The sequence below is a fragment of the Acidovorax sp. T1 genome, assembly GCF_002176815.1.
Classification (GTDB): domain Bacteria; phylum Pseudomonadota; class Gammaproteobacteria; order Burkholderiales; family Burkholderiaceae_C; genus Acidovorax.
The window spans coordinates 1,240,322-1,297,595 of the sequence record NZ_CP021648.1 but is presented as its reverse complement, the minus strand read 5'-3'; the positions used below and the strand labels follow the sequence as shown (position 1 = coordinate 1,297,595).

Genomic DNA, 57,274 nt, shown 5'->3' with positions numbered 1-57,274 from the left:
TTGAATACCAGCAACTGGGCGATATCTGCGGCGCCGATTTCGTGCAGCACGCGTTGAACTTGATCGATCTGCTCGGGAAAGTTGGGGTTGGACGCATCCACGACATGCAGCAGCAAATCGGCATCTACGGCCTCTTGCAGTGTGGCCTGGAAGGCATCCACCAATCCGTGCGGCAAGTCACGAATAAAACCGACGGTGTCTGACAGCGACACGGATCTACCGGCCTCCCCGAGATAAAGCTGCCGCGTCGTGGTGTCCAGGGTGGCAAACAGCTGGTCGGCGGCATACGCCCTGGCCTTTACCAAGGCGTTGAACAGGGTAGATTTGCCCGCGTTGGTGTAGCCCACCAAAGAAATGTTGAAAGTATCCCGCCTCTCACGCTGACGCCGTTGCGTCGAGCGCTGGCGCTTCACCTTGACCAGGCGCTCCTTGGTGCGCTTGACAGCGTCGCTGATCATGCGGCGATCCAGCTCGATCTGGGTTTCGCCCGGCCCTCCGCGCGCACCAATCCCGCCGCGCTGGCGCTCCAGGTGCGACCACCGACGAACAAGGCGTGTGCTCAGATACTGCAGACGCGCCAACTCCACCTGCAGCTTGCCTTCGTGGCTGCGGGCGCGCTGGGCAAATATTTCCAGGATCAACAGCGTGCGGTCGTTGACCGGCAACTCCAGATGGCGCTCAAGATTGCGTTGCTGTGCCGGACTCAATGACTGGTCAAAAAGCACCTCCACAGCACCGTGCATCTGCGCAAGCGTGCGGATTTCATCTGCCTTGCCAGAGCCGACGAACAGCGCCGCGTCCGGTGCCTTGCGCTTGCACGTCAGGCGTGCGACAGGCTCCAGACCAGCGGTCTGCGCGAGCAGCCCCAATTCTTCAAGATTGGAGTCGAAATGAGGAAGACCAAAATCGACTCCCACCAACAGCACTGGAGCGCGGGGAGCGTTGATCGAATCAGAGGAACTCAAATGAACCGGCCCATCTTCTTGGCGGGCCGTTGCAGGCCAGCCGTGCAGTGACACCGCAAATCAGGCGCCGCTGTTGTCAGCATCCGGGGTATCAGCTGTCGAGAAATTGACCGCACGACCCGGCACAATGGTGGAAATGGCGTGTTTGTAGACCATCTGAGTCACCGTGTTACGAAGTAGCACGACATACTGGTCAAATGATTCAATTTGCCCCTGCAGCTTGATACCGTTTACGAGATAAATGGAAACCGGCACATGTTCCTTGCGCAGGGCGTTAAGGAAGGGGTCTTGCAGAAGTTGACCTTTATTGCTCACGATATTCTCCGTGTTCAAGTGTTGTTGTAAACCAGCACCTTACCACAGCGTGCGCCGCAGTCAGGGCACACCCCCGCCAAATCCCTCCGGAATTCACGCTCTTGATTCAACTGTCGTCTTTGTCGGCAAAGGGGTTGTGAGAGGTCTTCATTTCGATACGCAGGGGGGTTCCCACCAGATCGAATTCCTTGCGGAAACGCCCTTCCAGAAAACGCTTGTAGGCATCCGTCACATGTTCCAGAGAATTACCGTGGATCACGATGACCGGTGGATTCATGCCGCCCTGGTGGGCGTAGCGCATCTTGGGTCGGAACATGCCTGCACGCTTGGGTGCTTGAAACTGCACCGCCTCCAGCAGCACGCGCGTGAGCACTGGCGTAGACATCTTGCAGGTGGCCGCCTTGTGCGCCTGGGCGATCGAGGTCCAAAGTGGACCCAGACCTTGCCTCTTTTTTGCGGAAATGAAATGCATGGCCGCAAACTTCAGAAATGCCAGCCGGGTTTCAATAGACCGCTCCAGCAATTGGCGCTGGTAGTCATCCACGGCATCCCATTTGTTGACGGCCAGAACCACCGCGCGCCCACTCTCAAGGATGTATCCGGCAATATGCGCGTCCTGGTCCGTGACACCCTGGGTGGCATCCAGCAACAGCAAGACCACATTGGCGGACTCGATGGCCTGCAGGGTCTTGACCACCGAGAACTTCTCGATGGCCTCAAACACTTTCCCCTTGCGACGCAAGCCGGCCGTGTCGACCAGCTCAAAACGTTGGCCATTGCGCTCAAAAGGCACCGTGATGGCATCGCGGGTGGTGCCCGGCATATCGAAAGCCACCAGGCGCTCTTCACCCAGCCAGGTGTTGATCAGCGTTGATTTGCCCACATTGGGGCGGCCAGCCACAGCCAACTTGATCACGCCCTTGTCGATGTCCTGCTCGGCATCGTCCGGCTCTGGCAGATGCAGCGGTTCCAGGGCAAGATCGACCAGCCCGCGAATTCCCTGCCCGTGGGCAGCGGACACGGGGTAAACGTCACCCAGGCCCAGTTCGTAGAACTCAGCCAGTTGGATACCCTGCAGCATGCCCTCCGCCTTGTTCGCGACCAGAACACAGGGCTTGCCAAGGCGGCGCAGGTAGTTCGCAATATCGTGGTCCTGCGCCGAAACACCCGCACGGGCATCCACCACAAAAATCACCACATCGGCTTCCGCCACAGCCTGCTGTGTCTGTTTGGCCATCTCGCGGTAGATGCCACTGGATGCGTCCGGCTCAAACCCCCCGGTGTCAATCACGATGTACTCGTGCTTGCCTTGCTTGCCGTTGCCGTAGTGCCTGTCGCGCGTCAACCCGGCAAAGTCGGCCACGATGGCATCCCTCGACTTTGTGAGGCGGTTGAACAACGTGGATTTTCCGACGTTCGGACGCCCCACGAGGGCGATAACTGGCTTCATTGAAAACAACCCATCAATCAGGACGGAAGCCGTATATCCCGCCATTGCGGGTGACAGCCACCAAAGTATCTGCAGCGACAACCGGCGCGGCGGCGATGCCGGAGGCATCTGTGGTCAAGCGGTTCAAGGGACTGCCATCCTCGCGGGACAGCAGATGCACGAGCCCGGCATCATCCCCCACGACGACCGACCGCCCCAACAGCAATGGCGCCGTGAGCTTTCGAAATTTGAGCCGATCCGATGTCCAGGCGCGCGTGCCATCGGCTCGTCTCCAGGCCAGCAGCGACCCATTGCTCTCAGCCCCGAAAATAAGTTCGCCGTCGCCGTGGATGCCCTCGATTCCCGCGGCAAGCTGCGTCCATGCCACGGTGCCGCGCGCCGTATTCACGCATCCGACCGCTGCCTGGAATGAACGCGCACAAACACTGTCGCCGACACGCGAAACACGTCCCACCAGATCCACCAGGCGCTCTACATCGTTCGTGCCCCGAGCACTGGCCAGGGGTGCTTCCCATCGCACGCTGCCATTGTCAGGATTGAAACCTACCAATCGGCCCGACAAGCCGACCACCAGCGTATCACCAACCGCCAAGAGCACCCCGGACTGACGCAATACCAGCGGCTCACCTGGGCGGGACTGAATCCACAAACGCCGCCCCGTCGCCGCATCATAGGCAGAAACCGACCGATCAGCTGACAGCACAAAAATGCGGTTTCCTGCAACCAGCGGGGCGGTGAAGGTCTGCGTCTGCAACGGCTTGCGCCACAGCTCACGCCCGGCCTCCATAGCCACCAGCATATTGCTGCGGGAAACAACGGCAGTCCACTTGCCGTCACTGCCAACACCTGCCGACAAGGGTTCACCCAGCGATGTGCGCCATAGATCCGCCCCCGAGCGGGCATCCAGAGCGACCACAACGCCATCCGCCGAGGCTAGTGTCACGACGTGGCCCGCGGCGTGAATATCCAGCGGCAACCCTGCAACGCTCCCGATACGCGCTGTCCAAACCTGGCGGACACCCAGAACGGGAACATTAGGCCCAAGATCCGCAGGCACTGGCTTGGAACTCCCACCCCAGAGAGAGCAGCCACTCAGAACAACCCCAATCAAAAGTACAGACACCACATGCTTCGCACGCGATATCCACTGTGGGGGAAACGGGGCTAGGGCGAATCTCATTTCTTGACCTCATCGGATACAACAACAGCCATGGCAGCGCCTTGTGGATGGACTCCCAATGCGTTGAGCTTGACCTCTACCAGGCGGCGATACTCCACACGGTCATCTAACGCCTTGAATGCGCGCCTGTACTCAGCGACGGCTTGGTCCTGCTTCCCCTGCAGCATCAATATGTCGCCCTTGCGATCAGCGACCACCGCCTCGAACTCTGCAGGAAATGATCCCGAGACCTGTTTGAGCGCTTCATCCAGCTCATTCAGATCCATCAGCACACTGGACAGACGCAAGCTGGCAAGCGCCTTGTAGCCATCATCATTGGCCTTTTCAGCAACCCAAGCCAAAGCTTCCCTGGCACCCTTGATATTGCCGGTGTCGAACATGGTTTTGGCAAGAATCAGCCCGGCTTGGGCTGCCTGGGTCGTTCCTGAATATTTGGAGCGAAGGTCACCGAATGCCTGTTCCATGCGCGCCTGGTCACCAGTGCTTGAAGCCACATCCACGGCATCAAAAAGTGCCGCAGCCTGCGTTGCCTGGCGATTTTGCCAATACTGGTAGCCATTCCACGCTGCTACTGAACCAAATACCAGCAGCGCCAAGCTACTGATCAATGTGCCCCAGGTATTCCAGAAATGCTTGAGTTGATCAAGCTGCTCTTGTTCTTCGAGATCGAGATGATTGGCCATGAATATGCTGGGGATTAACGGGAAATTTGGAGGGTGCTGGCCCACTCGGAAACATTATCAAGGCGGTGCTCAATCTGCGAACCACTGCCGTCTCGCAACGATTTGCACAAGACCATGCCACGCGCCAATTCATCGGATCCAAAAATCAGCGCGTGCCGGGCACCACTGGCGTCCGCTTTTTTGAACTGGGATTTCATGCTACCCATGCCTTCACCCGACGCTGGGGCACCATGCATCTGGACGCTGACGCCATGCGCCCGCAACTTCTCCAGCGTTGCAACGGCCACAGGCAAAGTGGTCACATCCGGGATGACGGCATAAACATCTGGTGATACTGGGGGAATGGCGCTGCCCTGCTCTTTCAGAAGCTCCAGCACGCGCTCCACCCCGAGCGCCCAACCTACTGCAGGCGCGGCCTTGCCACCAATCTGTTCAATCAGGTAGTCATACCGCCCACCGCCGCAAATGGTGCCCTGGGAGCCCAGCTGGTCGGTGACAAACTCAAACACGGTGAGATTGTAGTAATCCATGCCACGAACCAACCGTGGATTGACCTGCCAGGAAACTCCGTTGGCATCCAGGATGGCCTTCACTGCATTGAAGTGGCCCAGGGATGCCTCACCCAGGAAATCGATCAATCGCGGCGCCGCCTCGACAATCGCCTGCATGGCCGGATTCTTGGTATCCAGAATCCGCAGGGGATTGCTGTGCAGGCGCCGACGCGCCTCCTCATCCAGAGCATCCACATGACGCTCCAGATAGGCAATCAAGGCAGCGCGGTGCGCCTTGCGCTCGTCTGGCTGCCCGAGGCTATTGAGTTCAAGGCGCACATTTTGAAGGCCCAGTTCTTTCCATAACGCATTGGCCAGCAAAATCAATTCCGCATCCAGTTCCGCGCCCGGAAATCCGAGCGCTTCCGCACCAATCTGGTGGAACTGGCGGTACCGTCCGCGTTGCGGACGCTCATGCCGGAACATGGGCCCCATGTAGTACAAGCGTTTACCACCGTCGTACAGCATGGAGTGTTCAGCCACCGCACGCACCACGCCCGCCGTCGCCTCCGGCCGCAAGGTCAGCTGCTCGCCATTGAGACGGTCCTCAAAGGAATACATCTCCTTCTCGACGATGTCAGTCACCTCGCCCAGCCCGCGCACAAACAACGGCGTCGGCTCGACGATGGGGGTGCGGATGTTGCGATAGGCGTATCGCTCCATCAGCGCCCGCACCTTGCTTTCAAGCCACTCCCACCGCGCGGATTCGGGCGGCAATATATCGTTCATGCCTTTGACGGCGGTCAGCTTCTCAAGCCTCGCCACAGGGGTTCCTTTTTCAGTACTCACTGCGATATTTTTCTTTATGGACAGGGGAAGACAAAAAATAGGGCGCCCCCATGAAAGACAGCGGCGCCCTGAATAGGGGATATGGCCAGTCCTAGGCAGTTGCAGAAACTGCACCGAATCGCTTTTCTATGTAGTTTTCAACGATCTGGTGGAATTCATTGGCGATGTTGTCGCCCCGCAGGGTGAGGGCTTTTTCACCATCAATGAAAACAGGGGCAGCCGGCGCTTCACCGGTTCCAGGCAGGCTGATGCCGATATCCGCGTGCTTGCTTTCACCCGGGCCATTCACGATGCACCCCATGACCGCCACCTTGAGGCTTTCCACACCGGGATAGCGCACACGCCACACGGGCATCTGCGCACGAAGGAAATCATCAATCTGTTTGGCAAGGTCCTGGAACGTGGTGCTGGTGGTGCGGCCACAGCCTGGGCAGGCCGTCACGCTGGGCACGAAAATCCGCAACCCCAGCGACTGCAAAATCTCCGAGGCGACCACCACTTCCTGCGTCCGCGCTTCACCGGGTTGGGGCGTGAGCGACACGCGAATGGTGTCGCCGATGCCCTCTTGCAGCAGTATGGACAAGGCCACCGCCGAAGCAACCGTTCCCTTGGTCCCCATGCCGGCCTCCGTGAGCCCCAGATGCAGCGCATAGTCGCAGCGGCGCGCCAGTTCACGGTAAACCGAAACCAGGTCCTGAACGCCACTGACCTTGCACGACAGGATGATCTGATTGCCATCCATGCCCATATCTTCGGCGCGACGGGCCGACTCGACCGCGGAGGTAATCAACGCCTCGTACATCACCTGGCGCGCATCCCACGGAGTGGAGCGGCGGCTGTTGGCATCCATCAGGCTGGCCAGAAGCTCCTGGTCCAGGCTACCCCAATTGACGCCGATGCGAACCGGCTTGTTCCAGCGCATGGCCGCTTCGATCATCTGACCGAACTGTCGATCCCGCTTGTCACCCTTGCCGACGTTGCCCGGATTGATGCGGTATTTCGACAATGCCTGCGCACAATCCGGAAAATCCGTCAGAAGCCGGTGTCCGTTGTAATGGAAATCACCGACCAGGGGGACGCTTTCCCCCATGCGGTCCAGTTGCTCCCGAATGTAGGGAACCGCCGCTGCAGCCTCCGGCGTGTTGACGGTGATCCGGACAAACTCCGACCCCGCCTGGGCAAGCTCCTTCACCTGGATGGCCGTGCCGATGGCGTCCACCGTGTCCGTATTGGTCATGGACTGGACCCGCACAGGCGCATCACCCCCTACCGTGACAATGCGGGATCCCCACACCACCTGCGCTTGCCTGGAGCGGCGAGGTGCCGGTTTTGCCACATTGATCGGAGCGTTATCGCAAACCATGTTTTCCACTATTTCACCTCGAAGCGAGCGACGTTTTCACGGGACACGGGGCCGAGCGCAAAGGGCTTGCCGTGCACAAAAACTTCGGTAGCATCGGCGCGCCCAACCACTACCGCCAACGGTAACGCGCCAGACACAGAAACCGTCTCATTGGGTGCCAAATTGCGCTGCAACACCACGGCCCCCGTCGCCTCACGGACCTGTATCCACGACTCGCCGCGCGCCTTGAAAGCGAGAACACCGGCGGGCGCATCGGCAGCCGGCAACTCGGCAGTCGATGCCGCGACGAACGGCAAAGCAGCGACAGGCGCAGCGCCCAAAGCGGGCTCCGTCGGCTCACTGGCAGCAACCGCGGCTTCCACACCCGGTGCAGAAGCAGGGTTCACCGGCGCCGGCGCTGGAGCCACGGCTGCAGGACGGTCCTGCGCCCCATCTGCAACGGGCGTCGAAATCGTTGTGCGGGTCTCTGCCTGCTTGAACCAGGCCGACAAATCAGCATCCAGGCTGCGGGGCAGGAAAATCATCAGCGCCACCCCCACCAAGAGCAGGCCCACCGCCCACACCAGCGGTCTCGGCCCGGCAACGGCAAACGGCGCAGACGATGATTTACCCGTGAATCCCTTGACAGGCGCACTCAGGCTCGTATCCCCACTGGAAAGTCTCGGACCTTCTCCTTGGGGAAGCAGTGCCAAAACCGGCTGGGGGTCGATCTTCAGGGTGCGGCAGACACTGGATGCCAGCGCGCGCACAAAGACGATGTCCGGCAGTGCCGAAAAATCGTCCGACTCCAAGGCTTCGAGCTTGCCCACAGGAACCTTCAAGGCAGCGGCCAGAGCGGCAATGTGCAAGCCTGCGGCCTCTCGGGCATCTCGCAACAACGCGCCCGCAGTCACTCCCTGCACCGATGGGCCAGGCGATTCCGCCACCAGTTGCGCAACCATCGACTCACTCATTGAATGCCCCACGTTCAAAAGCACCCCACTCCCGTGAATCAGGAAACCGCTTGCGCAACTGATCGGCAAGCTGCCTCAAAGCCACGGTGTCACCCAAGGCACGCTCTACTTTGATCCCCAACCACAGGGACTCGGAATTGGCGTATTCGCTGTTATTAAGGCGCCGGATATAAAACTGCGCCCGACTCCATTCATTGCGTCGGAGCAGCAATGACGCCAGGTGGTACCCCACCACGGGGTTGGCAGCGTCCAGCTCGTAGGCCTTGATCAGGGATTGCTCGGCCTCGGCATACTGCGCAGCGCTGACTTGGCAAAGCCCCTTTGCCATTAGCGTCTTACTGCGGGCAAGGTAAGCGGGATTGTTCAGCGCACGGACAAATTGCTGATCCGCTTCTGCATACTTTTTCTGCTGACACAAAAGCCAGCCAAAGTTGTGCAACACATTGGAGTCACCAGGACGCAATGCCAGCGCCCGGCGAAAGCTTTCTTCTGCCTGCGCAAAATCATTGAGGCGCAAATAGATAAGGCCGCGCAGGTTATGGGCGTCGGCATAGGTCGCATCGGATGCCAGCGACTGCTTGACCTCGTCCAGGGCCACCGCGGTTTGCCCCATCTCGAAATAGTTCGCTGCCAGTTCCAGGCGGATTCGGGCGCGGCGCCGCGCCTCGGGCTCGTCGGATGGTGTGACCAGGTCTGCCGATGACTCCGTCGCAGAAGCCCCGCCGTTCGCCGCACATCCACCCAGCGCAAAAAAACAAGCCAGGGCACCACATGCCATGAGCGTCCAGCGGCCATATTGCCGCCAGCGTCCAGTCGATCCCACCATGTAGCGCCTCCTTCAAAAGTGGCGACCTAAGTCACCTGTTTGAGCACGATTGTGCGTTGCTTTGCCATGCGCTCCACCGCACGCGTGCGGTCTTTCACATCGCCCGCCAACTGGCCGCAGGCGGCATCGATATCATCCCCGCGCGTCTTGCGCACTGTCGTGACAATTCCCGCGTCGCTCAGCACTTTTGCAAAAGTTGCCACTTGCACCTGGGAAGAGCGCGTGAGACCCGATGCGGGAAATGGATTGAACGGAATCAGATTGAATTTGCAGCGAATCCCGCTGCCGCGCGATGGCTTGACCAGCTCGATCAGCTGGTGGGCGTGCTCGATCTGGTCGTTCACACCATCCAGCATGCAGTATTCGAAGGTAATGAAGTCCCGTGGCGCATGCTCGAGATAGCGGTGGCAGGCATCCAGCAATTCCCGGATCGGGTATTTGCGGTTGAGCGGAACCAGGTAATCGCGCAAGGTATCGTTGGGCGCATGCAAGGAAACGGCCAGCGCCACCGGACAGTCTTGTGCCAGGCGGTCCATCATGGGAACGACACCCGAAGTAGACACCGTAACGCGCCTGCGCGACAAGCCGTAACCATGGTCATCCAGCATCACCTTGAGCGCCGGCACCAGGGCTGAATAGTTCTGCAGCGGCTCACCCATGCCCATCATCACCACGTTGGAAATGATGCGGGACGATGTTCCAAGGCGCTTGCGCAAGGCGTGCTCGGCAAACCACAGCTGCGCCACAATTTCACCCGTGGTGAGGTTGCGGCTGAAACCCTGGTGCCCCGTTGAACAAAACCGGCAACCGACCGCGCAGCCTGCCTGAGACGATACGCACAGGGTTCCCCGGTCATCTTCGGGGATGAACACGGATTCGACGGCATTGCCGCCACCCACATCGAACAGCCATTTGACGGTGCCATCGGCGGACACATGTTCACTGATGACGGGCAGGGCCTGCACATGCGCACAGCCCTTGAGCTTGGCGCGCAAGGCAACGGCCAGATCGCTCATGTCATCGAAATCGCTGGCGCCCCGCTGGTGAATCCAGCGGAAAAGCTGCGTGGCACGAAAACGCTTTTCCCCGAGCTGCCCACAAAATTCGGCCAGCCCGTCGAGGTCAAAATCGAGAAGATTGGTTGTCATGGTTGCCGCGCCCGGAACAGGTCGCAGCCGTCCCCAGCACTTGCTTTCTCCAAGGAGATTGGAACGAGCGTGGGGACGATCATGTCAGCGCGCGTAAACGTTCATGCCGGCGAAGAAGAAGGCGATTTCCACTGCAGCGGTTTCAGGGGCGTCGGAGCCGTGCACGGCATTGGCATCAATGCTGTCTGCAAAATCGGCGCGAATGGTGCCGGCCTCGGCCTTCTTCGGATCCGTTGCGCCCATCAGCTCGCGATTCTTCAAAATAGCGTTTTCACCTTCCAGCGCCTGGATCATGACGGGGCCGGAGATCATGAAATCCACCAGATCCTTGAAGAATGGACGCGCCTTGTGCACAGCATAGAACTGCTCTGCTTCCAGACGAGAGAGGTGCGCCATGCGGGCAGCGACCACTTTCAGGCCAGCGGCTTCAAAGCGGGCATAAATCTGGCCGATGACATTCTTGGCCACTGCGTCGGGCTTGATGATGGAGAGAGTACGTTCGATAGCCATGTTGATTTCCTGGTGTGATGTTGCTGTATTTTTTGCCCGTCGGGCAAAGCTTTTGATTCTAACCGGGCAAGCAATCCCCGGCCGCCTTAGCGATTTCCTCCGCGACGCGGCCCGCCCCCCCCGGCACGCCCGCCGCCGCCCGTGCGGCGCTGATCCTGGCGGTGGCGCGAGAGGCTGTCCACACCAATGTAGCCCACCGATGTTTTCATGGGATCAGGCTGTGCGGTGCCGCGCTGGCGATCCGGATTGCCGCTTCGCGCACCTGAAGCATCGGATCGGCGAGGTGCCTGGCCACGGGGCCCACCCACCCCACCACCGCTGGCGCCCGGCGGACGCTTGCGGCCATCGCCCATGCGTTGACCGCCGCGACCGCGATATCGATTGCCCCGGTCTGCGCTGGCAGAACCCTCCTCGCCGCGGACTTCAGTGGCTTGCGGGCGCCCGGCGCCGGCGGCCTGCACCAGTGCGCGGATATCGCTGTCATCGAGCTCCAGCCAGGCACCCCGCTTCAGGCCACGGGGCAAGACCATTGCACCATAACGGATGCGAATCAGACGGCTGACGGCGTGGCCCACGGCCTCCAGCATGCGCCGGACCTCGCGATTGCGGCCTTCGGAAATGGTGACGCGATACCAGCAATTGGAACCCTCGCCGCCGCCGTCCTCGATGGAGCCAAACGCAGCCATGCCATCGTCCAGCCGGACGCCGTCCAGCAGTTGCTGCTTTTCTTCGTTGCTCAAGGCGCCCAGGACACGCACGGCATATTCCCGCTCCAGCCCAAAACGGGGGTGCATCAGCTGGTTGGCCAACTCGCCCGAGCTGGTGAACAGCAGCAAGCCCTCGGTGTTCAGATCGAGCCGCCCGACCGACTGCCATTTGCCCTGCTGCAAGCGGGGGAGCTTGCGAAACACCGTCGGCCGGTTCTGCGGGTCATCGTGGGAAACCACTTCGCCGACGGGCTTGTGGTACGCGATGACACGCGCTGGCGGTGGATCGATGCGATAGCGAATCGGCTTGCCATTCACCTTCACCTGATCGCCAAACTGCACGCGCTGACCGATGTGCGCAGGCTCGTTGTTCACCGAGATCCTGCCCTCCAGAATCAACTGCTCCATCTCCAGACGAGAGCCCAGTCCTGCCTGCGCAAGGACCTTGTGAAGCTTGGGCGTTTCCACCTGGGGCAACAAGACGCGCTTGGGGGGCACTGCCTCGGCGCTGACTTCATCGGCATCAAAACGGCCCGAAATGACGTCTTCGAATTGGTAGCCACCTGCGGCAGGTGGGGATCGCTTGCCACGCCCAGCGCCCTCGGCGTGGCGTGGCTTCGCCTGGGGCCTGGCGCCGGGCTCGCGATGGTCATCCGTCGACGGCGACTGTGCGCTGCCGGTGTCCGATGGCAAGTCGGCACCGTTCGATGAATCCGTGAATGCCACAGCGGGCACGGGATCCGTCGGCAGATTCGCCAGCGCATCCAATGCCTCGCCATCTCCGGGCAACACCGCCGAAAGCTGGGGCGCCACTTCCCCGACGGCACCAGCCATTGGCTCGGCTTTCTTGCGCGGGGTTTTGCGTGCCGCAGGTTTTTTTGCGGGCACCGCGCCTTCGGAATTCACCGCCGCGTGCGGTATGTTCTGAGGATCGGAAGTGGAATCGTTCATAAATTATTTCCCGGGACACCCCCTGGAGCATCCTCTTGTTCATCACGGAGATCCTTCTCCGCACTTTGCTTGGCCCGCATCTCCTGCGGCACCGCTTGGGGGGCCAACCCCGGCAACCCTTCGCTCACCGAGGCAAGAATGTCCGGGGTATCGCTTGCGTGCATCTCCAAGGCACCCTGCCGGCTTGCGACCGATGCCATGGCATCCAGAACCATGGCACTGCCCGCGGGGTCATCCAGCACCGGCAACTGGTCCAGCGACTGCAACCCCAGATCGTCCAGAAACTGTCGCGTGGTGGCAAACAACGCGGGCCGGCCCACTGTTTCGCGATGCCCGATAACCTCGACCCAACCCCGGTCCTCCAACTGCTTCACGATCAGGCTATTAACCGTGACCCCCCGGATATCTTCAATATCCCCACGCGTCACCGGCTGGCGGTACGCAATGATGGCCAAGGTTTCGAGCGTGGCCCTGGAGTAGCGTGGCGGCTTCTCCGGGTGAAGTTTGTCCAGGTATTCGCGCATTTCGGGGCGGCTTTGAAATCGCCACCCGGAAGCCACCTGGACCAGTTCGACACCCCGCAAAGCCCAGTCCTGCTGGAGTTCCTGCAAAAGGACTTTCAGCGTGTCCGACCCCAGCGCATCATCAAAAAGTACACGCAGCTCCCGCACAGCCATGGGCTGCGCAGCGCAGATCAGGGCGGTTTCGAGGACCCGTTTGGCATCCACCGTATTCATGGTTCAGCGATTCCGGGAAAAATTGGGCCACGCGTCGATTGCGGGCACTACACCAACTGCAGGAGTCAATCCATGGCGCACCAGGAAGAAACTCTGGAGCGACGCACCGGCTGGCGGGAAACCGCCTTCGGGCGAACACGGTCTGGCAGACCGTCAGGGCGGATTGTAGCCCAGGCCCCACTCAGACAGCGCTTGCCTCATATCGCCTGGCACTGGCGCATGGAACTCGAGCGCCTGACCCGAGACCGGGTGCGCAAAAGACAGCCGGTACGCGTGAAGCGCCTGGCGCTCCATTCCAGCGGCGACAGCCCCCCCGTAAAGGACATCGGACACCAGCGGATGCCCCAGGGATGCCATGTGCACGCGAATCTGATGGGTGCGTCCCGTGTGCAGCGTGCACTCCACCCAGCAACCGAGGTCGTTGCCCACGAGCCAGCGCACATCCGTGCGCGCGGGTTTGCCAGCCTGGCTGTCGAGATTGACCACGGCCATGCGCAATCGGTTGCGCGGGTCGCGTCCGATGGGCGCCTGCACCGTGCGGCTGCGAGGCCCTGTCCACGGCCGGTGCGCCAGCGCCAGGTATTGCCGGTGCACAGATCGCGCGGCGATCATGCGCACCAGTGTGTCCATCGTGGACCGGTCCCTGGCGACCACCATCAAACCACTGGTGTCCTTATCCAGGCGGTGCACGATGCCCGCGCGGGGCACCAACTGCGCCTTTTCGTCGCGCGCCAAAAGCCCGTTCAGCAGCGTTCCACCCCAGTTGCCCGGCGCGGGATGGACGACCAGACCCGCCGGCTTGTTGATGACCAGCAGATGTTCGTCCTCGTAAACCACGTTGATGGGCAACGACTCGGGACGAAAAGCCTGGCTTTGTAGCGTCGGGCGCATTTCGATCACCACAACTTCGCCTGCCTTCACCCGGACAGATGCCTTGGTCGCAGGACGACCATTCAGCGATACCAGCCCCTGCAACAAAAGCTGCTGCAAATAGTTGCGGGAAAATTCGGGCACGAGTTCGACCAGTGCGCGGTCCAGGCGGGCCCCATGTTGGGCTACACCCACCTCCACTTGCCGCAGTTCGGATTCCGCCTCGGCGGGGCCACTGAATTCGTCCGCCAGGTCTAAGCCGTCAGCACCGTCTGCCGAGCCCACATCCTGACCTGCCTCGAGTGCTGGTCTTTCGTCGGGACGGCCCTTATGGGAAGCACCAGGCACGGCGGGCAGCGCGGCAGTGCGCACGCTCAACGCGCCGGCAAGTAACGGACAGGGTCAACGGGTTTGCCCTGGCGGCGAATCTCGAAGTGGAGCTTGACGCGATCCGCGTCCGTACTGCCCATTTCCGCAATTTTCTGCCCCCGCCGCACAGTCTGGTCTTCTTTGACCAGCAACGCCTGGTTGTGCGCGTAGGCGGTCAAAAAGGTGTTGTTGTGCTTCAGGATGACCAGATTGCCATAGCCCCGCAAACCGGCGCCTGCATAGACCACCCGCCCATCGGCGGCCGCAAGGACAGGGTCACCGGCCTTGCCTGCAATGTCGTAGCCCTTGTTGCGGGCCTCGTCAAACCCCGCCAGCAAGGTACCGGAGGCGGGCCAGATGAAAGGCACTTCATCTTCCGATGAAGCAGTTGCTGGAGCGGGTGTAGGGGCCGGGATGGGCGCGGGCACAGGTGACGCAGCCGCCGCGCTGGCGACCGGTTTGGGCGCACTGGCGGCCGACGAAGGGCTGACGGCCGACGAGGCGACAGGACGCGTCACCACGCCCGTTTCCGTGGCGGACGCTACGGCAGTGGCCGAGGGTGACACCACGCGCAGTACCTGCCCCACTTCGATCAGGTTGGCATTGTCGAGATTGTTCCAGCGCGCAATGTCCTTCCAGCCCTGACCATGTTCGAGGCCGATGCGAATCAGCGTATCTCCGGCCTTGACAGTGTAGTAACCCGGTTTTCCAGCGTTCTCGGCGCCCGGCAGTGGCTTGATAGGTGCCCCCCCCCCGAGAGACGATGAAGGCGCCGAAGATGTTCCACGATCCTCCACGGGAGCCTTCGTCATCCGGGTTCCGCAGCCGGCCAACACCAGCGCCGTCAACGTGACGGAAATCCCAACAACAAGACTACGCGATACCAACATAAGCAATCCCTTCAGGCAATCCCCGATTTTAGAGGGACAAAATGAACCGGCTCGAGAACGCTTTGTTTCAATCCGTGCGCGGTTTTGTCGATTACAAGCAACACTTGTTGCCCGCCCGCAAGCGCCATGGGCGCCACGAGACGCCCCCCAGGTGCCAGCTGATCGCACCAGGCCTGCGGCACGGCTTCGCCACCGGCGGCTGCGATGATGGCTGCATAGGGTGCGCCCTTGGCATAGCCTTGCATGCCATCGCCAAACAGCAAATGCACATTGGCCAGCCGCAGATGGCGCAGGTTGTCGCGCGCCTTTTCGTGCAGACCGCGCAGACGTTCGACCGAATACACCTCGCGTGCAATATGACTGAGCACCGCGGCCTGGTAGCCGCAACCGGTGCCGATTTCCAGCACCCGGCCCAGCCCGGCAGCGCGCGCGCCGTCGGCACCCAGCAGCAATTCGCACATGCGCGCCACCACGCTCGGCTTGGAGATGGTCTGCGCCAGCCCGATGGGCAAGCTGGTGTCTTCATACGCCTGGTTCACCAGCGCGCTGTCAACAAAGCGATGCCTTTCCACCGCCGCCATGGCGTGCAACACCGCCGGCGAGGAAATACCCCCTGCAGCCAGTTTTTGCACCATGCGGGCGCGCACCGCCGCCGAATCCAGCCCGACCCCCTGGGGGACTGCAGGCACCGCCGCCGAGCGCACGGACAGCGGAGCCACCCTGGAGGTGGCGCCTGCCGGAACATCCAGACGAGCAGGAAAACCGGGCCTACGCTGCATCACCGCTGCGCAGGCACTGAACCTGCTGCCACCAGGCGGGACGCGGTCTGCGCCCAATAGCCAAGATTGTCGTGGTCCGTGAGGTCCACCTTCAAAGGGGTGACAGACACATGTCCCTGGGCCGTGGCGTGAAAATCGGTGCCTTCAGCATCGTCCTTGGCCGCACCGGCGCCGCCAATCCAGTACATCACATCACCGCGCGGGCTTTCCTGCACGATCACTCGCTCGGCCGCATGGCGGCGCCCCAGCCGACACAGCTTCAGCGGGCGCAACGCGTCCAGCGGCATGTTCGGAATGTTGACGTTAAGCAGCCAGGGCGCGTCGGCCACCAGGTTCTGCGCCATCATCTGCGCAACGATTTCGCGCGTCTTGAGCGCCGCGGCCTCGATTTCGCCCCAGCCTTTGTCCACCTGGGAAATCGCCATGGCCGGAATGCCGAAAAGATACCCCTCCATGGCAGCGCCCACCGTGCCCGAATAGATGGTGTCATCGCCCATGTTGGCGCCATTGTTGATGCCGGACACCACCAGATCGGGGCGGTATCCGAGCAGCCCCGTGAGGGCAATGTGCACGCAGTCGGCCGGCGTGCCGTTCACATAGCGAAAGCCGTTGGCGGCCTGGTGCACATACAGGGGCGAATGCAGGGTCAGGGCGTTCGACTTGGCACTGTTGTTGTGCTCGGGCGCCACCACCTCCACGTCGGCGATGGTCTTGAGCGCTTCGTATATGGCCACGATGCCCGGGGCCTGGTAGCCATCATCGTTGGATAAGAGGATCTTCATGGTCACTGTGCGGATTGCAACCGATTGTAGGGGCCCGCCGGCCGCAACCTGCCCGTCGCTCGTGGGACATCGGGCGCCCGGGGGCCACCCCTATCATGCAGGCCACCATTGACAGGAGACACCCCATGCACGCTTGGCTTTGCACCAACCCCACCGGCGTTGACGCACTCACCTGGACCGAACTACCCACGCCCACGCCCCAAGCGGGCGAGGTGCTCATCGCGATCAAGGCCGCCAGCCTGAATTTTCCGGACCTGCTGATCGTGCAGAACAAGTACCAGATGAAGCCGCCCCTGCCCTTTGTGCCCGGCTCGGAATATGCCGGCGTGGTGCAGGCGGTGGGCGAAGGCGTCACGCACCTGCAGGTGGGGCAGCGCGTGGCCTGCCTGTCTGGCACCGGCGGCTTTGCCACCCACACCATTGCTCCGGCGGCCTTATGCATGCCGCTGCCCGAGGGGTTCTCGTTCGTGGATGCGGCGGCCTTCATCATGATCTACGCCACCTCGTACCACGCGCTGGTGGACCGCGCCCAGCTCAAGGCCGGAGAAACCGTGCTGGTGCTGGGCGCCGCCGGTGGCGTAGGCACGGCAGCCATCCAGATCGCCAAGGCCATGGGGGCGCGGGTGATTGCCGCCGCCTCCAGCGCCGAGAAATGCGCGCTGTGCACCTCGATTGGCGCCGACGCCACCATCAACTACAGCCAGGAAAACCTGCGCGAAGCCATCAAGACCCTGACCAATGGCAAGGGGCCGGACGTCATTTACGACCCCGTGGGCGGCGACTTTGCCGAGCCGGCCTTCCGCTCCATTGCGTGGCGCGGCCGCTATCTGGTGGTGGGCTTTGCCTCGGGGCCCATCCCGGCGCTGCCGTTCAACCTGGCACTGCTCAAGGGCGCGTCCATCGTGGGTGTGTTCTGGGGCGACTTTGCCAAGCGCGAGCCCAAGGCCAATGCCGCCATGATGGCCGAGCTGGCCCAGTGGTATGGCCAGGGCAAGGTCAAGCCCGTGATCGACCGCACCATGCCCATGGCGCAACTGCACGCGGCCTACACCCACATGGGCTCGCGCGGGGTGATGGGCAAGCTGGTCATGGTCAACTGAAATCGCGCCGCAAGGGCGGCGGGTGCGCGTTGCCTGGCGCCCGCCACGCTGTGTCACACTCGTGCACCACAGCCCCCTGACACGGATGCTCGCACATGGCGGACCGACAACCCTCTGAAATTGCCCGTGAAACGCTCAAGCAACTGGCTGTCCGCCGGCTCGCTCCCACACCAGACAACTATCTGGCGCTGTACGAAGAAATCGCCGGCGTCCGCACCCCGCCGGCTTTCCCAGAGGGGCCGCTACAGCACATTCTGAGAGTGCTGCCGGGCCAGACGCCGGCGCAAAAGCGGCTGCTGGGCCAGCTGGAGCGGGCCGTGGAAAACAAGGACTGGTCCGCCCTGCAAAGCGTTCTGGTGGGCTACGCCAATCTGGGGCTCAACCCGGCCACCGCCGAACCCGTGGTGGCCCAAACCACTGTGTTAACCATCCTGCCCGAAGACCTGGCAGAGCTGCTGGCCCGCCTGATCGACAACACCCTGCCGGCGCTGGGCGAAGAAGATGCCCGCGTGCATGAAATGGCCCGGCAGCTGACCCAATTGCTGCGCGAACCCGCACCGCCCGCCTCCACCGTGCAACTGATGCTGAGCAACTTCACCTACCGCCTGTCGTTTGCCACCGAGGACCAGGCCGCCATACGCGCCAGCCTGCTTGAGCTGCTGCACATGGTGTTCGAGAACATCGCCGCGCTGAGCGTGGAAGACCGCTGGCTCAACGGCCAGGCCGAGGCCCTCATGGCGGCCGCCACACCGCCGCTCACCCTGCGCCGGCTGGACGACGTGCAGCGGCGCCTGAAGGACGTCATCTTCAAGCAGACCGAGGCCCACGCCCGCGCCATGGAGGCCCAGGAGCAGATGAAGGACATGCTGTCCACCTTCATCGAGCGCCTGGCAAAGATCACCGACTCCAGCACCACCTACCAGGACACGATGGAGCGCTGCGCCGACCTCATCGGCAAGGCCAGCACCCTCGAAGAAATTGCCCCCGTCCTGCAGGAAGTGATGCAGGCCACCCGCTCCATGGCACTGGACAGCCGGGCCGCCCACGATGAGCTGCACGAATTGCGGGAGCGCACCGAACTCAAGCGCGCACAGGTCGCGCAGCTGCAGCAGGAGCTTGACCGCGCCAGCGCCCAGGCACGCCACGACCCGCTTACCGGCTCGCTCAACCGCAAGGGACTGGAAGAGGCCATGGAACGCGAGCTGGCCCGAGCAACCCGCACCGGTGCGCCGCTGTGCGTGGCTTTGCCCGATATCGACAACTTCAAAACCATCAACGACCGGCTTGGCCACAATGCCGGCGATGCGGCGCTGCTGCACCTGACCCAGGTCACCCGCGAAGTCATGCGCCCCCAGGACCTGCTGGCCCGCTATGGCGGCGAAGAATTCGTGCTGGTCTTGCCCGACACCACCGCTGCCAACGGCGTCGCCGCCATGACGCGCCTGCAGCGCGAGCTGACCACCCGCTTCTTTTTACAGGGCAAAGAAAAAGTGCTGATCACCTTCAGCGCCGGCGTGGCCCAGCTGGGCGAAGGCGAAACCAGTGCCGATGCCATCCGCCGGGCCGACAAAAGCATGTACCTGGCCAAGCGCTCGGGCAAGAACCGCGTCATGGCCGCGTGATGGCCGCCTGATCCACCCACCTGCCCCGCCCCCGCACCGTGACACCCCTGCAACGCCGCGCCTTCCTGCAGCGTGCAGCCCTGGTGGCCACTGCCGGCGCCCTGCCCCGCTGGGCCTGGAGCACCAGCCCGCTGCAGCACGACCCTTTTGCCCTGGGCGTGGCCAGCGGCGACCCCACACCCGACGGCGTGGTGCTCTGGACGCGGCTGCTGCCCACGCCGTCCGGCCCACTCACCACACCGCTCACGGTGCACTGGGAGCTGGCCGACGACCCGGCCTTCCGGCGCATCGTGCAGCGCGGGCAGGCCACGGCGCTGCCAGCCCTGGGCCACAGCGTGCATGTCGAGCTGACCGGGTTGGCCCCGGCCCGCTGGTACCACTACCGCTTCATGCTGGGCGACGCGGTTAGCGCCACGGGCCGCACCCGCACCACGCCCGCAGCCGATGCCCTGGACAGCCATCTGCGCCTGGCCTTTGCCTCGTGCCAGCGCTGGGAACACGGCCACTACGCCGCGTGGCGCCACCTGCGCGCCGACCAACCCGATCTGGTGCTGTTTTTGGGCGATTACATCTATGAATACGCATCACCGCCAGCCAGCACGGGCCTGGCCCGCGTGCACGCGCTGCGCCACGCCAGCACCCTGGCCGACTTTCGCGACCGCTACGCGCTGCACAAGAGCGACCCCGCCCTGCAGGCCGCCCATGCCGCCTGCCCCTGGGCCGTGACCTGGGACGACCATGAGGCGCAGAACGACTACGCCGGCGGGCAAGGCAAAGGCAGCCAGGGCGACCCGGCGGCTTTCCTGGCCCTGCGCAGCGCGGCCTGGCAGGCGTTTTACGAAAACATGCCCCTGCGCGCCGCCAGCCTGGTGGCGCCCGGCTTTGGCGCCCTGCAGGTGTACCGGCGCCTGCGCTGGGGCCGTCTGGCCCAGGTGCACCTGCTCGACACCCGCCAGCACCGCCAGTGGCAGGCCTGCCGCCCGGTTGACGCGGGCGGGGCCGCGGCCGTGCGCCCGCACGACTGCGCAGCCCTGGCCGACCCGCAACGCACCCTGCTGGGCGCCGCCCAGGAGCAGTGGCTTGATGCGGGCCTGGCCGCCGATGCCCAGCACGACCGCACCCGCTGGAGCGTGATCGCGCAGCAAACCCTGTTTTCGCCCCGCCGCTACCCCTCGGGCGTGGTCGCCACCGACAGCTGGGACGGCTACCCCGGCGCCCGCGCGCGCCTGCTGCAGTCGCTGGCCCGCCATGCGCCGCGCAACAGCGTGCTGCTGGGCGGCGACATCCACCAAAATTACGTCTGCCAGGTGCTCGCCGATGCCGGCTCAGACGGCCAGCCGCCTGCCGGGCCGGTGATCGCCAGCGAGTTCTGCGGCACCTCGATCAGTTCGCGCGCGGGCACCACGCAGGACAAGGTCGATGCCATCGCCCGCCACAACCCGCATGTGCTGCTGGCGCGCAGCGACCAGCGCGGCTACGGCCTGGCCGACATCACGCCGCAGCGCTGGACCACCACCTTGCGCGTGGTGAACGACCCCTTGCGCGCCGACAGTGGCGCGTCCACCCTGGCGCGCTTCGTGGTGGAAGACGGGCAGGCCGGGCCCGTGCCGGCATGAACCGATTAGCTCACTCATTGATAGCTATCAGCGCTTATCGGTAAAGCGCCGGAGGCCAAAAAGCCTCAAAACCAGCAGCACTGTTCCGCGATGTAACAAACACCGGGGGCCAGCCGCCCGCCCGCTACCATGGGTTCCCGCCCACCCCATGGAGAACGCAGGATGCCCAAGACCACACCCCTTCGCATTGCGCTGATCGCTGCAGCCGCCCTGCTGGCCGGCTGCAACAGCGCCCCGCCGCTGGCCTACACCGTGCCCAGTCAGCCCGAGGGCTCGTCGGGTACCACCGAAAAGCCGGGCTGGGCCACCGAGAAGTTTGCCGTGGCCGCCGCCAACCCGCTGGCCACCGACGCAGGCTACCAAGTGCTCAAGGCCGGCGGCTCGGCCATCGACGCGGCCATTGCCGTGCAGATGGTGCTGACGCTGGTGGAGCCCCAGTCCAGCGGCATTGGCGGCGGCGCCTTCCTGCTGCATGCCGCAGGCGCGCGGGTCGAGGCCTATGACGGGCGCGAAACAGCGCCTGCCGCGGCCACCGAAAAACTGTTCATCGGCGCAGACGGCAAGCCCCTGCCCTTCAACGACGCCGTGGTGGGCGGCCGCTCGGTGGGCGTGCCAGGCACGGTGCGCATGCTGGAGCTGGCGCACCGCGAGCACGGCAAGCTGGCCTGGGCGCAACTGTTCCAGCCCGCGATCCAGCTGGCCGAGGGCGGCTTCAAGGTCAGCGCCCGGCTCAACACCCTGTTGGCCAACGACAAATTCCTGTCGCAAGACCCGGTGGCCGCCGCCTACTTCTACGACGCCGCCGGCAAACCCTGGCCCGTGGGCCATGTGCTGAAGAACCCCGAGCTGGCTGCGGTGCTGCGGGCCATCGCCCGGCAGGGCTCCAAGGCGCTGCTCGAGGGCGACGTGGCCCAGGCCATCGTGGCCAAGGTGCGCACGCACCCCACCAACCCGGGCCAGCTCAGCCTGGCCGACCTGGCGGGCTACCAGCCGAAAAAACGCGAAGCCCTGTGCAGCAGCTACCAGGTCGCGCCCCACAACTACCGCGTGTGCGGCTTTCCGCCACCGAGCTCGGGCGCCATTGCCATCGGCCAGATCCTGGGCATCCTCAAGCACACCAACGCGGCCACCCTGCCGCTGCAGGACGGCCTGAACGGCCCCGCGCCCGGCGCCGACTGGCTGCACCTCTACACCGAGGCCGCGCGCCTGGCCTTTGCCGACCGCGCGCTCTACGTGGCCGACCCCGATTTCGTGCAGCCCCCCGCTGGCAGCTGGATGAGCCTGCTGGAGCCCGCCTATCTGGCCAGCCGCGCCCAGCTGATCGGCGCGCAAAGCATGAAGGTGGCGCAACCCGGCACACCGGGCGCCGTGCGCACCAGCTTGGCCCCCATGCCCGACCAGCCCGAGTACGGCACCAGCCACATCAGCATCGTGGACGCCTTCGGCAATGCGGTGGCCATGACGACCACCATCGAGGACCAGTTCGGCTCGCGCCAGATGGTGACCACCAACGCCGCGCGCAGCGGGGGCTTTTTGCTCAACAACGAACTCACCGACTTCAGCTTTGCCCCCACCGACGCGCAGGGCCAGCCCATTGCCAACCGCGTGCAGCCGGGCAAGCGCCCGCGCTCGTCGATGGCGCCCACGCTGGTGTTCGACCAGGCCAGCGGCGAGCTCTTGATGAGCGGCGGCAGCCCCGGCGGCGCGGCCATCATCCACTACACGGCCAAGACACTGTATGGCGTTTTCAACTGGGGCCTGATGCCCCAGCAGGCCATCAACCTGCCCAACTTCGGCTCCATGAACGGCCCCACGCTGCTGGAAGAAAACCGCTTTCCGCCCGCCACGGTGCAGGCCCTGCGCGCACGCGGCGCCGAGGTACGCGAGATGAACATGACCAGCGGCCTGCAGGCCATCACCCGCGGCCAGGCCCATGGCCAAAAGATCTGGCTGGGCGGCGCCGACCCACGGCGCGAAGGCGTGGTGATGGGCGACTGAGCGAGTTTTTTTAAGGCAAATGAGGCTCCAGCGCTTTCAGAGCAAGCGCTAGAAGCTATTGAAAAAATAGCAAAACCCGCAACCACCCCACCAAAGTCACCAGAACGCACCGGGGGCGACAACCCCGCCCCTTATGCGGCTTGCAGCAACGCCAGCGCCTGCGGCAAATGGGCGGCAATGGCGGCGGGGTGCGGCTCTGGCAGGCGGGGCACATGGCCCAGGAAGGGCGCTTGCAGGCCGGCCTCCAGCGCAGCCAGGTTGTCCGCCACATGCGGCATGGCGGCATCGACGGTGTTGGCCACCCAGCCGGCCAGGCGCAGGCCGCGCGCACGCACGGCTTCGGCGGTGAGCAGCGCATGGTTGATGCAGCCCAGGCGCAGGCCCACCACCAGCACCACCGGCAGCCCCAGGTCCACCGCCAGGTCGGCGGTGTCCCAGCCCGGAATGAGCGGCACGCGAAAGCCGCCCACGCCTTCGACGAACGCCATGTCGGCCCGCGCGGCCACGCCGCGCACGGCGGCCAGCAGCGTCTCGCGCACGATAGCGCGGCCCTCCAGGCGCGCGGCGATGTGCGGCGCGCAGGGCGTGCGCAGCTGCAGCGGGCCGACCTCGTCGTCGCGCAGGTCCATGTTGCTGGCCGCGCGCAGGCGCAGCACGTCTTCGTTGACCCAGCGGCCGTCCACGCAGTCCTGCCCCGCCGCCAGCGGCTTGATGGCGGCCGCACGCAGGCCCGACTGCGCTGCCAGGTGCGTGAGCGCGGCGGTGATGGCGGTCTTGCCGATCTCGGTGTCGGTGCCGGTGATGAAAAATGCCCCCCACGCTCCGCCGCTTCGCGGGTCGCTGCCCCCCCGAGGGGGTTGCTTTTCATCTTGGGGCGGCCCGGCGATGGGAAAGGCCCCCCACGCTCCGCCGCTTCGCGGGTCGCTGCCCCCCCGAGGGGGTTGCTTTTCATCTTGGGGCGGCCCGGCGCTGAAAAAGCCGTTTGTCATGCCAGCTCCTGCGCCGCATCGGCCAGTGCGGCCAGCAGGCGGTCGATGTCGGCCGCGCTGTGCGTGCCGCACAGCGTGATGCGCAGGCGCGCCGTGCCCGGGGCCACGGTGGGCGGGCGGATGGCCGGCACGCGCAGGCCGGCGCGGTCGAGGATGGCGGCCACCCGCAGCGCGGCGGCGTTTTCGCCAATGATGAGTGGCTGGATGGGCGTGTCCGACGCCACCAGCCGCCAGCCCAGGCGCGGATGGCGCGCCAGCAATTCGTCCACGCCAGCGCGCAGCTGCGCCTGCAGGTGCACGAGGTTGGCGCGGCGCTGCGCGCCCTCGTCGCCCGCCATCAGCGCCAGGCTTTGCAGCAGCGCATGGGCCACGGCGGGCGGCGCGGCGGTGGTGAAGATGTAGGCCCGCGCGGCCTGGATCAGGTATTGGATGACGGTGGGGTGCGCCGCCACAAAGGCCCCGGCCACCCCGGCGGCCTTGCCCAGCGTGCCCACCATGATCAGCCGCTCACTGCGCAGGCCAAAGTGCGCCAGCGTGCCGCGCCCCTGCGGCCCCAGCACGCCAAAGCCATGGGCATCGTCCACCACCAGCCAGGCGTCGTGCCGTTCGGCCAGCGCCAGCAGGGCATTGAGCGGGGCCACGTCGCCATCCATGCTGAACACCGCATCGGTGACGATCAACTTGATGCGGGCCGTGCACGCGCCCAGCAGCGCGTCAAGCTGCGCCACGTCGCAGTGGGCGTAGCGCTGCACCGGCGCCTTGGCCAGGCGCGCGCCGTCGATCAGCGAGGCGTGGTTGAGTTCTTCCGAAAAAATCACCGCATCGGCATCGCCCAGGGCCGTCAGCACCGCCAGGTTGGCCATGAAGCCGGTGCAAAAAAACAGCGCCTCGGCGTTCGGAATGGCGGGCGCCACCGTGGCCGCCAGGGCACGCTCCAGCGCCGCATGCGCACTCGAATGCCCGCTGATGAGGTGCGACGAGCCCGAGCCAGCACCATACAGGCGCGCGCCCTCGGCCAGCGCCTCGGCCAGCGCGGGGTGGGCGGCCAGGCCCAGGTAGTCGTTGCTGCAGAACATCAGCAGCTCGCGCGATTGCCCATCGGCACCGCGCACACGCTGCACCGGCGCGGTGGCGCTTTCGGCTTCGCGCAGCACGCGTGTCAGGTCCTTGGCGGCGATGGCCTGCAGTTTGTAGTTCAGGTGGTCAAGCAGCATGGTCGATTACCTCCGCCAGCGTGGCCATCACGGCCTGAAAAAGGAACTGCGCCGTGGGCGCATCGATGAGATAAGGCGGCATCAGGTAAACGGTGGCGCCGATGGGACGGATCAGCAGTTCGTGCGCACGGGCCGCCAGGTGAAAGCGCTCGGCAAACCGCTCACCAGGCTCGCGCACATCGAACGCCAGGATCATGCCGCGCTGGCGCAGGTGGTGCACGCGCGGGTCGGTGGCCAGCGGCGCGAAGGCCTCGGCCAGCAGCCGGGCCTGCACACGGTTCTTCTCCAGCACCTGGTCGGCGGCAAAGCGGTCGAGCACGGCATTGGCCGCCGCGCAGGCCAGGGCATTGCCGGTGTAGGAATGCGAGTGCAGAAAGCCGCGCCCGACCTGCTCGCTCCAGAAGCTCTGGTACACCGTTTCGGTGGTCAGCACCAGCGACAGCGGCAGCGTGCCGCCGCTGATGCCCTTGGACAGCGTGATGAAGTCGGGCCAGCCGCACGCGCCCTGCTCAAACGCAAAGAAGCTGCCGCTGCGCCCGCAGCCCACCGCGATCTCGTCGGCGATGAGGTGGATGCCGAACTCGTCGCACAAGGCCCGCACGGCGCGCAGGTACGAGGGCTCGTGCATCGCCATGCCGGCGGCGCACTGCACCAGCGGCTCGATGATGAGGGCGGCCACCTGGCCGCGCCGCTCGGTCAGCACGCGGCGCAGGTCGGCCAGCGCGCGGGCCTCGGCGTCCGGGCCCTGGCGCGTGTCGGGCGAATCGACGATGTGAGCGCGCATCAGCAACGGGTCGTAGGCATCGCGGAACACCGCCACGTCGGTCACGGCCAGCGCGCCGATGGTTTCGCCGTGGTAGCCGTTGCGCAGGCAGACAAACTCGCGCTTGTCCGCCTGGCCCCGGTTGCACCACGAGTGAAAGCTCATCTTCAGCGCGATCTCGACGGCCGAGGCGCCGTCGCTGGCAAAGAAGGCGTGGCCCAGCGCGCCGCCAGTCAGGGCCGAGAGCTTTTCCGCCAACTCGACCGCGGGCGCATGGGTGCAACCGGCCAGCATCACATGGGGCAGGGTTTCGAGCTGCTGCGTGATGGCGGCGCGGATGCCGGCATCCGAGTGCCCGAACAGGTTGACCCACCAGGAGCTGTTGGCGTCGAAATAGCGCCGGCCTTCCAGATCGAAAAGCCAGGGGCCCTCGCCCCGGGCAATGGCCAGCGGCGGGGTGACGGCGGCGCGCGCCATCTGGGTGCAGGGGTGCCAGACCGCAGCCAGGCTGCGGGCAGCCAGTTCAGGGGAGTTCAGGGACTTCAATCAACAACTCACTCGCCCGGGCAACCGGGCACGGATGGAGGGCAGGCGCAACCCATGGGCGCAGGGGGATGAAAAACCGCGGCAAGTATCGCACCCGGTCTTCACGGTGCTTGCGCAGCGTGATCCGAGCACCCGGGCAGGCGGGGCAAAATTTGAACGAAATAGGGCTATAGCCCTTATGCATAAAGCGCTGACAGCTATATAAAAAAGAGCACCCAACGGTGCTCTTTGCGAGGTCGACCGAGCTGGCTCGGTCAGACGTTGATCGCCGTGGCCGAGCCGGCCTGCTTGCGCAGCTCGAACTTCTGGATCTTGCCCGTGGCGGTTTTGGGGATTTCGCCAAACACCACGGCGCGCGGCACCTTGAAGCCGGCCAGGTGCTTTTTGCAGTGCTGCACGATGTCATCGGCGGTGGTCTGCGCGCCGGCTTTCAGCTCAACGAAGGCGCAGGGGGTTTCGCCCCACTTCGCGTCGGGCTTGGCCACCACGGCGGCGGCCAGCACGTCGGGATGGCGGTAGAGCACGTCTTCGACCTCGATGGACGAGATGTTCTCGCCGCCCGAGATGATGATGTCCTTGCTACGGTCCTTGATCTTGATGTAGCCGTCGGGGTACTGCACGGCCAGATCACCGCTGTGGAACCAGCCGCCGGCAAAGGCTTCTTCGGTGGCCTTGGGGTTCTTGAGGTAACCCTTCATGGCAATGTTGCCCTTGAACATGATCTCGCCCATGGTTTCGCCGTCCCAAGGCACGGGGTGCAGGGTTTCGGGGTCGAGCACCTGCACATCACGCTGCAGGTGGTAGCGCACGCCCTGGCGGGCATTGAGGCGGGCGCGCTCGCCGATGTCAAGGTCGTTCCACGCACCGTGCTGGGCGCACACCGTGGCGGGGCCATACACCTCGGTCAGGCCATAGACATGGGTCAGATCGAACCCCAGTTTTTCCATGCCCTCGATCATCGAAGCCGGCGGCGCGGCACCGGCCACCATGGCTTTCACGCCCGAGGGCAGGCCCACTTTCAGGGCGGCGGGCGCGTTGACCAGCAGGCCGTGCACGATGGGCGCGCCGCAGTAGTGCGTGACGCCATGGTTGCGGATGGCATCAAAAATCGCCTGCGCCTCCACCCGGCGCAGGCAGACGTTGACACCGGCGCGCGCCGCCACCGTCCACGGAAAACACCAGCCGTTGCAGTGGAACATGGGCAGCGTCCACAGATAGACGGCGTGCTTGGGCATGTCCCACTCCAGCACGTTGCTGATGGCGTTGGTGGCCGCGCCCCGGTGGTGGTAGACCACGCCCTTGGGGTTGCCGGTGGTGCCGGACGTGTAGTTGAGGGCAATGGCATCCCATTCGTCGGCGGGCAGCTGCCAGGCGAATTGCGGATCGCCGCCGGCCAGAAATTCTTCATACGTGCGCTGACCCAGGCGCTGGCTGGCGGGGCCATACAGCGCGTCTTCCACATCAATCAGCAGCAGCGGCACCTGGCTCTGGCGCAGCGCCAGGGCCTTGGCCATGGTGCCCGCGAACTCGGGGTCCACGATCACGGCCTTGGCCTCGCCGTGGTCGAGCATGAAGGCGATGGCCTCAGGGTCGAGCCGGGTGTTCAACGCGTTGAGCACGGCCCCCGCCATAGGCACGCCAAAGTGCGCCTCCACCATGGGCGGGGTGTTGGGCAGCATCACGGCCACGGTGTCGTTCTTGCCAATGCCCGAGCGTGCCAGCGCGCTGGCCAGCTGGCGGCAGCGCGCGTAGGTCTGGGCCCAGGTCTGGCGCAGATCGCCATGCACGATGGCCAGGCGGTCGGGGTAGACCTCGGCGGTGCGCTCGATGAAGCCCAGGGGCGACAGGGGCGCGAAGTTGGCCTCCGTGCGGGGCAGGTGCTGGTCGTAGATGCTGGTCATGATGGGCTCTCCGATTCGGAACCCTCGCACTGTATCCGCCCTCTGATCGGCCGGCGCTGGGGAAGACCTCGAGACCACGGATATGGACGCTATCGTGCGCGTGCGCCGTCGCAGACCCTGCGGCTGAGGCGCGCGGGCCGGATCGTTCAAAATACCCGGGTGTCCATCCCCCAATCTTTCATCCAGGAACTGCTCGCCCGCGTTGACGTGGTGGACATCGTGGGCCGCTACGTTCAGCTCAAGAAAGGCGGCGCCAATTTCATGGGGCTGTGCCCCTTTCATGGCGAAAAATCGCCTTCCTTCAGCGTCAGCCCCGCCAAGCAGTTCTATCACTGCTTTGGCTGTGGCAAGAACGGCAACGCCATCAGCTTTCTGATGGAGCATGCCGGCATGGGCTTCGTCGAGGCCGTGCAGGATCTGGCCCAGCAGGTGGGCCTGCAGGTGCCCGACGATGACATTTCCCCCCAGGAAAAAGAGCGCGCCGCCGCCGCCCGGCAAAAGCAGGCCACGCTGACCGATGTGCTCGAAAAGGCCGCCGAGGCCTATCGCCAGCAGTTGCGCATATCGCCCCGCGCCGTGGCGTATTTCAAGGGCCGGGGCGTGTCGGGTGCGGTAGCCAAGCGCTATGGGCTGGGCTATGCGCCCGAAGGCTGGCGCAGCCTGGCCAGCGTTTTTCCGCACTACGACGACCCGCTGCTCGAAGAAAGCGGGCTGGTCATCGTCAATGACGATGACGGCGGCAAACGCTACGACCGTTTCCGCGACCGGGTGATGTTTCCCATCCGCAACGTCAAGGGCGAGTGCATCGGCTTTGGCGGCCGGGTGCTGGGCGATGACAAGCCCAAATACCTCAACTCGCCCGAAACCCCGGTGTTCCACAAGGGCCGCGAGCTCTATGGCCTGTTCGAGGCGCGCACCGCCATCCGCGAGCAGGGCTTTGCACTGGTGACCGAGGGCTACATGGACGTGGTGGCGCTGGCGCAACTGGGTTTCCCGAACGCCGTGGCCACGCTGGGCACGGCCTGCACGCCCGAACATGTGCAAAAACTGCTGCGCTTCACCGAATCGGTGGTGTTCAGCTTTGATGGCGACGCCGCCGGCCGCCGGGCAGCCCGCAAGGCACTTGACGGCGCCCTGCCCCATGCCAGCGACACGCGCAGCATCAAGTTTCTGTTCCTGCCACCCGAGCACGACCCCGACAGCTTTGTGCGCGCCCATGGCGCCGACGCCTTTGGCCGCCACATTCGCGATGCCGTTCCGCTGAGCCGCTTCCTGATCGAAGCCGCCAGCGAAAGCTGCGACCTGGGCACGGCAGAGGGCCGCGCGCACATGGCCAGCAATGCCCGGCCGCTGTGGAGCGCCCTGCCCGAAGGCGTGCTGAGGCGCCAGGTGCTCACCGAGCTGGCCCAGCTGGCCCAACTCGACGCCCACGACCTGGCCGACCTCTGGAGCAAGACCGCCTCCCAGGAGGCAGCGCGCCAAACCGGCGCCAGCGCCTCGCAGCGCCATGCTGCCGCCCCAGCGGATGAACCTCCGTGGGGCGTGCCTGCCGAACCCGGCTGGCAGACACCCGGCGGCGGCGCATACGCCTCGCCCCAAAAGCCGCCCTACCGCAAAAGCGGCGACTGGAAGGGCGGCAGCTGGAAAAAGAAGGACGCCGCGCCCTGGCCGCCCCAGCCGCGCCTGCCGCGCACGCCCACCGCCAGCCGCGCAGACCACGCCGCACGGCTGCTGTTGTCGCATATGGCATTCCTGGACGACCTGACGCACGACGACCAAGCCGCGCTGTGCGCCCTGCCCGCCCCGCATGGCCCGCTGTTCAGCTGGCTGGAAGGGCAGTTTCACGAGCACGGCCCGCTGGCCTGGGCCCTGCTGCGGGAAAGCCTGCGCGGCCACCCCTGTGAGGCCCTGGCGGTGAAAGTGATGACCGGCGCGCACGCGCAGACCGAGGGCGATCTGCACGAATTGCGGCTGGAGCTGCGCGATCTTCTGAACCGCATGCTGATCGAAGACATCAACGCCCAGCAAAAGGCCCTGATCCTGCTGGCGGCACAAGACCCCACGGCGCTGGAACGCTACCGCGCCCTGGAACAGCGGCGCAACGCGCTGCAGGGCATATTGCCGCGCGCCCCTTGAAATCCCGTGCCGTCGGTATAATGTAGGGTTTTTCGGCAAGAGCGACAGCAGCACCTCCGAGCCGGGCCACGCATACAGCCGCGCACCTATGCGCTGATGGGCCCACTTATCGCAAGGACTGCACACCAAATGTTCGCCCAGACATCTTGCCCCTGAGGATCACTCCTCCAACTGCAGCAGCTTTGCTTTTGCAGTGCCACCCGCGCCGGGATCTGTGGCGCTTGCGTTTTCTTTGTGTCCGTTTTTGACTCCGAGGTTGTTCCATGCCTGCTCAAAAGTCCGCGAAGCCACTCAAGTCCGCTCCAGGCACTGCCGCAAAAGCTGTCTCCAAAACCGCTGCCAAAGCACCGGCCAAAGCCGCACCCGCCAGGGCTGCTGCCGCCGCCCCTGCCCCGGCTGCCAAGAAAGTGAAAAACGTGCCCGTGAAAAGTTCTGCCGAGTTGATCAAAGCTGCCGATGAATTGCTGAAAAAGAAGCCTGCCCGCGCTGCGGCGGCCCCGTCCGACGGCGACGAAGCCCCCAAAAAGCGCCCTGGCCGCCCCGCCAAGGCGGCCGGCACCGCCGAGGCCAAGGCCCCGGCCAAGCGCGGTCGCAAGCCCAAGGCGGGTGCCAGCGAAGCCAGCGGTGACGACGCAGACCTGTCCGACATCGAAGCCGACCTCGAAGGCGAAGTCGAGCCAGAAGCAGAAGCCGCCACCCCCACGGCCGAGAAGGTCAAGCCCCTGCGCATGAAGATCAGCAAGGCGAAAGAACGCGCCTTGATGAAGGAATTCGGCCTGGACGAAACCGTCCTGTCGGAAGAAGACATGGCCAAGCGCCGTGCGCGCCTGAAGACCCTGATCAAGCTGGGCAAGACGCGCGGCTACCTCACGCACGTTGAAATCTCCGACCACTTGCCCGACAAGCTGGTCGATGCCGAAACCCTCGAAGCCGTCATCACCACGCTGAACGACCTGGGCGTGGCGGTGTACGAGCAGACGCCCGATGCCGAGGCGCTGATCATCACCGACAACGCCCCCGCCGGCGCCACCGAGGAAGAAGCCGAAGAAGCCGCCGAAGCCGCCCTGTCCACCGTGGACAGCGAATTCGGCCGCACCACCGACCCCGTGCGCATGTACATGCGCGAAATGGGCACGGTCGAGCTGCTCACGCGCGAAGGCGAAATCGAAATCGCCAAGCGCATCGAAGGCGGCCTGATGGCCATGATGGAGGCGATCAGCGCATCGCCCGCCACCATTGCCGAGATCCTGAACATGGGCGAGGAAATCCGCGAGGGCAAGGTCGTCATTTCGACCATCGTGGACGGTTTCTCCAACCCCAACGAGGCCGACGACTATGTGGCCGAAGAAGACTTCGACGAATTCGACGAAGCCGACGATGACGACGGCAAGGGCGGCTCCAAGGCACTGACCAAAAAGCTCGAAGAACTCAAGAAGCAGGCGCTGGAGCGCTTTGACAAGCTGCGCGAGCTGTTCGAGACAGTCCACAAGATCTACGACAAGGAAGGCTACGGCACGCCCGCCTACGTGAAGGCCCAGGCCGCCCTGTCGGAAGAGCTGATGACCATCCGCTTCACGGCCAAGACCATCGAGAAGCTGTGCGACATGGTGCGCGGCCAGGTCGATGATGTGCGCAAGAAAGAGCGCGAGCTGCGCCGCATCATCGTGGACAAGTGCGGCATGCCCCAGGAAACCTTCATCAAGGACTTTCCGCCCAACCTGCTCAACCTCAAGTGGGTGGAAAAGCAGGCTGCGGCCGGCAAGCCCTGGTCGGCCATCATGGCGCGCAACATTCCGCCCATCCAGGATCTGCAGCAAAAGCTGACCGACCTGCAATCGCGCGTGGTCGTGCCGCTGGCCGAGCTCAAAGGCATCAACAAGCGCATGAACGAGGGTGAATCGACCTCGCGCGATGCCAAGAAGGAAATGATCGAGGCCAACCTGCGCCTCGTGATCTCCATCGCCAAGAAGTACACGAACCGTGGCCTGCAGTTCCTCGACCTGATCCAGGAAGGCAACATCGGCCTGATGAAAGCGGTGGACAAGTTCGAATACCGCCGCGGCTACAAGTTCTCGACCTATGCAACGTGGTGGATCCGCCAGGCCATCACAAGGAGCATTGCCGACCAGGCGCGCACCATCCGCATCCCGGTGCACATGATCGAAACCATCAACAAGATGAACCGCATCAGCCGCCAGCACTTGCAGGAGTTCGGCTTTGAGCCCGATGCGTCCATCCTGGCGGCCAAGATGGAGATCCCCGAGGACAAGATCCGCAAGATCATGAAGATCGCCAAAGAGCCGATCTCGATGGAAACGCCCATCGGCGACGATGACGACAGCCACCTGGGCGATTTCATCGAGGACGGTGCCAACACCGCCCCCATCGAAGCCGCCATGCAGGCCGGCCTGCGCGACGTGGTCAAGGACATCCTCGACGGCCTCACGCCCCGCGAAGCCAAGGTGCTGCGCATGCGCTTTGGCATCGAGATGACCAGCGACCACACGCTGGAAGAAGTGGGCAAGCAGTTTGACGTGACCCGCGAGCGCATCCGCCAGATCGAAGCCAAGGCGCTGCGCAAGCTCAAGCACCCCAGCCGCTCGGACAAGCTGCGCAGCTTTATCGATTCGCTGTAAACCGCATCGCTCGGCCCCTGGCAACAGGGCCTGCCGCAGGCGCCCCAGCCACCCTCACGGTGCTGGGGCGTCGTGCTTTGGGGGAGACACGATGGAGCTCGGTTCTGTCAAAAAATTGCGCGAAATAGGCCTCAAGCGCTTGATGGATAAGCGCGACATGCTATTTAAAAATGAGCATTCAGTCCAGCTTGAGCCCGGCCTGCTTCACCAGCCGGGCCATGCGGCTGGCTTCGCTGCGAAAGAAGGCAGCCGTGGCATCGGGCGGCGGGCTTTGCAACGGGTAGCCCTGTGCCAGCAATGTTCTTGAACACACTGGGGTTGACCACATGGTTGCTGGAGACCATGCCGAGCACCAAGCCGTCCTGGGGCGCCTTGTCTCCATCGTTGTCATTGGGTCGTTGTTCCATGGGCGCCGTGCGAAGCCCCCAAACCGGAGCGCTCAGAGGCTGAGCGTTTTTCGGCCGTGCCCGAAAGGCGCGTCAAAACGCGCCGGGTCTAGGCGCAAAACACAGCCATAGCTCGGGCTATGGCGAGTATTTGCAACGACGAGCCGGTGTGTTTTGGCGTGCAAGGCGGGCATGGATCAAAGACTCTCAGCCTCTCAGGCCACGGCGCCTTGCGCCTGCAGGGCCTGCACCTGCTCAAGGCTGTAGCCCAGCTGCTCCATGAGTTCGGCGGTGTGCTGGCCCAGCACCGGGGGCTGCAGCCGCACACCCAGCCGCTGGCCATCCATGCGCAAGGGGAACAGCGTGGTGCGCGCGGTCTGGCCGGCGCGCTCGCCATCGGGCAGCGTGATGTCGGCCAGGCCGCCGGTGGCGTTGAGGTGCGGGTCGTCAAACAGCTGCTCGGGCCGCAGGATGGGTGCAAAGGGCAAGCCATTTTTCTCGAAGATAGCGGCCAGCTCGGCAGCGCTGTGACGGGCCAGCCGCTGGCGCAGTTCGGGCAGCATCGTGGCCCGCGCGCGCACCCGGTCGTTGTTGGTGGCCAGCAGCGGGTCGGCCTTGAGGTCGGCATAGCCCATGGCATCGCAGAAGGTGATCCACTGCGCATCGCTCACAGCGGCCAGAAAAATCTGCTCGCCATCCTTCACACTGAACACGTCGTACAGCGCCCAGGACGAGATGCGGTCGGGCATGGGCGCGGCGGGCTGGCCGGTGACGGCGAACTGCATCATGTGCTGGCCCACCAGAAACACGTTGTTCTCGAACAGGGCCGAATCCACCTCTTGCCCGCGCCCGGTGATGCCGCGCTGCATCAGTGCCGCCATGGCCCCGATGGCGCCAAACATGCCGCCCATGATGTCGTTCACGCTGGTGCCCGCGCGCAGCGGGTCGCCGGGGCGGCCGGTCATGTAGGCCAGGCCGCCCATCATCTGCACCACCTCGTCGAGCGCGGTGCGGTGCTCGTAGGGGCCGGGCAGAAAACCGGTGTGGTTCACATAGATCAGGCGCGGATTGAGCGGGCTGAGCGCGGCGTAGTCGAGGCCGTATTTGCCCATCACGCCGGGTTTGAAGTTCTGCGCCACCACGTCGGCCGAGGCTGCCAGCCGGCGCGCCACCTCCAGCCCATCGGGGCTGCGCAGGTCGAGCGCAATGCTCTTCTTGTTGCGGTTGAACATGGGGAAAAAGCCCGCGCCTGCGCCCAGCAGGTGGCGCGTGCGGTCGCCATCCACCGGTTCGACCTTGATGACTTCGGCCCCCAGATCGGCCAGCACCATGCCGCAGGTAGGGCCCATGACCATGTGGGTGAACTCGACCACGCGCAAGCCCGCCAGGGGCAAGGGGCGCGATGCGGGATCGGGGGTGGCAGAAGAATCGGGGGCAAAAGAAGCAGGGGCAGAAGTCATGGGGCTCACGATAAGGGATTCAGAGGGGCCAAGCTGCCACGCCAGCGGGCACACAGGCAGCAGCGGCCGCCTGCGGTTTGGGCAAGCCGGCCTGCCACAGCGTGCCATGCAGGGTTTCACCGGCCAGCCAGCCGGCCACGCGCTGGCGCAGGGCCAGCAGCGCGGGCACATCAAGGCCGGTGTGGACGCCCATGCGTTCGAGCATGAAGACCAGGTCTTCGATAGCCACGTTGCCACTGGCGCCGGGGGCATGCGGGCAGCCGCCAATGCCGGCCAGACAGGCATCGAAGCGCTCGATGCCGGTCTGCCAGGCCGCATAGGCATTGGCCAGCCCCATGCCACGGGTGTCGTGAAAGTGGGCGCACCACAGGCACTCACCCACCAGGGCGCGGGCTTTTTCAAACAGGCTCTGCACGCTGGCCGGGTCGGCATAACCCACGGTGTCAGCCAGGCTCACGCGGTCGGCGCCGGCGTCGAGCAAGGCCTGCATCAGGCGCAGCACCTCGCTCTCGGCCACTTCGCCTTGCAGCGTGCAGCCAAAGGCCGTGCCCACACCGCCCTCGATCAGGGTCTTGCGACCCAAGGCGTCGCGCTGGGCACGGATGCGCGCCACCTCGGCCACTACCTCGTCGGGCGTCTTGCGCAAGTTGGCCAGGCTGTGGGCGTGGCTGGCCGACAGCGGCACGATCATCAAGTCGGCCCCGCACTCCAACGCCCGCTCGGCGCCCTTGAAGTTGGGCACCAGCACCGAGGCGAACAACCCAGGCAGGGTTTTCGCATGGGCCAGCACCTCGGCGGTGTCGGCCAGCTGCGGCAGCAGACGCGCGGGCACGAACGAGCCCACCTCGATCTCGCGCTGGCCAGCGGCGTAGGCCGCATCGATCCATTCCAGTTTGCGCTCGGTGGGCAGCGCGGTGGCAATGCTCTGCAAGCCGTCGCGCAAACCGACCTCGCGGACAACAGCCCGCGAGGGGCCGCGAACCAATGGCGGGGGGGATGACGGGGCGTGGCTCACGGAATGTCTCCAGGGTGCGTTTGCCCGATTTTAGAAATTCCCGCGCGAAGTGGCCGAGCCTTTTGCCCTGACGGCGCCGGTACGCATCGTCCCCCTGAGCGATGCCTGGGCCCAGCGGCGCTTTGCCGTGTGCTTTCGCAGCAGCCATGCGCTACCGCCCTGCGCGCGGCTGCTGGTGGACCACCTGGCACGCGCCGGTCTGCCTGCTGGCGGCTGAGACGTGTTCACGGTCTGAGTAGCGCCAGCTGGCACAGCCCTGGGGAACCCCGAAAAAATGCCTCTTGCAGGCACTGATGGGTGCGCTGAAAGTGCCCTTCCCGACATCCATCGCGTTCGTGGCCCGCATGCAACACTTTGAATTGATTTAGGGCTTTTTAAGAGTCAGGCGCATGTGTACCGTGCCTTAAGAGCTACCAAACTTGTAGCAAAACAGGTTCCGCGCTATAGTCGCAGCGCCCCTCGGACATGGTGCCTGTGGCGCCACCCCGAACTTTGACCCAACACTCGCGCGAGGAGAAGCATCCATGAGCTCCAAAGAAAATGCCGCCATCAACCAGCTGTTTGAACGGCTCGAATGCCGTTACGCACTGCGCGTGCTCTGGGCCCTGCGCGATGGCCATCCCCAGACCTTCCGGCTGCTGCAAGACAGCGTCGGCGGCATCACACCCAACACGCTGAACACCCGCATCAAGGAATTGCGCGAGGCCGGCTTTGTCGACCATGGCAGTGACGGCTACACCGTCACCCCCTCGGGCTCCGACCTGCTCAAGCGCCTGAGCGACGTGCAAGCTTTCGCCACACGCTGGGTGGCTGGCCGCGCCAAGAAATAAAAAGCGGCACGCCGTGCCTGCACCGGCCCCGCCCGGGATGCCGGATAAAATCTTTATCTAAATAGCTTCTAGCGCGCTACAGTAAAGCGCCAGAAGCTATATTTTTAATAGCAATCAAGGAATTCCCATGGCATTGACCACCACCGCATCCGGCCTGCAATACGAAGACACCAACGTGGGCGATGGCGCTGAAGCCACCAAGGGCAGCCAGGTAACGGTGCATTACACCGGCTGGCTCTACAACAACGGCGAACAAGGCGCCAAGTTCGACTCCAGCCACGATCGCAACGACCCCTTCGCTTTCTCGCTGGGCGCTGGCATGGTCATCAAGGGCTGGGACGAAGGTGTGCAAGGCATGAAGATCGGCGGCCAGCGCACCCTGATCATCCCGGCGGCATTGGGCTATGGCGCGCGCGGCGCCGGTGGCGTGATTCCCCCGAACGCCACGCTGAAGTTCGATGTGGAATTGCTGGGCGTGCGCTGAAACAGCACCCCACCCTTCCTTTTCAGCAAGCGGCCTGCGGGGCCGCTTTTTTGTTTTTTGATCCCGCCTGGTTGAAACCAGGCCAGCGGGCCAGCCAAGAAATACAGCGTCAGCTGAACAAGGCCTTTTCCAGTCGGGCGAATTTGGCATCGCCCACGGCATCCCTGATCTTCGGGGCCAAGGCCGCGAGGTCGTCAAAACTACCCGCACCTTCCAGGGCCAGATTCAGGCGAAAGCCACGCAGACCCAAGCCAGAGGTCAGCTCGGTGGCGATGAGATAGGCGCTCTGGTAGCGCTCCACGTCCGACCGACCGCTGATCTCTTCCGACAGCTCCAGCGACGACAAACCATCACCCCCACCCGTTGACAAGCGCGCAGCAGTCTGCCCGGCAGCAGGCGCCAGCAAACCCTGCACCAGCATGGCCTGCACGTCGTCCTGCGTGATCCCCATCGCAGCGGTGGCTGCAAGCACTTCGGCGGTCGATCGTTTGCCATCAAACAGAATGAATGCCGTACGCTGGCGGGACGTCAACCCCCGTTGCCGATCCTTGAGCGCCTCTTGTCCGGCTTGCGTCTTGACCAGTAACATGTTCCTACTCCAAAAGTGGGAGCTACGCGGCACCAGCGGTGTACGCAACTTTTCGAAACAGTCTCGCAGGTATGCCGGGCGCTGGGTATTCGGGTTTTTCCACATCACCCAAGTCAGAACGCCTTGACAAACCTGCCGTGGCCAGCCGGTCACTCCTTCACCGAGCCAACGCAGCAGGCGCTCACATCTCGGAGCGCACCCGGGGCAGCGCGGGCGCCGGCCGGGTGATGCGGCTCACCACGGCGGCCACGATCAGCCCCACCGGCACTCCGAACACCCCTGCAGAAATGGGCTGAATGCCGAACCACAGGCCATCCGCCAGCAGCCAGCCCGCCCAGGCGCGCAAGACCGGCGTATGGGAAAGCATGTAGTACACCGCAACGCCCAGCCCCGCCAGCATGCCCGCCACGGCCCCCTGGCGCGTGGTGCCGCGCCAGAAAATGCCCAGCACCATCACCGGCACAAAGGCCGACGCGGCGAGGGAAAACGACGCCGACACCAGCGGCAAAATCTCGGCCGGCTTGAGCGCGGCCACGAATGCCGCCGCCAGCGCCACGGCCAGCAAGGTGAACTTGGTCAGAATCACGCGCTGCTCGGGCGACGCCTCCCGCGGACCACCGCGGTAATAGAGGTCGCGCACCAGCGCATTGCTGATGGTCAGCAGCAGCCCGTCGGCCGTGGACAACGCCGCCGCCAGCCCGCCCGCGGCCACCAGTCCCGAGACCACGTAAGGCAAGCCCCCCAGCTCTGGCGTGGCCAGCATGATGAGGTCGGCGCCCAAGCGGATCTCGCCAAACTGCACCAGGCCGTCGCCATTCACATCCTCCACCGACAGCAGCGAGGCGTCCACCCGGGCCCATTGGGCCATCCAGTGGGGCAGGTTCTCGAAACTGCTGCCCACCAGGTTCTGCATGACCTCGAACTTCACCAGCACCGCCAGCGCCGGCGCGCTGAGGTACAGCAAGGCGATGAAAAACAGCGACCACGCCACCGAAGACCGCGCCGCAGCCACCGAGGGTGCGGTGTAGTAACGGGTCAGCAGATGCGGCAGCCCCGCCGTGCCCACCATCAGGCAGAACATGAGCGCCAGAAAATTGCGCCGCGTCAGCTCGTACTCCTGCCGCTCATGGGGCGTGCCGTCAGGGTTGCCTGCGAAGGCCTGGCTGTGCAGCGGCAGGCCGCCCAGGGGCTTGGCTCGTTCGTAGTTCTCGCGCATTTCGCGCGTCCAGCGCTCGCGTGCGGATGCCGCATCCCTGGGCAGCGCAACCAGCTCGCGGCTGGCGGAAACGATGAGGCCCACATCGGCATTCTGGGCGCGCAGAGTGCGGACGCGTTCGCGCCCCTTCTCGCGCTCGCGTTCGAGTGCGCCTTCCACGTCCTGCAGGCGCGCCTCATAGTCCTGAGCGCGCCGCAGGTAGGCCCCCACCACCTGGTGCTCTGCCGGCGAATCGAGCAAATGCTCTTCCAGATCGGCAATTTTGCTCAGTTGCGTGCCATAAACCAGGGGCGCCAGCGGATTGCCCAGCTGTTTGTAGGCCAGCCACGACACCGGAATCAGAAACGCCAGCAGCAGCACCACATACTGCGCCACCTGCGTCCAGGTGATCGCGCGCATGCCCCCGAGGAACGAGCACAGCAGCACGCCGCCCAGCCCCAGCATGATGCCGATCTCGAACTGCACACCGGTCAGACGGGACGCAATCAGGCCCACGCCATAGATCTGGGCCACCACATAGGTGAAGGAGCACAGCACCGCCGCCAGCGCGGCAATGATGCGCGGCCAGCGTCCGCCAAAGCGCACATGAAAGAAGTCTGGCACCGTGTAGAGACCCATGGCACGCAGATGCGGGGCGATCAGCATCGCCACGAGGCAAAAGCCGCCGGTCCAGCCCAGCAGGTAGGCCAGCCCGCCGGCCTGCCCACGGGCGCCAGAAAAACCCTGCAGATACAGCGCACCCGACAGGCTGATGAACGAGGCCGCGCTCATCCAGTCGGCTGCCGCCGCCATGCCGTTGTACATGGGCGGAATGCGGCGCCCCGCCACGTAATACTCTTCAGGATCGGTGGTGCGGCCATACACACCGATACCGGCATAGACCATCACCGTGAGAAACAGAAAGATCGGGCCGATCCAGTGCCGCGACAGCCCCTGCTGCTCGGCCCAGGCCATCAGTGCCAGAAACGCCACCACCCCCACCACATAAAGGGCAAAGATGCGGTGCAGGCGCCAAAGGTAGGCCTGGTCATCCGTTCCGTGGCCAGCAGCCCCGGGCTCAGCCATGGGGTTGGGCCTGTGCGGTGGCCAGCGCAGCAGTCGCCCGTGCGGCATCCTGGCGTTCAAACCGGTTCATGGCCCAGCAGTAGGCCACCACGATGGCAATGAACATCAACATGGCTCCCTGGGCGGCGATCCAGTAACCCAGGGGCCAGCCCGCCACGACGAACGCTTGCAGATCGCGGGCAAAGAACATGGCCACAAAAGACACCAGCGCCCACACCAGCAGTAGCCCCGCCTTGAGCCAGAGGTGGCGCACATCGTGCAGGTCGGGCGGGAAGGGGCCCGCCAGTTCGGGCTCGTGGTTTTTTGTCAGGGGCCGCATCCAGGGTGCTCACTACCGTGGGTTGGACAAGGGCGGCCCCTGCGCACTCAGCGTGCGAGTTGCTGCCAGGTGGCGATCACGCTGTCGGGATTGAGCGAAATCGACGAGATGCCTTCCTTGGCCAGCCACTGCGCAAAGTCAGGGTGGTCGCTGGGGCCCTGGCCGCAGATGCCGATGTACTTGCCCTGGGCCAGGCAGGCCTTGATGGCCTGGTGGATCAGTGCTTCCACGGCCGGGTCGCGCTCGTCAAAGTCTTGCGCCAGCAGCTCCAGGCCCGAGTCGCGGTCCAGGCCCAGGGTGAGCTGGGTCAGGTCGTTGGAGCCGATCGAGAAGCCGTCGAAGAACTCCAGAAAGCGCTCGGCCAGGATGGCGTTGCTGGGCACTTCGCACATCATGATGACCTTGAGATCGTCCTTGCCACGCTGCAGGCCGTGCTGGGCCAGCAGCTTGGTCACGCGCTCGGCCTGGCCCAGCGTGCGCACAAAGGGCACCATCACCTGCACGTTGGTCAGGCCCATGTCGTTGCGCACGCGCTTCAAAGCCTCGCACTCCATGGCAAAGGCTTCGCCGAAGTCTGCGCTGATGTAGCGCGCCGCGCCGCGAAAGCCCAGCATCGGGTTTTCTTCCTCGGGCTCGTAGCGGCTGCCGCCAATCAGCTTGCGGTATTCATTGCTCTTGAAGTCCGACAGGCGCACGATGACGGGCTTGGGCCAGAAGGCGGCGGCGATGGTGGCCACGCCTTCGGCGACCTTGTCCACGTAAAAAGCGCGCGGGCTTGCATGGCCGCGGGCCACCGATTCCACGGCCTTTTTCAGGTCGTTGTCGATGTTCGGATAATCGAGGATCGCCTTGGGGTGCACACCAATGTTGTTGTTGATGATGAACTCGAGCCGCGCCAGGCCCACGCCCTCGTTGGGCAGCTGGGCAAAGTCAAACGCCAGCTGGGGGTTGCCCACGTTCATCATGATCTTGGTTTGGATGGCGGGCATCTCGCCGCGCTGCACCTCGGTGACCTCGGTTTCGAGCAGGCCGTCGTAGATGCGGCCGGTGTCGCCTTCAGAGCAGCTTACCGTGACCAAGGTGCCGTCTTTCAGGCGCTCGGTCGCGTCGCCACAGCCCACCACCGCCGGAATGCCCAGCTCGCGCGCAATGATGGCGGCGTGGCAGGTGCGGCCACCGCGGTTGGTGACGATGGCGCTGGCGCGCTTCATCACGGGCTCCCAGTTGGGGTCGGTCATGTCGGTCACCAGCACATCGCCGGGCTGCACCTTGTCCATCTCGCTGATGTTGTGCACGATGCGGACCGGGCCGGTGCCGATCTTCTGGCCAATGGCACGGCCTTCGGCCAGCACGGCGCCATGGCCCTTGAGCTTGTAGCGCAACTCGGCCTGGCCCTTGGCCTGGCTCTTCACCGTTTCGGGGCGCGCCTGCAGGATGTAAAGCTGGCCGTCGGTGCCGTCCTTGCCCCACTCGATGTCCATGGGGCGGCCATAGTGCTGCTCGATCACCACGGCATAGTGCGCCAGCAGCTCGACATCGGCATCGGTGAGCGAATAGCGGTTGCGCTGCTCGGTGGGCACGTCGATGGTCTTGATGAGCTTGCCGGTCTGCGCCTTTTCCTCGGGCGTCGCAAACACCATCTGGATCAGCTTGGAGCCCAGGTTGCGGCGGATCACCGACTTTTTGCCCAGCTTGAGCATGGGCTTGTGCACATAGAACTCGTCAGGGTTCACGGCGCCCTGCACCACGGTTTCGCCCAGGCCGTAGCTGCTGGTGATGAACACCACGTCTTCAAAGCCCGATTCGGTGTCGATGGTGAACATCACGCCGGCCGCGCCCAGGTCGGAGCGCACCATGCGCTGCACGCCGGCCGACAGGGCCACCACGTCGTGCGCAAAACCCTTGTGCACGCGGTAGCTGATGGCGCGGTCGTTGTAGAGGCTGGCAAAAACCTCCTTCATTTTGTGCAGCACTTCGTCGATGCCATGCACGTTCAAAAAGGTTTCCTGCTGGCCGGCAAAAGATGCGTCGGGCAAATCTTCCGCCGTGGCGGACGAGCGCACGGCAAAGCTGGCTTCGGGGTTGCCTTCGGACAGGGTGGCAAAGGCTTCGGCTATGGCCTTTTGCAGGTCGGCCGGGAAAGGCTGGGCCTCGACCATGGCACGGATCTCGGCGCCCACGGTGGCCAGGGCACGCACGTCTTCGGTGTCGAGCGCGGCCAGCTTGGCGCTGATCCGGTCGGCCAGGCCCTCAAAGGCCAAAAATTCGCGGAACGCGTGGGCCGTGGTGGCAAAGCCCGTGGGCACGCGCACGCCGTGCGGCAGCTGCGAGATCATTTCGCCGAGGGAGGCGTTTTTGCCGCCTACCGCCTCGACGTCGGTCATTCTCAGGTTTTCAAACGGAACGACCAGGGCGGTCGGGCTGAAAAGTGCAGACATGGGAAAGCTCCAGAAGTTAAAACCGGGTCTGCGCGCCCGCCCGAGAGGAGCAAGGGGCGAGCGGCCATGCACGGGCTGCAGCTTTGTGGTTGTGGTTGTAGGCCGACCGGGTGCATGGTGAGAATTGGATAATTGACACAATTGTAGGCTTGCCGCTGTAGCGACAGGCACACGCTCTTGAAAAGGCCCCCATGCACTCACGCACCGTATTCTTTGTGTCAGACGGCACCGGCATCACCGCCGAAACCTTCGGCAACGCCATCCTGGCCCAGTTCGAACTGGCACCGCGGCGCGTTCGCCTGCCGTTCGTGGACACCGAGGACAAGGCCCACCAGGCCGTGCGCCAGATCAACCACACCGCCGAGCTGGAGGGCAAGAAACCCATCGTTTTCACCACGCTGGTGAACATGGAGGTACTCAAGGTCATCCAGGAGGGCTGCAAAGGCATGCTGCTCGACATGTTTGGCACCTTCGTGCACCCGCTGGAACAAGAGCTGGGGGTCAAGTCGCACCACCGGGTTGGTCGTTTCAGCGACGTGAGCCGCAGCAAGGAATACACCGACCGCATCGAGGCCATCAATTTCAGCCTGGCGCACGACGATGGTCAAAGCCATCGTGACCTGGCGGGCGCCGACGTGATCCTGGTCGGCGTAAGCCGCAGCGGCAAGACCCCCACCAGCCTCTACCTGGCCATGCAGCATGGCCTCAAAGCCGCCAACTACCCGCTGATCCCCGAAGACTTCGACCGCCGCCAGCTGCCACCCGCACTGATGGAGTTTCGAAAAAAGATTTTTGGCCTGACGATCAGCCCTGAGCGGCTGTCCGAGATCCGCACCGAACGCCGGCCCGACTCACGCTACGCCAGCCTGCAGAACTGCCGCCACGAAGTGGCCGAAGCCGAGGCCATGATGCGCCGCGCGGGCATCCGCTGGCTGTCCACCACCACCAAATCCATCGAAGAAATCGCCACCACCATCCTGCAGGAGCTGCAGCCGGACCGGCTGGTGTATTGATGCATTTGCACCTCGGAGGGGCGCCGGCTGACGAGGGGGCGTGGTGCGAAAAAACAGCTTGCTGCGCGTGTGAGGCGCCCCCTGTGAAAACTCTGGAGAATTTGGATCGAATTCGGCCCTAGCCAAAATCCTTTAAGCGTCACCAGCTATCAATAGAGGAGCATTTTTAATACTCCGCGCCTGCTCCTGACGCAGCGTTATTGCGAAATCAGGTGATGAGGGTGACATGTTGGTCAATCGGCTGTAGCGCTGCTTTCGACCCAAATCAAGCGTTGCCGGATGTGGAACTGCTTTGGGAAAGCGCGCTCTACTTCAACCGCACCTCGACGTGGACGAAGCCTGTGGAGTCCGCCGTGTCGGCTACCTCAACAAACGGCTGAGCGCGTACAAGCTCATTGAGTTTCTTGAACCCATAGTTCCGAGGATCAAACGAACTGTGTGTTTTGCCAATCAGACTACCTACCGTGGCCAGGCGCGACCACCCGCTCTCTCGAGCGGTCTCGCGGATCGCATGCGAAAGTAGCTCCTTCAAGTCAGGCACATCTGGTAACTGCAGTGCGGGCGCTGCAGCGCCTGTCGGCTTCTTCAGAACCTCAAAGAATATGAACTTGTCGCATGCTGCAATGAATGGCTCTGGTGTTTTTCGTTCACCAAGACCGAAAACCGTCTTACCGGCCTCGCGCAACCGAGTCGCTAGCCTCGTGAAATCACTGTCGCTCGAAACCAAGCAAAACCCATCCACATTTCCTCCATACAACAAATCCATCGCGTCGATGATGAATGCCGAGTCCGTCGAGTTCTTGCCAGTGGTGTAAGAAAACTGCTGCACAGGCTGGATCGCATGGCGATGAAGGCATGCTTTCCACCCCACCAAATTCTGAGTGGTCCAGTCGCCGAAAGCTCGCTTCACAGTGGCCGTCCCGTACTTCGCCACTTCCTCTAGCAACTCCTTCGCCACGGTCGCAGAAGCGTTGTCGGCGTCAATGAGCACCGCTAGCCGTGGAGCATCTGAATTCGCCAAGTCTGTTTACCTCCGAGTTGCAAGTGCATGATTAGCAAGCCTGAGCTCGCAGAAGACAAATTATGCTTGGTACTTTCCGTGGAAACGAATTCCGCTTCTGGCCGAAACCTAGCCTTTTCTGAATACAAAACAAAAGCGGCGGAGCTGCTTTCCACAGCCCCGCCGCTTTCAATTTGATAGCTGCTAGCGCTTGTTCTATAAGCGCTATCGCCCTATTTGGCTTAAAAAATCAAGCCGCTACGCCGCTGCGGATCAGGTGATCAAACGCGCTCAGCGCGGCCGTGGCGCCGGCGCCGGCGGCAATCACGATCTGCTTGTAGGGCACGGTGGTGCAGTCGCCGGCAGCAAACACGCCGGGCACGTTGGTGTGGCCCTTGGCGTCGATCTCGATCTCGCCAAACTTGCTCAGCGCCACCGTGCCCTTGAGCCAGTCGGTGTTGGGCACCAGGCCGATCTGCACGAACACGCCTTCCAGGGGCACCAGGTGCTCTTGGCCCGTGGCGCGGTCCTTGAACTTCATGCCGTTCACCTTGCCGTCGGCACCGGTGATTTCGGTGGTCTGCGCGTTGGTGTGGATGGTGACGTTGGGCAGGCTCTTGAGCTTGCTCACCAGCACGGCGTCGGCCTTGAGCTGGTCGGCAAACTCCACCAGCGTGACGTGCTGCACCACACCGGCCAGGTCAATAGCGGCCTCAACACCCGAGTTGCCGCCGCCGATGACCGACACGCGCTTGCCCTTGAACAGCGGGCCGTCGCAATGGGGGCAATAGGCCACGCCCTTGTTCTTGTACTCGGCTTCGCCGGGCACATTCACATTGCGCCAGCGCGCGCCGGTGGACAGGATCACGCTCTTGGACTTGAGCGAGCCGCCGTTGGCCAGCTTCACCTCGATCAGGCCGCCAGGTTCGGTGGCGGGAACCAGCGCTTCAGCGCGCTGCAGGTTCATGATGTCCACGTCGTAGGCGCGGGTGTGGGCTTCGAGGGCGGCGGCAAACTTGGGGCCATCCGTCTCCAGCACCGAGATGTAGTTTTCGATACCCAGGGTGTCGTTGACCTGGCCGCCAAAGCGCTCGGCGGCCACGCCGGTGCGGATGCCCTTGCGGGCGGCATACACGGCAGCGGCAGCGCCTGCGGGGCCGCCACCGATGATGAGTACGTCAAAAGCGTCTTTGGCGCTGAGCTTGGCGGCCTCTTTGGCGGCGGCGCCGGTGTCCAGCTTGGCAACGATTTCTTCGAGCAACATGCGGCCCGAGCCGAACACTTCGCCGTTCAGGAACACCATGGGCACGGCCATGACTTCGCGGCGGTTCACTTCCTCCTGGAAGGCGCCGCCTTCGATCACCGTGGTCTTGATGCGCGGGTTGCGGATGGCCATGAGGCTCAGCGCCTGCACCACGTCGGGGCAGTTGTGGCAGCTCAGGCTCATGTAGACCTCGAAGTTGAAATCGCCTTCGAGCGCGTCGATCTGGTCCAGAACGTCCTGTTCGGCCTTGGGCGGATGGCCGCCCGTCCAGAGCAGTGCCAGCACGAGGGACGTGAACTCATGGCCCAGCGGCAGGCCGGCAAAACGCAACTGGCTGGTGCTGCCCACGCGCTGCAGCGTGAACGAGGGCTTGCGCGCGTCGTTGCCATCGGTGCGCAGGGTGATCTTGTCACTGCGCAGCGACTGGATGGTTTGCAACAGGTCCAGCATTTCGCGGGCGGTGTCGCTGTCGTCCAGGGATGCCACCAGCTCGAACGGCTGCTGCACGCGTTCCAGGTATGCCGAAAGTTGGGTCTTGAGTTGTTCGTCGAGCATGGTGGTGTCCTTGTAGATTCGAGTTGTGTGGGATGGGTGCTGTGGGCGCTTTTGACGCAGTCAGCACAAAAAAAGCAGGCGTAAAAAAGCCGGACGGCATGGCGCGGGCGCCACAGCGTGGTCCGGCTTGGGAGCGCCTGGAGGGCGCTCCGCCGTATGACGGCTTTGCGGCTTAGATCTTGCCGACCAGGTCCAGCGAGGGAGCGATGGTCTTGGAGCCTTCGTTCCACTTGGCGGGGCACACTTCGCCAGGGTGAGCGGCGGTGTACTGGGCAGCCTTGAGCTTGCGCAGGGTTTCCTTCACGTCGCGGGCGATTTCGTTGGAATGCACTTCCATGGTCTTGATCACGCCATCGGGGTTGATGATGAAGGTGCCGCGCAGTGCAAGGCCTTCCTCGTCGATGTGCACGTCAAAGGCGCGGGTCAGCTGGTGCGTTGGGTCGCCAACCAGTGGGAACTTGGCCTTGCCCACGGCAGGAGACGTTTCGTGCCAGACCTTGTGCGAGAAATGCGTGTCGGTGGTGACGATGTAGACCTCGGTATTGGCCTTCTGGAACTCGGGGTAGTTGTCGGCAGCGTCTTCCACTTCGGTGGGGCAGTTGAAGGTGAAGGCGGCGGGCATGAAGATCACCACGGACCACTTGCCCTTGAGGGACTGTTCCGTCACTTCGATGAATTTGCCGTTGTGGAAAGCCTGGGTCTTGAAAGGCTGAACTTGCGTGTTGATCAGGGACATTGCTGTTTCCTTTGTGGTTGGTTGACTGAACAGGACTGAAGTTTAGGCTTTTCAAACCAATCAATCCAATTAATTGAATTCATTGAATCAATTGAACATTACTATTTTATGACAAGGCCGCAGACCCGCTTCGCCGCCTGGCACCAGCCCGCAAGGGCTTGCGTTGCGCAAGCGGTGTGGGGCAACGACAATCACAGCCGAACCAACACACCAAGGAATCCACCATGAAGGGTGACGCACAAGTCATTGGCCATCTGCAGGCCCAACTCAAGAACGAACTCACGGCCATCAACCAGTACTTTTTGCACTACCGCATGCTCAAGCACTGGGGCTTCGACAAGCTGGCCAAGAAGGAATATTCCGAGTCGATCGGCGAGATGAAGCACGCCGACTGGCTGATGGACCGCATCTTCATGCTCGACGGCCTGCCCAACCTGCAGGACCTGGCCAAGATCCAGGTGGGTGAAGACGTGCCCGAGATCCTGGCATGCGACCTGCGCGCCGAACAAGGCGCCCAGGCCACCATCAAAGACGGCATTGCCCACTGCGAAACCGTGCGCGACTATGTCTCGCGCGATCTGCTGCAAAAGATTCTGGACGACACCGAGGAGCACATCGACTTCCTCGAAACCCAGATCGACCTGATCGCCAAGGTGGGGCTGCAGAACTACCTGCAGTCGCAGATGGGCGAAGTGGAGTAACCCTAGAAACGGCAATTGACCGCTTTGCATCCTTGGCAAAGCCGCATGAAATCGACGCTGGATGGCTTCGATGGCGCTCACCGGGTGGATGAGAGCGCTATGCACCTGCCGTTTCTAACGGTAACGCGGCGACTGCATGACTGATGCGGCGCGTCGATTTTTAAGTGTTTTAGGCCTCTAGCGCATACACAGCAAGCGCCAGTAGCTATTAAAAAAAGAGCATTTCTACAGCAGGGTGCCGGCCGTGGAGCGCGCAGATCCAGCGCCCAGCGGCCCATGCACCCGCCCGCAAAGTCACCCGCGCGCTCAGCTGCGCTCGCGCAGCGCCCGCTCGATGCGGTTGCGCTGCACGGTGGTCTTGGGCACCTTGAAGGGGAACCAGCTGCGCACGTCTTCTTCCAGCCCGATGCCGTGCATGTAGTTGTAGATGGCTTTCTTGAGCGCTCCGCCCAGCGCGTCGTGGTCCACGCCCGTGGGGTCGTGAAAGCCGATGTCGTTCTTGGCAAAGCTCACGGGCGGCAGGGGCTGCAGGGTGACACCGTAGTCTTCGGGGTGCTGGCCTACGGGCGAGTGCACGGTGCAGGCAAAGCGGTGGAAAAACCCGCTCTGGATGCAGCCATTGGCAAACAGCTGGCGCACGTATTCGAGCGCGTCCACGGTGTCTTGCACGGTCTGCGTGGGAAAGCCATACATGAGGTAGGCGTGCACCAGAATGCCCGCATCGGTGAAGGCCCGCGTCACGCGCGCCACCTGGTCCACCGACACGCCTTTTTTCATCAGCGTGAGCAGCCGGTCAGAGGCGACTTCGAGCCCGCCCGAGATGGCGATGCAGCCGCTGTCGGCCAGCAGGTTGCACAGCGCGGGGCTGAAGGTTTTTTCAAAGCGGATGTTGCCCCACCACGATATGCCGGCATTGCGCGCGATCAGTTCGGTGGCCAGCGCCTTCAGGGCCTTGGGCGGCGCGGCTTCATCGACAAAGTGAAACCCGGTCTGCCCGGTTTCGTGCACTATTTGTGCGATGCGGTCGGCCAGCACGGTGGCTGACGCGCCTTCGTAGCGGCCGATGTAGTCCAGGCTCACGTCGCAAAAACTGCACTTCTTCCAGTAGCAGCCATGGGCCACGGTGAGCTTGTTCCAGCGCCCGTCGCTCCACAGCCGGTGCATGGGGTTGAGCATGTCCAGCAGCGACAGGTAGCTGCCCAGCGGCAGGCCATCCCAGGTGGGCGTGCCCACCTCGGCAAAGGCGATGTCGGCCTCCATCATGTTGATGTACTGCACGGCGCCCGCACCATCGCCACCCTCAGCGCCATCTTCAGCGCGCACAAAGGTGCGCACCAGCCGCTGGCGGCTGCGCTGGCCCTGCAGGTGCTCCAGCAGCGCCAGTAAAGGGCGCTCGCCGGCGTCCAGCGTGACGTAGTCAAAGTAGTCGAACACGCGCGGCTCGGTCAGCTCGCGCAGCTCGGTGTTGACAAAGCCACCGCCCAGCACCGTGACGATGTGCGGGTGCTGCGCCTTGAGGGTCTGCGCAATGCGAAACGCCGCATAGGCCGCGCCCGGGAACGGCACCGACAGCAGCACCACGGTGGGCGCATGGCGCTCTACCGCGGCCAGCGTCAAATCGCGCAGCGTGTCGTCCACCAGATTGGGCGGCGCCGCCAGCGCCTGGGCCAGCGGCTCGAAGGTGGGCTGGCTGCCAGCCAGCGATTCGGCGTACCGCACAAATTCAAAGCGCGGATCGACCGCGTCGCGCAGCACATCGGCCAGGTCGTTCAGGTACAGCGTGGCCAGGTGCTTGGCGCGGTCGTGCAGGCCCAGTGCGCCAAAGGCCCAGCCCAGCGGGTCGCCACCCTCGTCATCCACATAGACATCCAGCGATGCAAAGCGCGGCCCCTCCGGCAAAAAGTTGCGTCCCACGATGCGGTGCGCCAGCGTCGAATCGCGCCCCTGCAAAAAGGCAATGGCGGGCCCAATGGTGGCCAGGTAGCGATCGCGCTGCGCCGTAAACTCCTGCATGGCGGGGCTGTGCTTTTTGGCGGGCACCGCATCCACCCGTGCCGCCACGGCGCGAAGGCCTGCGGGCGACAGCAATTGCAGCACCAGCGCCAGCGCCAGGTCTTCCTGCATCGCAGCAACCCCGCGCGAGCGCAAAAACCCCGTGAGGTACGCAGTGGACGGATAAGGGGTGTTGAGCTGCGTCATCGGTGGGATGACGGACAGGACGCGAAGAGGAGGCTGGGCGGGCATGGGAAATGGACAGGGTGACCGCCAATGCAAGGCGGGTGCTGAGGCGGATGCTGACGGGTCGTGATTATGGGCGCCCGCTCCCAACGGCGCTGCCTTGGCCCGCAATCGCCTTATGCTTGCGGCCATGAACGCCCAAGAGCCCCGCCCCACCCCAGCCCCTGAAAACCCAGCAACCCAGAACGACAAGGCGCCCCCCGCTGCCCGCCCCGCGCAACCCCACAACCCCTTGCACGGAGTGACGCTGGAGGCCATGGTGGTGGGCCTGGCCGACTATTTTGGCTGGCAAGGGCTGGGCGAGCGCATCCCGGTGCGCTGCTTTCAAAGCGACCCCAGCGTGTCATCGAGCCTGAAATTCCTGCGCAAGACGCCCTGGGCGCGCGAAAAGGTCGAGAGCCTCTATCTGTTCATGCTGCGCGACCAGCGGCGCAACGCCCAGGACTCCAACTGAAGCGGGCCGAGAGCCTTTCGGCCACGGCAAAAAACGTTCAGCCTCTTGCGCCAGCGCTCACATCCGGGTGCAAAAACCAGGTGCTTCAGTCGCCCGCAGCCACCAGGAAGTCGCGGCTGATCCCCCCGCCCAGTTCGTTCACCCGGTCGAGAAACTGCGTCAGATAGGCGTGCAAACCTGTGGCCAGGATTTCATCGATGCGCCCATATTGCAGCTCCGACAGCAAGCGACCGGCGCAGCGCTGCGTCTCGGCCGACTGCTCGTTGGCCACAACCGCCAGGTTGTCCACCACCTCGCGCAGGCTGGCGTGCAGCGAGCGGGGCATGTCGCGGCGCAGGATCAGCAGGTCGGCCACGCGCCCCGGGGTGATCACGTCGCGGTACACCTTGCGGTACACCTCGAACGCTGAAACGCTGCGCAAGATGGCGCTCCAGTGGTAGAAGTCGTTCTCCTGGTTGCGCTCGCTGGAGCGGCCAAAAAAGTCGTTGTTCACGGCATGGAACTTCACATCCAGCAGGCGCGCCGTGTTGTCGCTGCGCTCCAGAAAAGTGCCCAGCCGCAAAAAATGAAAGGCTTCGTCCTGCAGCATGGTGCCCAGCGTGACCCCGCGTGACAAGTGCGAGCGGTACTTGACCCATTCAAAGAACTGGCCTGGATCGCGCTCGAAGGAGCCACCTTCGAGGCCTTCGAGCTGCCGGGCCAGCTCCAGCCAGGTTTGGTTCTGCGTTTCCCAGACTTCGGTGGTCAGCGCACCGCGCACCGCCCGCGCGTTCTCCCGCGCAGCCCGCAGGCACGACAGGATGGAGGACGGATTGTCGCCATCGCGCACCATGAATTCGAGCACCTTGGCAGGGGTGACATCCCCGTGCTTTGCGGTGTAGGCGGGAATCAGCTCGCTGATCGACAACAGCCCCAGCCAGCCCTCCTGGGCCATGGCGGCCGACTGCGGCAGCAGCGATGTCTCATAGCTCACGTTGAGCATGCGGGCGGTGTTCTCTGCCCTTTCCGTATATCGTGACATCCAGAACAGATGATCGGCAGTGCGGCTCAGCATGGTTCACCTCCTTCTTGTCCCAGCACCCAGGTGTCCTTGGTGCCGCCGCCTTGCGACGAGTTGACGACCAGCGAGCCCTCCTGCAAGGCCACGCGCGTGAGGCCGCCTGCCACCATCTGCACCTCGCGGCCGCTGAGCACGAAGGGGCGCAGGTCAATATGGCGCGGGGCGATGCCGCTGTCCACAAAGGTCGGGCAGGTGGACAGGCTGAGCGTGGGCTGGGCGATGTAGCCCGCCGGATTGGCCAGCAAGGCGCGGCGGAATTCTTCGATTTCGGCCCGCGTGGCGGCCGGGCCGATGAGCATGCCGTAACCGCCGGCGCCGTGCACTTCATTCACCACCAGTTCAGACAGGTGCGCCAGCACATACTGCAGGTCGTCGGGCTTGCGGCACATCCAGGTGGGCACGTTGTGCAGGATCGGCTCTTCACCGAGGTAAAAACGGATCATCTCGGGCACATAGGGGTACACCGATTTATCATCGGCCACGCCCGTCCCCACGGCGTTGCAGATGCCCACATTGCCCGCGCGGTAGGCGTCCATGAGGCCCGCGCAGCCCAGCGTGGACGTGCGGCGAAACACTTGCGGATCGAGGAAGTCATCGTCCACCCGCCGATAGATCACATGCACCCGCCGCAAGCCGCGCGTGGTGCGCATGTACACAAAGCGGTCCTTGACCACCAGGTCCTGCCCCTCCACCAGCTCCACCCCCATCTGCTGTGCGAGAAAGGCGTGCTCGAAATAGGCGCTGTTGTGCATGCCGGGCGTGAGCACCACCACTGTGGGTTCAGCCACCGTGGCCGGGGCACTGGCGCGCAGGGTTTCGAGCAGCAGGTCGGGGTAATGCGCCACGGGCGCCACCGCATGCGCGCTGAACAGCTCGGGGAAAAGCCGCATCATCATCTTGCGGTTTTCCAGCATGTAGGAAACCCCCGAGGGCACGCGCAGGTTGTCTTCCAGCACGTAGTAAACGCCCTCCCCCTGCGCATTTGCGGCCCGCACGATGTCGATGCCGGCGATGTGCGCATAGATGTCTCTGGGCACCTGCACGCCGGCCATCTCGGGGCGGTACTGCGCGTTGTTCAGCACCAGATCGGACGGAACAATGCCCGCACGCAAAATGTCCTGCCCGTGATAGACATCATGGATGAAGCGGTTGAGCGCCGTGACCCGCTGCACCAGGCCGCGCTGCATTTGCGCCCACTCATGGCCGGGGATGATGCGGGGAATCAGGTCGAACGGAATGAGCCGCTCGTTGCCGGCCCCGCCTTCGTCCTTGGCGCCATAGACCGCAAACGTGATGCCCACGCGCCGAAAGATCATCTCGGCTTGGGCCCGTCGGGCCTGCATGGCATCAGCGGGCTGGCGCGCAAGCCACTGACCGTAGCGCTTGTAGTGCTCGCGCACATTGCTGCCATCAAAGGGCAGCATGGCGTACATCTCGTCGAATTTCTGCATGAGCGGGCCTCCTGGGATCAGGATAGCAAGTTGCGCGCCCACCGTCTTGTTCCATGGCAAGCAACAACCCGGGCCACAGACCCCGGCACCAGCGCCCGCTATGGCGCCATGTGGTGCTGCCAGTAGCGCTGCCCGGCTTCCCGCTCGCAACGCACCTGCAGGGGCTGCGCCGAACGCCAGGTGGCCGCGCCGCAGCGCGCGGACTCCACCACCCGAATCTGCCGCTCCTGGTAGCGCCCCAGTACCTCGGGCGCCGGGTGCCCAAAACGATTGCGGTAACCGGCCTGCACCAAGGCGGTGCGTGGTTGCACGGCATCCAAAAACGGCGCGCTCGATGAAGTCTTGCTGCCGTGGTGTGGCACCAGCATCACATCGGCGGCCAGCGGTGCCGCACCCGCCACCAAAGCCTGCTCCTGCACCTGCTCGATATCCCCCGCCAGCAAGGCCACCGCGGGCGCAGGCCCCTGGGTTGCAATGCGCAAGACGCAGCTGGCGGCATTGGTGTGTGTGGCGGGCGCGGGGCGTGCGGTGCCTGCGCCATCGCCCGCTGCCGGGTGCAGCACCTCGAAGGCCACGCCATCCCAAACCCAGCGCTGCCCCGCCACGCAGGGCGTGGCCGGGCGCAGCACCTGCAGTTCATGCGCTGCTTCGATCGATCCCGTCAGGGCCGCCTGGGGTTGCTGTGCCAGCACGGCGGCCGCGCCACCGGTGTGGTCGGAATCCCGGTGGCTCAGCATGAGCAGATCCACCCGCTCGCCCAAAGCGCGCAGCAGGGGCACCAGCACGCGGTGGCCTGCATCGCTTTCGCGGCTGAAGCGTGGGCCCGCGTCGTACAGCAGCGCATGCGTGGCGGTGCGCACCAGCACGGCGTTGCCCTGGCCAATGTCGGCCGCCAGCAGCTCGAACTGGCCCGGCACAGGCCGCGCCGGCTGCCACCACAGCGCGGGCAGCAGCAAAGGCAACGCCAGCGCACGCACCGCCCAGGGCACGCGCATGGCCAGCAGCGCGCCGCCCACCACCGCCGCCACCCCCGCCCACAACGGCGCCATCGGAACAAACGCCACGGCCAGAGGCCAGGCCGCAAGCCACTGCAGCAAAACGACCAGGGGCTGCACTGCCCATGCCGCCAGGCTCCATAGCGGCGCCCACAGAACACCCGCCAGCGCCAATGGTGTGACCACCAGCGTGACCCACGGAATCGCCAACAGATTGGCCGCAAACCCCACCAGAGACACCTGACCAAACAGCAGCAGGGTGAGCGGCGTCAACGCCAGCGTGACCACCCATTGCTCTCTCAAAAGTGCATAAAAATGGGCTTTAGCGCTTATCCCATAAGCGCTACCAGCTATGTTATTGGTAGCAAATAACACCGCCACCGCCACAAAACTCAACCAAAATCCCGCCTGCCACAGCGCCCACGGGTCCACCGCCACCACCACGGCGCAGGCCAACAACCACACCTGCGGCCAAGGCCAGCGGCGCCCGCTGAGCTGCAGTGCGGCGATGGTTGCCAGCATCAGCACGGTGCGCTGTGCGGGCACGCCCCAGCCACTGAAAAGCGCATACAAGCCGGCCAGCAAGACGCCTGCAAGCAAGGCTGCAGTGGGCGCCGGCAGCGCCAGGCACAACCGCGCCGAACGGCACCACAGCCGCCGAACCACCAGCGCGGCCAGCCAGGCAAACAGTGTGATATGCAGGCCCGAGATGCTCATCAGGTGTGCCACGCCGGTGGCGCGGAACACGTCCCAGTCGGCGCGGTCAATCGCACGCTGGTCGCCCGTGACCAGGGCCACCACCACGCCGGCAACACGCGCCGGGCCATCCTCGCCGACTGCGGCCCTGCCGGCGAGGCGGGCCACGATGGCGTCCCGCACCGCCTGGCGCGCACGCTCGACGGGGTGACGCCAGGTGCTGGCAAGCCGCACCGGGGGTGCATCGTTGGCGCCGGTGCGCACATAGCCCGTGGCCTGCACGCCCTGCTCCCACATCCAGAGTTCGAAATCGAAGCCATGGGGGTTGCGCGCACCATGGGGCGCCTTGAGGCGAACCGTCATCTCCCAGCGCTCGCCGGCCCGCAGCGTGGGCGGTTGCCGCGATGCGTCGGCAGGCTGGGCCATGTCGAGCGCCGCATCGCCGTACCACGACACATCCACCAACGGGGGCAACGCCACCGCAGTGCCTTGCCACAACGCAGACTCGATCTCCAGACGCAGGCGCACGCCCGCTTCGTTCACCTGCGGCATGGCGGCGATCACGCCGGTCACGCGCAGGTCGCGCCCCTCCAGCCCCGGCGACAGCGCATGGGACGCATAGGCACCGGCGCGCAGCCCGCACAAGGCAAACAAGGCCATGGCCCCGGCGCAGGCAGCAAAGCCCAGGGCCCCGACATGGCGCCAGCGTCGCCCGGCAGCCTGAGAGCGATGCGCCACCCACGCCCGACACCAGCCGCTGGCCAGCCACGCGACGCCCCCCAAGGCCAGCAACACGCCATAAACCGGCCAAGGCCACAGCACGGGCTGCTGCAGCTGCAGCGCCGCCCCCACCAGGGTCCCCAACAAACACGCCGGCATGCGCCATGCACCCAGCACGGCCCGCTCCTCGTGCGGGTCCGACGCGGCAGGATGGAATGCGCTGGAGGCTATGGGCGGCATGGGCACATGCTAAACCCACCCCGCGATGCCGAAATGGGCAACTCGCGCGCGTGCATGTGTAACACTGGCGACCTCTGCACCGGCACCCGGGCGCGGCGCTTTTGCCCGCGCCTGACCGGAAATTTCTCTATCCCCTTCAAGGAAACCATGAGCGTTTACGACAAGCTGAAAGAACTGAACATCACCCTGCCGCCCGTGTCCGTGCCGGCCGCCGCCTATGTGCCGTATGTGCAGACTGGCAATCTGGTGTTCCTGAGCGGCCACATCGCACGCAAGGACGGCAAGCCCTGGGCCGCCCAGTTTGGCCGCGATATCACCACCGAAGAAGGCAAGGCCGCCGCCCGCGCGGTGGCCATTGACCTGATGGGCACGCTGCACGCGGCTTGCGGCGGCGACCTGAACCGCGTCCAGCGCATCGTGAAGGTAATGAGCCTCGTCAACTCCACCGGCGACTTCACCGAGCAACACCTGGTGACCAATGGCGCCAGCGAACTGCTGGGCCAGGTGTTTGGCGAGAAGGGCGTGCACGCACGCAGCGCCTTTGGCGTGGCACAGATTCCCATGGGTGCGTGCGTGGAAATCGAATTGATCGCCGAGCTGGCCTGAAAGCCGACCGGCACCCGCTTTTTAAAAAGTTTCCCAGTCGTCATCTCCACCCTGCGCCACGGCGGCCACACGGGGCGCTGGCACGGGTGCGGATGACTTGCGCGGCTGTGGGGCAGACGGCGCTGCTGCAGTGGGCTTGGTTCCAGCGCCCGCCAGCTGCTGTGCGGAAGGCTTGCTCACCACCACAGTGCGTTGCGCCCGGGCTGCGGTTCCAGCAACGCCGGCCACCGGCGCCGGCACGGCGCGGGCCATGGGGGCCTGCACGCCATAAGCGGCCGCGTTGACCTTGAACACCGACACCATCTGCGCCAGCTGCTCGGCCTGCTCGCGCAGGCTTTGCGCGGCAGAGGCACTTTCTTCGACCAGCGCGGCGTTTTGCTGCGTCATCTGATCCAGGTTGCCCA

The 57,274-nt window shown here is 64.3% G+C and carries 49 protein-coding genes (2 of these 49 cut by a window edge); 13 read left to right on the top strand and 36 right to left on the bottom strand.

Features of this window, described 5'->3' with window-relative positions:
- From hflX to surE, 17 genes are all read right to left on the bottom strand, one after another.
- Nucleotides 1-965, bottom strand: the 5' portion of a protein-coding gene (hflX, locus tag CCX87_RS06200; protein WP_087748206.1) for a GTPase HflX. 211 nt of this gene lie to the left of the window's left edge; only the first 965 of its 1,176 coding nucleotides appear in the window; the start codon lies at nucleotides 963-965; its stop codon lies beyond the left edge, outside the window.
- A 60-nt stretch (nucleotides 966-1,025) separates the two neighbouring features.
- Complete coding sequence (gene hfq / locus CCX87_RS06195) at nucleotides 1,026-1,280, bottom strand: RNA chaperone Hfq (protein ID WP_086928773.1); 255 nt, start codon at nucleotides 1,278-1,280, stop codon at nucleotides 1,026-1,028.
- 106 nt (nucleotides 1,281-1,386) lie between these two features.
- Nucleotides 1,387-2,730 carry a ribosome biogenesis GTPase Der gene (gene der, locus CCX87_RS06190; RefSeq protein ID WP_087744683.1) on the bottom strand — a complete coding sequence of 448 codons (1,344 nt, stop codon included), beginning with the start codon at nucleotides 2,728-2,730 and terminating at the stop codon, nucleotides 1,387-1,389.
- A 13-nt stretch (nucleotides 2,731-2,743) separates the two neighbouring features.
- Entirely contained in the window at nucleotides 2,744-3,910 is a 1,167-nt protein-coding gene (bamB, locus tag CCX87_RS06185; RefSeq protein WP_087744681.1) for an outer membrane protein assembly factor BamB, read from the bottom strand.
- Entirely contained in the window at nucleotides 3,907-4,593 is a 687-nt protein-coding gene (locus CCX87_RS06180; protein ID WP_087744678.1) for a YfgM family protein, read from the bottom strand. Before CCX87_RS06180 ends, bamB begins: the two co-directional genes overlap by 4 nt.
- Nucleotides 4,594-4,607: 14 nt before the next feature.
- Complete coding sequence (hisS, locus tag CCX87_RS06175; RefSeq protein WP_232476547.1) at nucleotides 4,608-5,873, bottom strand: histidine--tRNA ligase; 1,266 nt, start codon at nucleotides 5,871-5,873, stop codon at nucleotides 4,608-4,610.
- Between the two features lie 151 nt (nucleotides 5,874-6,024).
- Complete coding sequence (gene ispG, locus CCX87_RS06170; RefSeq protein ID WP_087748205.1) at nucleotides 6,025-7,296, bottom strand: flavodoxin-dependent (E)-4-hydroxy-3-methylbut-2-enyl-diphosphate synthase; 1,272 nt, start codon at nucleotides 7,294-7,296, stop codon at nucleotides 6,025-6,027.
- Nucleotides 7,297-7,304: 8 nt separating this feature from the next.
- Nucleotides 7,305-8,249 carry a helix-turn-helix domain-containing protein gene (locus tag CCX87_RS06165; RefSeq protein WP_087744672.1) on the bottom strand — a complete coding sequence of 315 codons (945 nt, stop codon included), beginning with the start codon at nucleotides 8,247-8,249 and terminating at the stop codon, nucleotides 7,305-7,307.
- On the bottom strand, nucleotides 8,242-9,075 hold the full coding sequence (pilW, locus tag CCX87_RS06160; RefSeq protein WP_087744669.1) for a type IV pilus biogenesis/stability protein PilW: 834 nt from the start codon (nucleotides 9,073-9,075) through the stop codon (nucleotides 8,242-8,244). The genes CCX87_RS06165 and pilW overlap by 8 nt, the downstream gene beginning before the upstream one ends.
- Before the next feature lie 26 nt (nucleotides 9,076-9,101).
- Nucleotides 9,102-10,223: a 23S rRNA (adenine(2503)-C(2))-methyltransferase RlmN gene (gene rlmN / locus CCX87_RS06155; protein ID WP_087744664.1), complete on the bottom strand. Its 1,122-nt coding sequence runs from the start codon at nucleotides 10,221-10,223 to the stop codon at nucleotides 9,102-9,104.
- 84 nt (nucleotides 10,224-10,307) lie between these two features.
- Entirely contained in the window at nucleotides 10,308-10,733 is a 426-nt protein-coding gene (gene ndk, locus CCX87_RS06150; protein WP_087744661.1) for a nucleoside-diphosphate kinase, read from the bottom strand.
- 86 nt (nucleotides 10,734-10,819) lie between these two features.
- Nucleotides 10,820-12,391 (bottom strand): pseudouridine synthase, encoded by a 1,572-nt coding sequence (locus CCX87_RS06145; protein WP_087744658.1) that lies wholly within the window; start codon nucleotides 12,389-12,391, stop codon nucleotides 10,820-10,822.
- Nucleotides 12,388-13,128: an SMC-Scp complex subunit ScpB gene (gene scpB / locus CCX87_RS06140; RefSeq protein WP_087744655.1), complete on the bottom strand. Its 741-nt coding sequence runs from the start codon at nucleotides 13,126-13,128 to the stop codon at nucleotides 12,388-12,390. The genes CCX87_RS06145 and scpB overlap by 4 nt, the downstream gene beginning before the upstream one ends.
- 153 nt (nucleotides 13,129-13,281) lie before the next feature.
- The gene (locus CCX87_RS06135) at nucleotides 13,282-14,283 is read right to left on the bottom strand and encodes an RluA family pseudouridine synthase (protein ID WP_087748204.1); all 1,002 of its coding nucleotides are present in this window, start codon (nucleotides 14,281-14,283) and stop codon (nucleotides 13,282-13,284) included.
- 89 nt (nucleotides 14,284-14,372) lie between these two features.
- Nucleotides 14,373-15,257, bottom strand: a complete 885-nt coding sequence (locus tag CCX87_RS06130) for a peptidoglycan DD-metalloendopeptidase family protein (protein ID WP_087744652.1) — start codon at nucleotides 15,255-15,257, stop codon at nucleotides 14,373-14,375.
- Between the two features lie 11 nt (nucleotides 15,258-15,268).
- A complete protein-coding gene (locus CCX87_RS06125) occupies nucleotides 15,269-16,036 on the bottom strand; it encodes a protein-L-isoaspartate(D-aspartate) O-methyltransferase (RefSeq protein ID WP_087744649.1) in 768 nt (255 codons plus the stop codon).
- A complete protein-coding gene (gene surE / locus CCX87_RS06120; protein ID WP_087744647.1) occupies nucleotides 16,036-16,818 on the bottom strand; it encodes a 5'/3'-nucleotidase SurE in 783 nt (260 codons plus the stop codon). The genes CCX87_RS06125 and surE overlap by 1 nt, the downstream gene beginning before the upstream one ends.
- A gap of 125 nt (nucleotides 16,819-16,943) precedes the next feature.
- On the opposite strand from surE, the gene CCX87_RS06115 reads away from it, so the two are divergent.
- The 4 genes from CCX87_RS06115 to CCX87_RS06100 all read left to right on the top strand — a co-directional run bounded on the left by CCX87_RS06115 (nucleotide 16,944) and on the right by CCX87_RS06100 (nucleotide 23,154).
- Nucleotides 16,944-17,918, top strand: coding sequence for an NADPH:quinone oxidoreductase family protein (locus tag CCX87_RS06115; RefSeq protein WP_087744644.1), 975 nt, complete (start codon nucleotides 16,944-16,946; stop codon nucleotides 17,916-17,918).
- Between the two features lie 95 nt (nucleotides 17,919-18,013).
- Nucleotides 18,014-19,540, top strand: coding sequence for a GGDEF domain-containing protein (locus CCX87_RS06110; RefSeq protein ID WP_087744641.1), 1,527 nt, complete (start codon nucleotides 18,014-18,016; stop codon nucleotides 19,538-19,540).
- A 38-nt stretch (nucleotides 19,541-19,578) separates the two neighbouring features.
- Nucleotides 19,579-21,156 carry an alkaline phosphatase D family protein gene (locus tag CCX87_RS06105; protein WP_087744638.1) on the top strand — a complete coding sequence of 526 codons (1,578 nt, stop codon included), beginning with the start codon at nucleotides 19,579-19,581 and terminating at the stop codon, nucleotides 21,154-21,156.
- Between the two features lie 162 nt (nucleotides 21,157-21,318).
- Nucleotides 21,319-23,154: a gamma-glutamyltransferase family protein gene (locus CCX87_RS06100; RefSeq protein ID WP_087744635.1), complete on the top strand. Its 1,836-nt coding sequence runs from the start codon at nucleotides 21,319-21,321 to the stop codon at nucleotides 23,152-23,154.
- A 131-nt stretch (nucleotides 23,155-23,285) separates the two neighbouring features.
- Here the strand turns inward: CCX87_RS06100 and bioD are convergent, their stop codons facing one another.
- The 4 genes from bioD to CCX87_RS06080 form a co-directional block, all read right to left on the bottom strand.
- The gene (gene bioD / locus CCX87_RS06095) at nucleotides 23,286-24,143 is read right to left on the bottom strand and encodes a dethiobiotin synthase (RefSeq protein ID WP_087744633.1); all 858 of its coding nucleotides are present in this window, start codon (nucleotides 24,141-24,143) and stop codon (nucleotides 23,286-23,288) included.
- The gene (gene bioF, locus CCX87_RS06090) at nucleotides 24,140-25,357 is read right to left on the bottom strand and encodes an 8-amino-7-oxononanoate synthase (RefSeq protein ID WP_087744631.1); all 1,218 of its coding nucleotides are present in this window, start codon (nucleotides 25,355-25,357) and stop codon (nucleotides 24,140-24,142) included. The genes bioD and bioF overlap by 4 nt, the downstream gene beginning before the upstream one ends.
- Nucleotides 25,347-26,666, bottom strand: coding sequence for an adenosylmethionine--8-amino-7-oxononanoate transaminase (gene bioA / locus CCX87_RS06085; RefSeq protein WP_087744629.1), 1,320 nt, complete (start codon nucleotides 26,664-26,666; stop codon nucleotides 25,347-25,349). Before bioA ends, bioF begins: the two co-directional genes overlap by 11 nt.
- Before the next feature lie 254 nt (nucleotides 26,667-26,920).
- Nucleotides 26,921-28,567 carry an acyl-CoA synthetase gene (locus tag CCX87_RS06080; RefSeq protein WP_087744627.1) on the bottom strand — a complete coding sequence of 549 codons (1,647 nt, stop codon included), beginning with the start codon at nucleotides 28,565-28,567 and terminating at the stop codon, nucleotides 26,921-26,923.
- A 159-nt stretch (nucleotides 28,568-28,726) separates the two neighbouring features.
- Here CCX87_RS06080 and dnaG point away from each other — a divergent pair, with 159 nt between their 5' ends.
- The gene (gene dnaG, locus CCX87_RS06075; RefSeq protein ID WP_087744625.1) at nucleotides 28,727-30,703 is read left to right on the top strand and encodes a DNA primase; all 1,977 of its coding nucleotides are present in this window, start codon (nucleotides 28,727-28,729) and stop codon (nucleotides 30,701-30,703) included.
- Between the two features lie 263 nt (nucleotides 30,704-30,966).
- Nucleotides 30,967-33,339, top strand: a complete 2,373-nt coding sequence (gene rpoD, locus CCX87_RS06070) for an RNA polymerase sigma factor RpoD (protein ID WP_087744623.1) — start codon at nucleotides 30,967-30,969, stop codon at nucleotides 33,337-33,339.
- Nucleotides 33,340-33,517: 178 nt separating this feature from the next.
- On the opposite strand, the gene CCX87_RS20730 is transcribed toward rpoD, so the two are convergent.
- The 3 genes from CCX87_RS20730 to CCX87_RS06060 all read right to left on the bottom strand — a co-directional run bounded on the left by CCX87_RS20730 (nucleotide 33,518) and on the right by CCX87_RS06060 (nucleotide 36,200).
- Nucleotides 33,518-33,667 (bottom strand): hypothetical protein, encoded by a 150-nt coding sequence (locus tag CCX87_RS20730; RefSeq protein ID WP_232476494.1) that lies wholly within the window; start codon nucleotides 33,665-33,667, stop codon nucleotides 33,518-33,520.
- 273 nt (nucleotides 33,668-33,940) lie between these two features.
- Nucleotides 33,941-35,185: a CaiB/BaiF CoA transferase family protein gene (locus tag CCX87_RS06065; protein WP_087744621.1), complete on the bottom strand. Its 1,245-nt coding sequence runs from the start codon at nucleotides 35,183-35,185 to the stop codon at nucleotides 33,941-33,943.
- A gap of 19 nt (nucleotides 35,186-35,204) precedes the next feature.
- On the bottom strand, nucleotides 35,205-36,200 hold the full coding sequence (locus CCX87_RS06060; protein WP_232476493.1) for a hydroxymethylglutaryl-CoA lyase: 996 nt from the start codon (nucleotides 36,198-36,200) through the stop codon (nucleotides 35,205-35,207).
- Nucleotides 36,201-36,249: 49 nt separating this feature from the next.
- On the opposite strand from CCX87_RS06060, the gene CCX87_RS06055 reads away from it, so the two are divergent.
- The 3 genes from CCX87_RS06055 to CCX87_RS06045 all read left to right on the top strand — a co-directional run bounded on the left by CCX87_RS06055 (nucleotide 36,250) and on the right by CCX87_RS06045 (nucleotide 37,514).
- Nucleotides 36,250-36,417 (top strand): hypothetical protein, encoded by a 168-nt coding sequence (locus CCX87_RS06055; protein ID WP_369825286.1) that lies wholly within the window; start codon nucleotides 36,250-36,252, stop codon nucleotides 36,415-36,417.
- A 307-nt stretch (nucleotides 36,418-36,724) separates the two neighbouring features.
- Nucleotides 36,725-37,030, top strand: coding sequence for a winged helix-turn-helix transcriptional regulator (locus CCX87_RS06050; RefSeq protein ID WP_005796313.1), 306 nt, complete (start codon nucleotides 36,725-36,727; stop codon nucleotides 37,028-37,030).
- A 127-nt stretch (nucleotides 37,031-37,157) separates the two neighbouring features.
- Nucleotides 37,158-37,514: an FKBP-type peptidyl-prolyl cis-trans isomerase gene (locus tag CCX87_RS06045; RefSeq protein ID WP_087744617.1), complete on the top strand. Its 357-nt coding sequence runs from the start codon at nucleotides 37,158-37,160 to the stop codon at nucleotides 37,512-37,514.
- Nucleotides 37,515-37,623: 109 nt separating this feature from the next.
- Here the strand turns inward: CCX87_RS06045 and CCX87_RS06040 are convergent, their stop codons facing one another.
- The 4 genes from CCX87_RS06040 to ppsA form a co-directional block, all read right to left on the bottom strand.
- Nucleotides 37,624-38,103, bottom strand: coding sequence for a hypothetical protein (locus CCX87_RS06040; RefSeq protein ID WP_087744614.1), 480 nt, complete (start codon nucleotides 38,101-38,103; stop codon nucleotides 37,624-37,626).
- Between the two features lie 181 nt (nucleotides 38,104-38,284).
- Nucleotides 38,285-40,384 carry a VC_2705 family sodium/solute symporter gene (locus tag CCX87_RS06035; RefSeq protein ID WP_087744612.1) on the bottom strand — a complete coding sequence of 700 codons (2,100 nt, stop codon included), beginning with the start codon at nucleotides 40,382-40,384 and terminating at the stop codon, nucleotides 38,285-38,287.
- Nucleotides 40,377-40,703: a DUF4212 domain-containing protein gene (locus tag CCX87_RS06030; RefSeq protein WP_087744610.1), complete on the bottom strand. Its 327-nt coding sequence runs from the start codon at nucleotides 40,701-40,703 to the stop codon at nucleotides 40,377-40,379. Before CCX87_RS06030 ends, CCX87_RS06035 begins: the two co-directional genes overlap by 8 nt.
- 47 nt (nucleotides 40,704-40,750) lie before the next feature.
- Nucleotides 40,751-43,141, bottom strand: coding sequence for a phosphoenolpyruvate synthase (gene ppsA, locus CCX87_RS06025; protein WP_087744608.1), 2,391 nt, complete (start codon nucleotides 43,139-43,141; stop codon nucleotides 40,751-40,753).
- A 191-nt stretch (nucleotides 43,142-43,332) separates the two neighbouring features.
- Here ppsA and ppsR point away from each other — a divergent pair, with 191 nt between their 5' ends.
- A complete protein-coding gene (gene ppsR, locus CCX87_RS06020) occupies nucleotides 43,333-44,154 on the top strand; it encodes a posphoenolpyruvate synthetase regulatory kinase/phosphorylase PpsR (RefSeq protein ID WP_087744606.1) in 822 nt (273 codons plus the stop codon).
- A gap of 307 nt (nucleotides 44,155-44,461) precedes the next feature.
- On the opposite strand, the gene CCX87_RS06015 is transcribed toward ppsR, so the two are convergent.
- The 3 genes from CCX87_RS06015 to ahpC form a co-directional block, all read right to left on the bottom strand.
- Complete coding sequence (locus CCX87_RS06015; RefSeq protein ID WP_087744604.1) at nucleotides 44,462-45,175, bottom strand: NYN domain-containing protein; 714 nt, start codon at nucleotides 45,173-45,175, stop codon at nucleotides 44,462-44,464.
- Between the two features lie 229 nt (nucleotides 45,176-45,404).
- Complete coding sequence (ahpF, locus tag CCX87_RS06010; RefSeq protein WP_087744601.1) at nucleotides 45,405-46,973, bottom strand: alkyl hydroperoxide reductase subunit F; 1,569 nt, start codon at nucleotides 46,971-46,973, stop codon at nucleotides 45,405-45,407.
- A gap of 172 nt (nucleotides 46,974-47,145) precedes the next feature.
- Nucleotides 47,146-47,709, bottom strand: coding sequence for an alkyl hydroperoxide reductase subunit C (gene ahpC / locus CCX87_RS06005; RefSeq protein WP_087744599.1), 564 nt, complete (start codon nucleotides 47,707-47,709; stop codon nucleotides 47,146-47,148).
- Nucleotides 47,710-47,933: 224 nt separating this feature from the next.
- Between ahpC and bfr the strand changes: the two genes are divergently transcribed.
- Nucleotides 47,934-48,410: a bacterioferritin gene (gene bfr, locus CCX87_RS06000; protein WP_087744597.1), complete on the top strand. Its 477-nt coding sequence runs from the start codon at nucleotides 47,934-47,936 to the stop codon at nucleotides 48,408-48,410.
- 306 nt (nucleotides 48,411-48,716) lie between these two features.
- On the opposite strand, the gene CCX87_RS05995 is transcribed toward bfr, so the two are convergent.
- On the bottom strand, nucleotides 48,717-50,609 hold the full coding sequence (locus CCX87_RS05995; protein ID WP_087744595.1) for a B12-binding domain-containing radical SAM protein: 1,893 nt from the start codon (nucleotides 50,607-50,609) through the stop codon (nucleotides 48,717-48,719).
- A 169-nt stretch (nucleotides 50,610-50,778) separates the two neighbouring features.
- Between CCX87_RS05995 and CCX87_RS05990 the strand changes: the two genes are divergently transcribed.
- The gene (locus CCX87_RS05990) at nucleotides 50,779-51,102 is read left to right on the top strand and encodes a VF530 family DNA-binding protein (protein ID WP_198314767.1); all 324 of its coding nucleotides are present in this window, start codon (nucleotides 50,779-50,781) and stop codon (nucleotides 51,100-51,102) included.
- Nucleotides 51,103-51,187: 85 nt separating this feature from the next.
- Here CCX87_RS05990 and CCX87_RS05985 read toward each other — a convergent pair whose 3' ends face one another.
- From CCX87_RS05985 to CCX87_RS05975, 3 genes are all read right to left on the bottom strand, one after another.
- Nucleotides 51,188-52,156, bottom strand: coding sequence for an alpha-E domain-containing protein (locus CCX87_RS05985; RefSeq protein ID WP_087744593.1), 969 nt, complete (start codon nucleotides 52,154-52,156; stop codon nucleotides 51,188-51,190).
- Entirely contained in the window at nucleotides 52,150-53,613 is a 1,464-nt protein-coding gene (locus CCX87_RS05980; RefSeq protein WP_087744591.1) for a circularly permuted type 2 ATP-grasp protein, read from the bottom strand. Before CCX87_RS05980 ends, CCX87_RS05985 begins: the two co-directional genes overlap by 7 nt.
- Nucleotides 53,614-53,711: 98 nt before the next feature.
- Entirely contained in the window at nucleotides 53,712-56,183 is a 2,472-nt protein-coding gene (locus tag CCX87_RS05975) for a DNA internalization-related competence protein ComEC/Rec2 (RefSeq protein ID WP_232476542.1), read from the bottom strand.
- Nucleotides 56,184-56,411: 228 nt separating this feature from the next.
- On the opposite strand from CCX87_RS05975, the gene CCX87_RS05970 reads away from it, so the two are divergent.
- Complete coding sequence (locus tag CCX87_RS05970) at nucleotides 56,412-56,870, top strand: RidA family protein (protein ID WP_087748202.1); 459 nt, start codon at nucleotides 56,412-56,414, stop codon at nucleotides 56,868-56,870.
- A 21-nt stretch (nucleotides 56,871-56,891) separates the two neighbouring features.
- Here the strand turns inward: CCX87_RS05970 and CCX87_RS05965 are convergent, their stop codons facing one another.
- Nucleotides 56,892-57,274, bottom strand: the final stretch of a protein-coding gene (locus CCX87_RS05965) for a methyl-accepting chemotaxis protein (RefSeq protein WP_198314766.1). Its footprint extends 1,414 nt past the window's final position; the window shows 383 of its 1,797 coding nt (coding positions 1,415-1,797); its start codon lies beyond the right edge, outside the window; the stop codon is at nucleotides 56,892-56,894.

Excerpts from the sequence above, each read along its gene's own strand:
- der (WP_087744683.1), bottom strand. The coding sequence starts at position 2,730 with ATGAAGCCAGTTATCGCCCTCGTGGGGCGTCCGAACGTCGGAAAATCC.
- bamB (WP_087744681.1), bottom strand. The coding sequence starts at position 3,910 with ATGAGATTCGCCCTAGCCCCGTTTCCCCCACAGTGGATATCGCGTGCG.
- CCX87_RS06180 (WP_087744678.1), bottom strand. The coding sequence starts at position 4,593 with ATGGCCAATCATCTCGATCTCGAAGAACAAGAGCAGCTTGATCAACTC.
- hisS (WP_232476547.1), bottom strand. The coding sequence starts at position 5,873 with ATGAACGATATATTGCCGCCCGAATCCGCGCGGTGGGAGTGGCTTGAA.
- ispG (WP_087748205.1), bottom strand. The coding sequence starts at position 7,296 with ATGGTTTGCGATAACGCTCCGATCAATGTGGCAAAACCGGCACCTCGC.
- CCX87_RS06165 (WP_087744672.1), bottom strand. The coding sequence starts at position 8,249 with ATGAGTGAGTCGATGGTTGCGCAACTGGTGGCGGAATCGCCTGGCCCA.
- pilW (WP_087744669.1), bottom strand. The coding sequence starts at position 9,075 with ATGGTGGGATCGACTGGACGCTGGCGGCAATATGGCCGCTGGACGCTC.
- rlmN (WP_087744664.1), bottom strand. The coding sequence starts at position 10,223 with ATGACAACCAATCTTCTCGATTTTGACCTCGACGGGCTGGCCGAATTT.
- ndk (WP_087744661.1), bottom strand. The coding sequence starts at position 10,733 with ATGGCTATCGAACGTACTCTCTCCATCATCAAGCCCGACGCAGTGGCC.
- CCX87_RS06145 (WP_087744658.1), bottom strand. The coding sequence starts at position 12,391 with ATGAACGATTCCACTTCCGATCCTCAGAACATACCGCACGCGGCGGTG.
- scpB (WP_087744655.1), bottom strand. The coding sequence starts at position 13,128 with ATGAATACGGTGGATGCCAAACGGGTCCTCGAAACCGCCCTGATCTGC.
- CCX87_RS06130 (WP_087744652.1), bottom strand. The coding sequence starts at position 15,257 with ATGTTGGTATCGCGTAGTCTTGTTGTTGGGATTTCCGTCACGTTGACG.
- CCX87_RS06125 (WP_087744649.1), bottom strand. The coding sequence starts at position 16,036 with ATGCAGCGTAGGCCCGGTTTTCCTGCTCGTCTGGATGTTCCGGCAGGC.
- surE (WP_087744647.1), bottom strand. The coding sequence starts at position 16,818 with ATGAAGATCCTCTTATCCAACGATGATGGCTACCAGGCCCCGGGCATC.
- CCX87_RS06115 (WP_087744644.1), top strand. The coding sequence starts at position 16,944 with ATGCACGCTTGGCTTTGCACCAACCCCACCGGCGTTGACGCACTCACC.
- CCX87_RS06110 (WP_087744641.1), top strand. The coding sequence starts at position 18,014 with ATGGCGGACCGACAACCCTCTGAAATTGCCCGTGAAACGCTCAAGCAA.
- CCX87_RS06100 (WP_087744635.1), top strand. The coding sequence starts at position 21,319 with ATGCCCAAGACCACACCCCTTCGCATTGCGCTGATCGCTGCAGCCGCC.
- bioD (WP_087744633.1), bottom strand. The coding sequence starts at position 24,143 with ATGACAAACGGCTTTTTCAGCGCCGGGCCGCCCCAAGATGAAAAGCAA.
- bioF (WP_087744631.1), bottom strand. The coding sequence starts at position 25,357 with ATGCTGCTTGACCACCTGAACTACAAACTGCAGGCCATCGCCGCCAAG.
- CCX87_RS06080 (WP_087744627.1), bottom strand. The coding sequence starts at position 28,567 with ATGACCAGCATCTACGACCAGCACCTGCCCCGCACGGAGGCCAACTTC.
- rpoD (WP_087744623.1), top strand. The coding sequence starts at position 30,967 with ATGCCTGCTCAAAAGTCCGCGAAGCCACTCAAGTCCGCTCCAGGCACT.
- CCX87_RS20730 (WP_232476494.1), bottom strand. The coding sequence starts at position 33,667 with ATGTGGTCAACCCCAGTGTGTTCAAGAACATTGCTGGCACAGGGCTAC.
- CCX87_RS06065 (WP_087744621.1), bottom strand. The coding sequence starts at position 35,185 with ATGACTTCTGCCCCTGCTTCTTTTGCCCCCGATTCTTCTGCCACCCCC.
- CCX87_RS06050 (WP_005796313.1), top strand. The coding sequence starts at position 36,725 with ATGAGCTCCAAAGAAAATGCCGCCATCAACCAGCTGTTTGAACGGCTC.
- CCX87_RS06045 (WP_087744617.1), top strand. The coding sequence starts at position 37,158 with ATGGCATTGACCACCACCGCATCCGGCCTGCAATACGAAGACACCAAC.
- CCX87_RS06040 (WP_087744614.1), bottom strand. The coding sequence starts at position 38,103 with ATGTTACTGGTCAAGACGCAAGCCGGACAAGAGGCGCTCAAGGATCGG.
- CCX87_RS06035 (WP_087744612.1), bottom strand. The coding sequence starts at position 40,384 with ATGGCTGAGCCCGGGGCTGCTGGCCACGGAACGGATGACCAGGCCTAC.
- CCX87_RS06030 (WP_087744610.1), bottom strand. The coding sequence starts at position 40,703 with ATGCGGCCCCTGACAAAAAACCACGAGCCCGAACTGGCGGGCCCCTTC.
- ppsA (WP_087744608.1), bottom strand. The coding sequence starts at position 43,141 with ATGTCTGCACTTTTCAGCCCGACCGCCCTGGTCGTTCCGTTTGAAAAC.
- ppsR (WP_087744606.1), top strand. The coding sequence starts at position 43,333 with ATGCACTCACGCACCGTATTCTTTGTGTCAGACGGCACCGGCATCACC.
- ahpF (WP_087744601.1), bottom strand. The coding sequence starts at position 46,973 with ATGCTCGACGAACAACTCAAGACCCAACTTTCGGCATACCTGGAACGC.
- ahpC (WP_087744599.1), bottom strand. The coding sequence starts at position 47,709 with ATGTCCCTGATCAACACGCAAGTTCAGCCTTTCAAGACCCAGGCTTTC.
- bfr (WP_087744597.1), top strand. The coding sequence starts at position 47,934 with ATGAAGGGTGACGCACAAGTCATTGGCCATCTGCAGGCCCAACTCAAG.
- CCX87_RS05995 (WP_087744595.1), bottom strand. The coding sequence starts at position 50,609 with ATGACGCAGCTCAACACCCCTTATCCGTCCACTGCGTACCTCACGGGG.
- CCX87_RS05990 (WP_198314767.1), top strand. The coding sequence starts at position 50,779 with ATGAACGCCCAAGAGCCCCGCCCCACCCCAGCCCCTGAAAACCCAGCA.
- CCX87_RS05985 (WP_087744593.1), bottom strand. The coding sequence starts at position 52,156 with ATGCTGAGCCGCACTGCCGATCATCTGTTCTGGATGTCACGATATACG.
- CCX87_RS05980 (WP_087744591.1), bottom strand. The coding sequence starts at position 53,613 with ATGCAGAAATTCGACGAGATGTACGCCATGCTGCCCTTTGATGGCAGC.
- CCX87_RS05975 (WP_232476542.1), bottom strand. The coding sequence starts at position 56,183 with ATGCCGGCGTGTTTGTTGGGGACCCTGGTGGGGGCGGCGCTGCAGCTG.
- CCX87_RS05970 (WP_087748202.1), top strand. The coding sequence starts at position 56,412 with ATGAGCGTTTACGACAAGCTGAAAGAACTGAACATCACCCTGCCGCCC.